The 57,671-nt window shown below is 70.4% G+C and carries 46 protein-coding genes and 1 riboswitch (1 of these 47 running past the window's edge); of the genes, 32 read left to right on the top strand and 14 right to left on the bottom strand.

Annotated features, from left to right (window positions below; all coding sequences use genetic code 11):
* On the top strand, positions 1-83 hold the end of the coding sequence (locus AB0O76_RS33830) for an IucA/IucC family siderophore biosynthesis protein (protein ID WP_365499276.1). 1,882 nt of this gene lie to the left of the window's left edge; only the last 83 of its 1,965 coding nucleotides appear in the window; its start codon lies off the left edge, out of view; it ends in the stop codon at positions 81-83.
* Positions 84-123: 40 nt separating this feature from the next.
* The gene (locus tag AB0O76_RS33825) at positions 124-2,118 is read left to right on the top strand and encodes an ATP-dependent DNA helicase (RefSeq protein WP_365499273.1); all 1,995 of its coding nucleotides are present in this window, start codon (positions 124-126) and stop codon (positions 2,116-2,118) included.
* A gap of 77 nt (positions 2,119-2,195) precedes the next feature.
* On the opposite strand, the gene lexA is transcribed toward AB0O76_RS33825, so the two are convergent.
* Positions 2,196-2,981, bottom strand: coding sequence for a transcriptional repressor LexA (lexA, locus tag AB0O76_RS33820; RefSeq protein WP_135333994.1), 786 nt, complete (start codon positions 2,979-2,981; stop codon positions 2,196-2,198).
* 494 nt (positions 2,982-3,475) lie between these two features.
* Between lexA and nrdR the strand changes: the two genes are divergently transcribed.
* Complete coding sequence (gene nrdR / locus AB0O76_RS33815; protein ID WP_365499270.1) at positions 3,476-4,018, top strand: transcriptional regulator NrdR; 543 nt, start codon at positions 3,476-3,478, stop codon at positions 4,016-4,018.
* A 136-nt stretch (positions 4,019-4,154) separates the two neighbouring features.
* Positions 4,155-7,052 carry a vitamin B12-dependent ribonucleotide reductase gene (locus AB0O76_RS33810; protein WP_365499267.1) on the top strand — a complete coding sequence of 966 codons (2,898 nt, stop codon included), beginning with the start codon at positions 4,155-4,157 and terminating at the stop codon, positions 7,050-7,052.
* A gap of 68 nt (positions 7,053-7,120) precedes the next feature.
* Here the strand turns inward: AB0O76_RS33810 and AB0O76_RS33805 are convergent, their stop codons facing one another.
* A complete protein-coding gene (locus AB0O76_RS33805) occupies positions 7,121-7,648 on the bottom strand; it encodes a TerD family protein (protein WP_365499264.1) in 528 nt (175 codons plus the stop codon).
* Positions 7,649-7,762: 114 nt separating this feature from the next.
* On the opposite strand from AB0O76_RS33805, the gene AB0O76_RS33800 reads away from it, so the two are divergent.
* From AB0O76_RS33800 to AB0O76_RS33780, 5 genes are all read left to right on the top strand, one after another.
* Positions 7,763-8,584, top strand: a complete 822-nt coding sequence (locus AB0O76_RS33800) for an arylamine N-acetyltransferase (RefSeq protein WP_365499261.1) — start codon at positions 7,763-7,765, stop codon at positions 8,582-8,584.
* A gap of 33 nt (positions 8,585-8,617) precedes the next feature.
* The gene (locus AB0O76_RS33795; protein ID WP_365499258.1) at positions 8,618-9,223 is read left to right on the top strand and encodes a YdbC family protein; all 606 of its coding nucleotides are present in this window, start codon (positions 8,618-8,620) and stop codon (positions 9,221-9,223) included.
* 107 nt (positions 9,224-9,330) lie between these two features.
* Positions 9,331-9,990: a phosphoglycerate mutase family protein gene (locus AB0O76_RS33790; protein ID WP_365499255.1), complete on the top strand. Its 660-nt coding sequence runs from the start codon at positions 9,331-9,333 to the stop codon at positions 9,988-9,990.
* A 12-nt stretch (positions 9,991-10,002) separates the two neighbouring features.
* Entirely contained in the window at positions 10,003-10,911 is a 909-nt protein-coding gene (locus tag AB0O76_RS33785) for an ADP-ribosylglycohydrolase family protein (protein ID WP_365499252.1), read from the top strand.
* Positions 10,912-11,506: 595 nt separating this feature from the next.
* Positions 11,507-12,988: a DUF4173 domain-containing protein gene (locus AB0O76_RS33780; RefSeq protein ID WP_365499429.1), complete on the top strand. Its 1,482-nt coding sequence runs from the start codon at positions 11,507-11,509 to the stop codon at positions 12,986-12,988.
* A gap of 93 nt (positions 12,989-13,081) precedes the next feature.
* Here the strand turns inward: AB0O76_RS33780 and AB0O76_RS33775 are convergent, their stop codons facing one another.
* Positions 13,082-14,638: an MFS transporter gene (locus tag AB0O76_RS33775; protein ID WP_365499249.1), complete on the bottom strand. Its 1,557-nt coding sequence runs from the start codon at positions 14,636-14,638 to the stop codon at positions 13,082-13,084.
* A 126-nt stretch (positions 14,639-14,764) separates the two neighbouring features.
* Here AB0O76_RS33775 and AB0O76_RS33770 point away from each other — a divergent pair, with 126 nt between their 5' ends.
* From AB0O76_RS33770 to AB0O76_RS33760, 3 genes are all read left to right on the top strand, one after another.
* Positions 14,765-15,379 carry a TetR/AcrR family transcriptional regulator gene (locus AB0O76_RS33770; protein ID WP_365499246.1) on the top strand — a complete coding sequence of 205 codons (615 nt, stop codon included), beginning with the start codon at positions 14,765-14,767 and terminating at the stop codon, positions 15,377-15,379.
* A 46-nt stretch (positions 15,380-15,425) separates the two neighbouring features.
* Complete coding sequence (locus tag AB0O76_RS33765; RefSeq protein ID WP_365499243.1) at positions 15,426-16,127, top strand: ribonuclease HII; 702 nt, start codon at positions 15,426-15,428, stop codon at positions 16,125-16,127.
* A 77-nt stretch (positions 16,128-16,204) separates the two neighbouring features.
* The gene (locus AB0O76_RS33760) at positions 16,205-16,864 is read left to right on the top strand and encodes a hypothetical protein (protein WP_365499240.1); all 660 of its coding nucleotides are present in this window, start codon (positions 16,205-16,207) and stop codon (positions 16,862-16,864) included.
* 150 nt (positions 16,865-17,014) lie between these two features.
* On the opposite strand, the gene AB0O76_RS33755 is transcribed toward AB0O76_RS33760, so the two are convergent.
* Both AB0O76_RS33755 and AB0O76_RS33750 read right to left on the bottom strand, forming a co-directional pair.
* Positions 17,015-17,653: a hypothetical protein gene (locus tag AB0O76_RS33755; RefSeq protein WP_365499237.1), complete on the bottom strand. Its 639-nt coding sequence runs from the start codon at positions 17,651-17,653 to the stop codon at positions 17,015-17,017.
* Between the two features lie 214 nt (positions 17,654-17,867).
* On the bottom strand, positions 17,868-20,057 hold the full coding sequence (locus AB0O76_RS33750) for a RecQ family ATP-dependent DNA helicase (protein ID WP_365499234.1): 2,190 nt from the start codon (positions 20,055-20,057) through the stop codon (positions 17,868-17,870).
* Between the two features lie 133 nt (positions 20,058-20,190).
* Between AB0O76_RS33750 and AB0O76_RS33745 the strand changes: the two genes are divergently transcribed.
* The 7 genes from AB0O76_RS33745 (at position 20,191) to AB0O76_RS33715 (ending at position 31,294) form a co-directional block, all read left to right on the top strand.
* Positions 20,191-21,528 carry a DUF4192 domain-containing protein gene (locus tag AB0O76_RS33745; RefSeq protein WP_365499231.1) on the top strand — a complete coding sequence of 446 codons (1,338 nt, stop codon included), beginning with the start codon at positions 20,191-20,193 and terminating at the stop codon, positions 21,526-21,528.
* Positions 21,529-21,900: 372 nt separating this feature from the next.
* The gene (locus AB0O76_RS33740) at positions 21,901-23,805 is read left to right on the top strand and encodes a glycogen debranching N-terminal domain-containing protein (RefSeq protein ID WP_365499228.1); all 1,905 of its coding nucleotides are present in this window, start codon (positions 21,901-21,903) and stop codon (positions 23,803-23,805) included.
* A 118-nt stretch (positions 23,806-23,923) separates the two neighbouring features.
* Positions 23,924-24,685, top strand: a complete 762-nt coding sequence (locus AB0O76_RS33735; protein WP_266871312.1) for an NUDIX domain-containing protein — start codon at positions 23,924-23,926, stop codon at positions 24,683-24,685.
* 191 nt (positions 24,686-24,876) lie between these two features.
* Positions 24,877-27,279 carry an ATP-binding cassette domain-containing protein gene (locus tag AB0O76_RS33730; RefSeq protein WP_365499224.1) on the top strand — a complete coding sequence of 801 codons (2,403 nt, stop codon included), beginning with the start codon at positions 24,877-24,879 and terminating at the stop codon, positions 27,277-27,279.
* A 161-nt stretch (positions 27,280-27,440) separates the two neighbouring features.
* The gene (locus AB0O76_RS33725; RefSeq protein WP_361816734.1) at positions 27,441-28,328 is read left to right on the top strand and encodes a FadR/GntR family transcriptional regulator; all 888 of its coding nucleotides are present in this window, start codon (positions 27,441-27,443) and stop codon (positions 28,326-28,328) included.
* Positions 28,329-28,769: 441 nt separating this feature from the next.
* Complete coding sequence (locus tag AB0O76_RS33720; protein WP_365499220.1) at positions 28,770-30,311, top strand: RNA polymerase sigma factor; 1,542 nt, start codon at positions 28,770-28,772, stop codon at positions 30,309-30,311.
* 152 nt (positions 30,312-30,463) lie between these two features.
* A complete protein-coding gene (locus tag AB0O76_RS33715) occupies positions 30,464-31,294 on the top strand; it encodes a serine protease (protein WP_365499217.1) in 831 nt (276 codons plus the stop codon).
* Positions 31,295-31,440: 146 nt separating this feature from the next.
* On the opposite strand, the gene AB0O76_RS33710 is transcribed toward AB0O76_RS33715, so the two are convergent.
* Positions 31,441-31,668 carry a hypothetical protein gene (locus tag AB0O76_RS33710; protein ID WP_135330770.1) on the bottom strand — a complete coding sequence of 76 codons (228 nt, stop codon included), beginning with the start codon at positions 31,666-31,668 and terminating at the stop codon, positions 31,441-31,443.
* Between the two features lie 440 nt (positions 31,669-32,108).
* Between AB0O76_RS33710 and AB0O76_RS33705 the strand changes: the two genes are divergently transcribed.
* The 6 genes from AB0O76_RS33705 (at position 32,109) to AB0O76_RS33680 (ending at position 39,034) form a co-directional block, all read left to right on the top strand.
* The gene (locus AB0O76_RS33705; protein ID WP_365499215.1) at positions 32,109-34,232 is read left to right on the top strand and encodes a DNA topoisomerase IV subunit B; all 2,124 of its coding nucleotides are present in this window, start codon (positions 32,109-32,111) and stop codon (positions 34,230-34,232) included.
* Positions 34,233-34,432: 200 nt separating this feature from the next.
* Positions 34,433-34,945, top strand: a complete 513-nt coding sequence (locus tag AB0O76_RS33700) for a DUF1453 domain-containing protein (RefSeq protein ID WP_365499213.1) — start codon at positions 34,433-34,435, stop codon at positions 34,943-34,945.
* A 14-nt stretch (positions 34,946-34,959) separates the two neighbouring features.
* Positions 34,960-36,084, top strand: a complete 1,125-nt coding sequence (locus AB0O76_RS33695) for a histidine kinase (RefSeq protein WP_365499426.1) — start codon at positions 34,960-34,962, stop codon at positions 36,082-36,084.
* Positions 36,081-36,773: a response regulator transcription factor gene (locus AB0O76_RS33690; protein ID WP_365499211.1), complete on the top strand. Its 693-nt coding sequence runs from the start codon at positions 36,081-36,083 to the stop codon at positions 36,771-36,773. The genes AB0O76_RS33695 and AB0O76_RS33690 overlap by 4 nt, the downstream gene beginning before the upstream one ends.
* Positions 36,774-36,926: 153 nt before the next feature.
* Positions 36,927-37,445 carry a DUF485 domain-containing protein gene (locus tag AB0O76_RS33685; RefSeq protein WP_365499209.1) on the top strand — a complete coding sequence of 173 codons (519 nt, stop codon included), beginning with the start codon at positions 36,927-36,929 and terminating at the stop codon, positions 37,443-37,445.
* Positions 37,442-39,034, top strand: coding sequence for a cation acetate symporter (locus AB0O76_RS33680; RefSeq protein WP_365499206.1), 1,593 nt, complete (start codon positions 37,442-37,444; stop codon positions 39,032-39,034). The genes AB0O76_RS33685 and AB0O76_RS33680 overlap by 4 nt, the downstream gene beginning before the upstream one ends.
* 24 nt (positions 39,035-39,058) lie before the next feature.
* Here the strand turns inward: AB0O76_RS33680 and AB0O76_RS33675 are convergent, their stop codons facing one another.
* From AB0O76_RS33675 to AB0O76_RS33660, 4 genes are read right to left on the bottom strand one after another with little or no spacing between them, the layout of a single operon-like run.
* Positions 39,059-39,739 (bottom strand): response regulator, encoded by a 681-nt coding sequence (locus AB0O76_RS33675; protein WP_365499203.1) that lies wholly within the window; start codon positions 39,737-39,739, stop codon positions 39,059-39,061.
* Positions 39,736-41,376, bottom strand: coding sequence for a sensor histidine kinase (locus tag AB0O76_RS33670; RefSeq protein WP_365499199.1), 1,641 nt, complete (start codon positions 41,374-41,376; stop codon positions 39,736-39,738). Before AB0O76_RS33670 ends, AB0O76_RS33675 begins: the two co-directional genes overlap by 4 nt.
* Before the next feature lie 28 nt (positions 41,377-41,404).
* Positions 41,405-42,355, bottom strand: a complete 951-nt coding sequence (locus AB0O76_RS33665) for a sucrase ferredoxin (protein WP_365499196.1) — start codon at positions 42,353-42,355, stop codon at positions 41,405-41,407.
* A 36-nt stretch (positions 42,356-42,391) separates the two neighbouring features.
* Positions 42,392-43,651 carry a citrate synthase family protein gene (locus AB0O76_RS33660; protein ID WP_365499193.1) on the bottom strand — a complete coding sequence of 420 codons (1,260 nt, stop codon included), beginning with the start codon at positions 43,649-43,651 and terminating at the stop codon, positions 42,392-42,394.
* 133 nt (positions 43,652-43,784) lie between these two features.
* Here AB0O76_RS33660 and AB0O76_RS33655 point away from each other — a divergent pair, with 133 nt between their 5' ends.
* Complete coding sequence (locus tag AB0O76_RS33655) at positions 43,785-44,966, top strand: citrate synthase/methylcitrate synthase (protein ID WP_365499191.1); 1,182 nt, start codon at positions 43,785-43,787, stop codon at positions 44,964-44,966.
* A 181-nt stretch (positions 44,967-45,147) separates the two neighbouring features.
* Here AB0O76_RS33655 and AB0O76_RS33650 read toward each other — a convergent pair whose 3' ends face one another.
* Complete coding sequence (locus tag AB0O76_RS33650) at positions 45,148-45,384, bottom strand: hypothetical protein (protein WP_365499188.1); 237 nt, start codon at positions 45,382-45,384, stop codon at positions 45,148-45,150.
* A gap of 112 nt (positions 45,385-45,496) precedes the next feature.
* Positions 45,497-46,063, bottom strand: coding sequence for a DUF6082 family protein (locus AB0O76_RS33645; RefSeq protein ID WP_365499185.1), 567 nt, complete (start codon positions 46,061-46,063; stop codon positions 45,497-45,499).
* Between the two features lie 468 nt (positions 46,064-46,531).
* Between AB0O76_RS33645 and AB0O76_RS33640 the strand changes: the two genes are divergently transcribed.
* A complete protein-coding gene (locus tag AB0O76_RS33640; RefSeq protein WP_365499182.1) occupies positions 46,532-47,581 on the top strand; it encodes a GTP-binding protein in 1,050 nt (349 codons plus the stop codon).
* A 15-nt stretch (positions 47,582-47,596) separates the two neighbouring features.
* Here AB0O76_RS33640 and AB0O76_RS33635 read toward each other — a convergent pair whose 3' ends face one another.
* Positions 47,597-50,050 (bottom strand): DNA topoisomerase IV subunit A, encoded by a 2,454-nt coding sequence (locus AB0O76_RS33635; RefSeq protein ID WP_365499179.1) that lies wholly within the window; start codon positions 50,048-50,050, stop codon positions 47,597-47,599.
* A gap of 214 nt (positions 50,051-50,264) precedes the next feature.
* Here AB0O76_RS33635 and AB0O76_RS33630 point away from each other — a divergent pair, with 214 nt between their 5' ends.
* From AB0O76_RS33630 to AB0O76_RS33615, 4 genes are all read left to right on the top strand, one after another.
* Positions 50,265-51,614, top strand: coding sequence for a pitrilysin family protein (locus tag AB0O76_RS33630; protein WP_365499176.1), 1,350 nt, complete (start codon positions 50,265-50,267; stop codon positions 51,612-51,614).
* The gene (locus AB0O76_RS33625; protein ID WP_365499173.1) at positions 51,611-52,996 is read left to right on the top strand and encodes a pitrilysin family protein; all 1,386 of its coding nucleotides are present in this window, start codon (positions 51,611-51,613) and stop codon (positions 52,994-52,996) included. Before AB0O76_RS33630 ends, AB0O76_RS33625 begins: the two co-directional genes overlap by 4 nt.
* A 216-nt stretch (positions 52,997-53,212) precedes the next feature.
* A riboswitch (cyclic di-AMP (ydaO/yuaA leader) is annotated at positions 53,213-53,375 on the top strand.
* A gap of 12 nt (positions 53,376-53,387) precedes the next feature.
* Positions 53,388-54,188 (top strand): M23 family metallopeptidase, encoded by an 801-nt coding sequence (locus AB0O76_RS33620; protein WP_365499170.1) that lies wholly within the window; start codon positions 53,388-53,390, stop codon positions 54,186-54,188.
* Between the two features lie 220 nt (positions 54,189-54,408).
* Complete coding sequence (locus AB0O76_RS33615; protein ID WP_365499167.1) at positions 54,409-55,113, top strand: GntR family transcriptional regulator; 705 nt, start codon at positions 54,409-54,411, stop codon at positions 55,111-55,113.
* Between the two features lie 195 nt (positions 55,114-55,308).
* Here the strand turns inward: AB0O76_RS33615 and AB0O76_RS33610 are convergent, their stop codons facing one another.
* The gene (locus AB0O76_RS33610) at positions 55,309-55,590 is read right to left on the bottom strand and encodes an HPr family phosphocarrier protein (RefSeq protein ID WP_361816791.1); all 282 of its coding nucleotides are present in this window, start codon (positions 55,588-55,590) and stop codon (positions 55,309-55,311) included.
* A gap of 129 nt (positions 55,591-55,719) precedes the next feature.
* Here AB0O76_RS33610 and AB0O76_RS33605 point away from each other — a divergent pair.
* A partial coding sequence (locus tag AB0O76_RS33605; protein WP_365499164.1) for a GNAT family N-acetyltransferase occupies positions 55,720-57,671 on the top strand: 1,952 nt, incomplete at its 3' end.

Raw genomic sequence — 57,671 nt, 5'->3', positions numbered from 1 at the left:
ACCTCGACGGGTACCGGGACCGTCCGCAGCGCCCGCACGCCGCCGTGCACGGCACCGTGCCCAACCCTCTCCGTCAGCCGTGATCGTGATGTTGTCAGTGGGGCCCCGTAGGCTGGACGCGCTATGACGAAGCCCTCCCTCCCCGAGCTCCTGCACGCCGCCGTCACCGCTGTCGGCGGCACGGAGCGGCCTGGCCAGGTCACCATGGCCGAGACCGTCGCCGAGGCGATCGACGACGGTTCCCACCTGCTGGTCCAGGCCGGCACCGGCACGGGCAAGTCCCTCGGCTATCTCGTGCCCGCGCTCGCGCACGGGGAGCGGGTGGTGGTCGCGACGGCCACCCTGGCGCTGCAGCGCCAGCTCGTGGAGCGGGATCTGCCGCGGACGGTGGACGCGCTGCATCCGCTGCTGCGCCGTCGGCCCCAGTTCGCGATGCTGAAGGGCCGTTCCAACTATCTGTGCCTGCACCGCCTCCATGAAGGCGTACCGCAGGAAGAGGAAGACGGTCTCTTCGACCAGTTCGAGGCAGCGGCCCCCACCAGCAAGCTGGGCCAGGACCTGCTGCGGATGCGCGACTGGGCGGACGAGACGGAGACGGGCGACCGGGACGACCTCACTCCCGGTGTCTCCGACCGGGCCTGGTCCCAGGTGTCCGTCTCCTCCAGGGAGTGCCTCGGAGCGACGAAGTGTGCCTACGGAGCGGAGTGCTTCGCCGAGGCGGCACGTGAGCGGGCCAAGCTCTCCGAGGTCGTCGTCACTAACCACGCCCTGCTGGCGATCGACGCCATCGAGGGCGCCCCCGTCCTTCCCCAGCACGAAGTGCTGATCGTGGACGAGGCGCATGAACTCGTCTCGCGTGTCACCGGCGTGGCCACCGGAGAGCTCACTCCGGGCCAGGTCAACCGCGCGGTGCGCCGGTCGGCCAAGCTCGTCAACGAGAAGGCCGCCGACCAGCTCCAGACCGCCTCCGAAGGCTTTGAGCGGCTGATGGAGCTTGCCCTGCCCGGTCGCCTCGAGGAGATCCCCGAGGACCTCGGGTACGCACTGATGGCCCTGCGGGACGCTGCCCGCACGGTCATCTCGGCGCTCGGCTCCACCCGGGACAAGTCCGTCCAGGACGAGGACGCCGTGCGCAAGCAGGCCCTCGCCGCCGTCGAGTCGATCCATGACGTGGCGGAGCGCATCACGAACGGTTCCGAGTACGACGTCGTCTGGTACGAACGTCATGAGCGGTTCGGGGCCTCGCTCCGAGTAGCGCCCATGTCCGTCTCGGGCCTCCTGAGGGAGAAGCTCTTCAGCGACCGTTCCGTGGTCCTCACCTCCGCCACCCTCAAGCTCGGCGGCGATTTCAACGGAGTGGGAGCGTCACTGGGCCTGGCCCCCGAGGGCACTCAGTCCGAGGATGCCCCGGCCTGGAAGGGCCTCGACGTCGGCTCGCCCTTCGACTACCGCAAGCAGGGGATCCTGTACGTCGCCCAGCACCTGGCCCGTCCGGGCCGTGAGGGCACGCGCAGCGACATGATCGACGAACTGGCCGAGCTGATCGAGGCGGCGGGCGGTCGCACGCTCGGTCTGTTCTCCTCCATGCGTGCGGCGCAGAACGCCGCCGAGGAGCTGCGGGGCCGCCTCGACATGCCCATCCTGCTGCAGGGCGAGGAGACGCTGGGCGAGCTGATCAAGAACTTCGCGGCGGACACGAAGACCTGCCTCTTCGGCACGCTGTCACTGTGGCAGGGCGTCGATGTGCCGGGCGCCAGCTGCCAGCTGGTAGTCATGGACAAGATCCCGTTCCCCCGTCCCGACGACCCGCTGATGAGCGCCCGCCAGAAGGCGGTGGACGACGGCGGAGGCAATGGCTTCATGGCGGTCGCCGCGACGCACGCGGCACTGCTCATGGCGCAGGGCGCGGGACGGTTGGTGCGTGCCTCCGGGGACCGCGGCGTGGTCGCCGTCCTGGACCCCCGCCTGGCCACCGCGCGCTACGGCAGCTATCTGCGGGCCTCGCTGCCCGACTTCTGGTACACGACGGACCGCAATCAGGCCCGCCGCTCGCTCGCCGCGATCGACGCGGCGGCCCAGGCGAAGGCTGACGCCTCCGGAGACTCCGAAGAGGCCTAGTTCGCACACCTCCCGCAGACGCAGCAGGGCCCCGGAACCGGCGCAGTTGGTTCCGGGGCCCGGTCAGGGGCACAGGCTCACACCCGTCGCAGCACCGCCACCACCTTGCCGAGGATCGTGGCCTCGTCACCGGGGATCGGCTGGTACGCGGAGTTGTGAGGCAGCAGCCACACATGCCCGTCCTCGCGCTTGAAGCGCTTGACCGTCGCCTCGCCGTCGAGCATGGCGGCGACGATGTCCCCGTTCTCCGCGACCGGCTGGCGGCGGACCGTGACCCAGTCGCCGTCACAGATCGCGGCCTCGATCATCGAGTCGCCGACGACCTTGAGGACGAAGAGCTCGCCGTCTCCGACGAGCTGCCGGGGGAGCGGGAAGACGTCCTCGACCGACTCCTCGGCGAGGATTGGGCCGCCTGCCGCGATGCGGCCGACGAGCGGGACGTACGAGGCGGCGGGCTTGCCTGCCGTGTCGGTGGGCTGGCTGCTCGGCTGGTCCGAGCCCCGCACCTCGTACGCGCGCGGACGGTGCGGATCGCGGCGCAGGAAGCCCTTGCGCTCCAGGGCCATCAGCTGATGGGCGACCGACGAGGTGCTGGAGAGGCCGACCGCCTGCCCGATCTCCCGCATCGACGGGGGGTAGCCACGCCGTTGCACGGAGTCCCTGATGACCTCGATGACACGGCGCTGCCGGTCGGTGAGTCCCGAGCTGTCGGCGCGGATTCCTGGAGGTCGGCCCGGCAGGGAGCGTGTGGGCTTGGGCCCCTCCTGGTTCGTGGCTGCGTCATTCATGGCATGCACCGGCTCGAGTCGGCTCTGTGAGCGGTCCTGGGCAGTGATGGTGGCACTGTCTGCGGTGGTGGTCACGTCGGTCGGCCCCTCTCGAGATGTTCTCCCTAGTTAGCCAACGGTAGTTGCTTTCGAAAGGTTGCGCCAAACACACGTTCGAGTGAAAAATCGCAGATTGCCTGCGGTGATCATGTGTCTGGGTGTATGGCTAACGTTCGGACCGAATGGCATTTCGGTTCATTACGGTACGCTTCACCGCCGGGGTCGTGACTCCCTCGGTGGGGTTCCCATACTGCCACTCGGCGCCCGGTCAATCCGGCACCGACCCCCTCTTCGTGCGGCGCGCGCGGCGCGCCCATCTGCCGTTGAGCGGTCGTGCGTGCGCGACACGCGATGGTGCCGAATTTGCAGCCAAACCCCAGATCTAGTGGTTGGATTGCCACCGCAGCCCAGAAGTTGTGGTCCCTGGTCCTTCCGGAGCTCGGGCATCGCCTATGCTTGGGGCTGCTTCGAGGGCCTCATGGGCCCGTTGAGGCCTATAAGTCGTGCCGTGAAGGAGGGTTGGGAGTTCCATGCACTGCCCCTTCTGCAGGCACCCCGACAGCCGCGTAGTCGACAGTCGCACCACGGATGACGGCACGTCGATCCGCAGGCGCCGTCAGTGTCCCGACTGCTCCCGTCGTTTCACGACCGTGGAGACGTGCTCGCTGATGGTGGTCAAGCGCAGCGGCGTGACCGAACCCTTCAGCCGTACGAAGGTCATCAACGGCGTACGCAAGGCGTGCCAGGGGCGGCCGGTGACCGAGGACGCCCTCGCGCAGCTCGGCCAGCGGGTCGAAGAGGCGGTGCGCGCCACCGGCAGCGCCGAACTGACCACCCATGACGTGGGTCTGGCCATACTCGGTCCGCTGCAGGAGCTGGACCTCGTGGCCTACCTGCGCTTTGCCTCCGTGTATCGAGCTTTCGATTCGCTGGAGGACTTCGAGGCTGCCATCGGGGAGCTGAGGGACCAGCGGCTCGACGTTGAGCCGCAGGACGCCGGCGGGGAGCGTGGCGTGAACTGCGGGCCCGGAGGGACTGTCGAAGTCCCCATGCCCGCCACCGCCGCGGACTGACCGGGCCGCCGGCCGGCGCCGGCGAGACCAGACCTGCTGCGGGTGACCTTTGCGGGATCCGCAGCACAAGACACACACCGTGCCACGGGAAGAACGTGGCACTTCAGGGCGTTTTAGCCTGTTACAGGGAGGCGGCATGACCGAGACGACGAGCGGCCCGGCACGAGGTTCCCGAGCCAAGGGATCCAAGGCCAGCAAGGGTCTGCGTATCGAGCGCATCCATACGACGCCCGGCGTGCATCCGTACGACGAGGTGGTCTGGGAACGCCGAGACGTCGTCATGACCAACTGGCGCGACGGCTCGGTCAACTTCGAGCAGCGTGGCGTCGAGTTCCCCGACTTCTGGTCGGTGAACGCGGTCAACATCGTCACCAGCAAGTACTTCCGCGGGGCCGTTGGCACCCCGCAGCGCGAGACCGGCCTCAAGCAGCTGATCGACCGCATCGTGAAGACGTACCGCAAGGCCGGCGAGGACTACAACTACTTCGCATCGCCCGCGGATGCCGAGATCTTCGAGCACGAGCTGGCGTACGCCCTCCTGCACCAGATCTTCAGCTTCAACTCGCCGGTCTGGTTCAACGTCGGTACGCCCCAGCCGCAGCAGGTCTCCGCCTGCTTCATCCTGGCCGTCGACGACTCCATGGAGTCGATTCTCGACTGGTACAAGGAAGAGGGCATGATCTTCAAGGGCGGCTCCGGCGCCGGCCTGAACCTCTCCCGCATCCGCTCCTCCAAGGAGCTCCTGTCCTCGGGCGGCAACGCATCGGGTCCGGTCTCCTTCATGCGCGGTGCCGACGCCTCCGCAGGAACGATCAAGTCGGGCGGCGCCACGCGTCGCGCGGCCAAGATGGTCATCCTCGACGTCGACCACCCCGACATCGAGGGCTTCATCGAGACCAAGGTGAAGGAGGAGGAGAAGATCCGCGCCCTGCGTGACGCGGGCTTCGACATGGACCTGGGCGGCGACGACATCACGTCCGTCCAGTACCAGAACGCCAACAACTCGGTCCGCGTGAACGACACGTTCATGAAGGCAGTCGAGGAGGGCGGCAAGTTCGGCCTCACGTCCCGCATGACGGGCGACGTCATCGAGGAGGTCGACGCCAAGTCGCTCTTCCGCAAGATGGCCGAGGCCGCCTGGGCCTGCGCCGACCCCGGCATCCAGTACGACGACACCATCAACGCCTGGCACACCTGCCCGGAGTCCGGCCGGATCAACGGCTCGAACCCGTGCAGCGAGTACATGCACCTGGACAACACGTCCTGCAACCTCGCCTCGCTGAACCTGATGAAGTTCCTGAAGGACGACGGCAAGGGCACCCAGTCCTTCGACGCCGAGCGCTTCTCCAAGGTCGTCGAGCTGGTCATCACCGCGATGGACATCTCGATCTGCTTCGCGGACTTCCCGACGCAGAAGATCGGCGAGAACACCCGCGCCTTCCGTCAGCTGGGTATCGGCTACGCCAACCTCGGCGCCCTGCTGATGGCCACCGGTCACGCGTACGACTCGGACGGCGGCCGTTCCCTGGCCGGCGCCATCACGTCGCTGATGACGGGTACGTCCTACAAGCGCTCCGCCGAGCTGGCCGCGGTCGTCGGCCCGTACGACGGCTACGCCAAGAACGCCACGCCGCACAAGCGCGTCATGAAGCAGCACGCCGACGCCAACGGCACGGCGCCCCGTGTGGACGACCTGGACACGCCGATCTGGGCCGCCGCCACGGAGGCCTGGCAGGACGTGATCCGCCTCGGTGAGAAGAACGGTTTCCGTAACTCCCAGGCGTCCGTCATCGCCCCGACCGGCACCATCGGTCTCGCGATGTCCTGCGACACCACCGGCCTGGAGCCCGACCTCGCCCTGGTCAAGTTCAAGAAGCTCGTCGGCGGCGGCTCGATGCAGATCGTCAACGGCACCGTGCCGCAGGCCCTGCGTCGCCTGGGCTACCAGGAGGAGCAGATCGAGGCGATCGTCGCCCACATCGCCGACCACGGCAATGTGATCGACGCCCCCGGTCTGAAGACCGAGCACTACGAGGTCTTCGACTGCGCCATGGGTGAGCGCTCCATCTCCGCGATGGGCCACGTCCGGATGATGGCGGCCATCCAGCCGTGGATCTCCGGTGCGCTCTCCAAGACGGTCAACCTGCCCGAGACCGCCACGGTCGAGGACGTCGAAGAGGTCTACTTCGAGGCCTGGAAGCTGGGCGTCAAGGCGCTCGCGATCTACCGCGACAACTGCAAGGTCGGCCAGCCCCTCTCCGCCAAGAAGAAGGAGGAGGAGAAGGCCGAGATCACCGAGAAGACCGAGGACACGATCCGTGCCGCGGTCGAGAAGGTGGTCGAGTACCGCCCCGTCCGCAAGCGCCTTCCCAAGGGCCGCCCGGGGATCACCACCTCCTTCACCGTGGGTGGCGCCGAGGGCTACATGACCGCCAACTCCTACCCGGACGACGGTCTCGGCGAGGTCTTCCTGAAGATGTCCAAGCAGGGCTCGACCCTCGCGGGCATGATGGACGCCTTCTCGATCGCCGTCTCGGTCGGTCTGCAGTACGGCGTCCCGCTGGAGACGTACGTCTCGAAGTTCACGAACATGCGCTTCGAGCCGGCCGGCATGACGGACGACCCGGACGTGCGGATGGCGCAGTCGATCGTCGACTACATCTTCCGCCGCCTGGCGCTGGACTTCCTGCCCTTCGAGACCCGGTCCGCGCTCGGCATCCACTCGGCCGAGGAGCGTCAGCGTCACCTGGAGACCGGTTCGTACGAGCCGTCTCTCGAGGAGTCCGAGGTCGACGTCGAGGGACTGGCCCAGTCCGCGCCGCGGCAGACCGAGTCCCTGAAGCCGGTCGCCGCGCCGAAGGCCGAGGCCGAGAAGCCCGCTCCGCAGCAGGCGCACACCAGCGCCGAGCTCGTGGAGATGCAGCTGGGCATCCAGGCCGACGCACCGCTGTGCTTCTCCTGCGGGACGAAGATGCAGCGCGCAGGATCCTGCTACATCTGCGAGGGCTGCGGCTCGACCAGCGGTTGCAGCTGATCCGCTGAGCTAGCCCGGTGAGGGGGCAGGCGGGGCCCACGGGCTCCGCCTGCCCCCTCACCGCGTTCTCAGGACTCGCTGCCCATCAGCGCGGCGAACGACGTCGGGTCCGCGTCGTACCCCCGGATGATCTCGCGGAACGACCAGGCGCCCGACTCGTCCCTGGTGAACTCGGCGATCGTCGAAGCCGTGCACCCGGAGACTCCGGCGAGGTCGCTCTGCGCGAGGTCCGTGTACCCCTCGCGGATGCGCACCGCGGTGTTCGTGATGTCGCCGAACACCTTCTGGTCCTCCTGCTGCTGTATGGCCACGCCCACCACCACGCGCGCGTAGGTGGGAGCCAGCCGGTCGAGCTCCAGGGTCATCACCTCGTCGAAACCGAAGCCCTGACCCGTCCTGCTGTCCCTGTTGAGCGTGATCGTCCCGTCGGGGGAGCGGCTGTCGAAGTGCACCAGGTACACGGGACGGCCGTACGGAGCGTCCGCGGAGTAGGTGGCGGCGATGATGTCGAGATCGTGCGGTGGCGCGCCGACCGGGCTCGGATCCCACTTGAGCCCCACTTCGACCTTCTGGATGCCCTTGCTGACACTGCTCACCAGACTTCCCCCTCCTCGTAGTCCTGGCTGATGCTGATGCACGAGGCATGTCCAACAGACACGCTACGACGTATCACTGACATCGCCGAACTTCCTGTGTGGATCATTGTCTTCATGACATGGAACTGGGAAGAACTCGATATCACCGCCTACTTGGCCAGAATCGGCTACGAGGGAGAGGCGAAGCCCAACCTTGAAACGCTGCGTGCCCTGCATCGCGCGCATGTGGCGGCGATCCCCTTCGAGAACCTTGAGGTGATGCTCGGCAGGCCCGTTCCGCTGGACATCGCGGCTCTGCAGGACAAGATGGTGCGGCAGCGCAGGGGCGGCTACTGCTACGAGCAGAACCTGCTGTTCGCGGCGGTCCTCGAGCGTATCGGCTTCACTGTCACGGGACTTGGGGCCCGGGTCAGGGCGGGTGCCTCCTCCAGGCGGGCGGTCACGCACATGCTCCTGAAGGTCGAGGCCGACGGCCGGGACTGGCACTGTGACGTCGGGTACGGCGCCGAGGGGCTGCTCGAACCGATCCTTCTTGAGGCCGGCGTGGTCGTGCGACAAGGAGCGTGGCGGTACGGGATCGTCCAAGAGGCGGGCGGGGCACGGGTGTTGCGGACCGAGCACGCGGACGGCTGGTTCGACCTCTACGAATACACGCTGGACGAGCGCATTACCGCTGACTACGTAGTCATGAACCACTACACGTCGACCCACCCCAGGTCGTCGTTCATCCGGCGCCCTGTGCTCCAGAAGGCCGCTCCGGACCTGCGTCGCACGCTGGTGGGCCATCGGCTCACCGTGACGCGACCCGACGGCACGTCGGACGAACGCGACGTGTCCGTCGATGAGTTGAGCGACGTACTCGTTCGCGAGTTCGGCATTGAACTGTCCGACGACGATTCCGCCGAGCTGATCCGGGTGCACTACGCCGGAGCGTGACCCGGGCCACGCTCCGCGCCGTACGATGGCGCGGTGCTGGTCAAGTGGATTTGCTGCACCGTGGTGGACCGACGGGGGTTCGAGCGGGGACAGCGAAAGTGGGCGGGGCTTCTGGGGGAGCCGGGGTTCCGGGGACAGGGCGGGGGGTGGAGCCGGGGACGGCCGGGCGTGGCCCACATCTTCGCCTTCTGGGAGAGCCGGGCCTTCTACGACTCCTTCATGGCACGCTCCCACGACCGGCTCGCCACCGCACAGGCAGGCACCTTCAAGGACATCCAGGTCAAGCTCTTCGATCACCGCTTCGACGTGAAGACGGGGTTCGAGCCGCGCTTCACGGACGCGGACGTGGTGCGGGTAGCGCACTGCAGGGTCCGTGAGGCGCGGGTGGAGCACTTCGCGCTGATGCAGGAGAAGGTCTGGAACCCGGCGATGGCGGGCTCGCCCGGGATGCTGCGCGGGCTCTTCGGAGAGGCGCCCGGGCATGAGTTCCTCATCCTCTCCATGTGGCAGTCGGCCGCCGAGCACGGCAAGTACCGCAGGGAACGGGTGGAGCGTCTCTCCCTGCGCGCGCAGACCGACGCCGATGTAGCGGCGCTCGCGGGTGACATCGTGGAGCTCGAACCGTCGTGGACGGTGTGACGCCGCAGGCACGCGGTGGAGGCTCCCGGCAGGCCGCATACGCCCGGATGGAGCCCGCCCGGCCGACCGGTTGAGCCGGCCGGGGAGGGCCGATCTAGGGTTTCCGTATGGCACGCCCGCGGCGCATCTTCCTTGTCCGGCACGGCGAGTCGGCGGGAAACGCCGACGACACCGTGTACGAGCGCGAGCCCGACCACGCCCTCGCGCTCACCGAGAAGGGGTGGCACCAGGCGGCGGAGACCGGCGAACAGCTGCGCGAAGCGGTCGGCCGCGAGCGGGTGAGCGTGTACGTCTCGCCGTACCGCCGCACCCATGAGACCTTCCGTGCGCTGCGCCTGGACCCCGAACTGGTGCGCGTGCGCGAGGAGCCGAGGCTCCGGGAGCAGGACTGGGGGAACTGGCAGGACCGGGACGACGTCCGGCTCCAGAAGGCGTACCGCGACGCGTACGGCCACTTCTTCTACCGCTTCGCGCAGGGCGAGTCGGGGGCCGATGTGTACGACCGGGTGGGCGCGTTCCTGGAGAGCCTCTACCGGAGCTTCGAGGCCCCGGACCACCCGCCGAACGTCCTGCTCGTCACGCACGGCCTGACCATGCGGCTGTTCTGCATGCGCTGGTTCCACTGGTCGGTGGCGGAATTCGAGTCACTGTCCAACCCCGGGAACGGCGAGATGCGGACGCTCCTCCTGGGCGAGGACGGCAAGTACACCCTGAACCAGCCATTCGAACGCTGGCGCGAGCCTGAGCCCTACGGCGTCACCGGTTAGAGTGGCAGGGCGATGACCGCTGACTCCTCTCCCGACCGGCGCCTGGCCCGCGCTCTGGCCAGCCTGCGTGGACTGGCGGTGGGGGACGCGCTGGGCTCTCAGTTCTTCGTGCCCGCGAACTACCCGCTGCTCAAGCGCCGGGAAGCGCCCGCCAGCCCCTGGCAGTGGACCGACGACACCGAGATGGCCTGTTCCGTTCTCGCCATCCTCGTGGAGCACGACCGCATCGATCAGGACGCGCTTGCCCTGTCGTTCGCCGAGCACCACGATTTCGACCGCGGCTACGGCCCTGCCGTGAACCGGCTGCTGAGGCAGGTCCGTGAGGGCGGGGACTGGCGCGAGCTGGCCTCCGCGCTGTTCAAGGGGCAGGGCTCCTGGGGGAACGGCGCGGCCATGCGGATCGCGCCCCTCGGTGCCTGGTACGCCGACGATCCGGAGCAGGCGACGCACCAGGCGGAGATCTCCGCCTACCCCACGCATCAGCACCGCGAGGCTGTCGTGGGAGCCATGGCGGTGGCCGCCGCCGCGGCACTGATGGCCCATCCGGCGGGGCCGCCCGCGCCGAAGGCGCTGCTCGACGGCGTCATCGACCTGGTGCCGCGCAGCGCCGTGGGCGCGGGGCTGCGCCGGGCGAGGGACATGCTCGACTACGGGGACGCGGCCACGGTCGCCGCGGTCCTCGGCTGTGGCCGCCGTACGACCGCCCACGACACGGTGCCGTTCGCCCTGTGGTCGGCGGCTCGTGGGCTCGGCCGCTATGAGGAGGCCTTCTGGGCCACCGCCCAGGTGGGCGGCGACATGGATACGACGTGCGCCATCGTGGGCGGAGTCATCGCTTCCGGAGAGGGCGGGTCGCCGCCCGAGGAGTGGCTGGAGCGTACCGAGGTACTGCCCGGCTGGATGCCTGTCGGGGCGGGCTGACTTCAGGGCTTTCGATGGCTTTGTCGTACGTAGATTTGCGGGCCCTGCCATACGTAGGCGGGCTCTACGTAGAGGTGGCTTTCGGGGCGAGTGTCACGGTCGGGCCACAGCGTGACCGGCCCGGCGGCGATGATCGGCCGCGCCGCTACGCTGAAGGCAGGCCGCAAGTTGATCTTGGCTTGTATGTCCTCAACGAGATGCCGGTCGCCGGCAGCCCCGCCACGTAGGTGTGCCGTCTGCTGCGCGCGCGGACCGGCCGGGAGGGGGTCCCGTGTCCGATGCACCGTCACCGTCCATGCCTGAATCCTCAGGTACGGAACATCAAGAGGGAGATCCCCAGGGAGATCCGCGCAGAGACTCGCCAGGTGGTGCCACCGCCATCGATGACCTGGCCGACCTGAGGCGTTTCGATACGCCACAGGATGATCCGTCCGACAGCGAAGAGGGCGCTGCGAGAGGCGAGGGGCGTGAACGGGACGACGTCCCCGAAGATGCCGTGCCCCCGCCGAGGGCCGCGGACGCGGGTGGCAGCGGGCATCCGCAGGGCCCGCAGCGCTCCCGAACCCCGCAGCCGCACGCCGACTGGGCCTACCCGGTGGCCCGGCGCGAGCCTCTGCTCGCCGATCTGCGCTCCGAATCGCCCGCCCCGGTCCGCACGGCCACGCTCTGCGCGGCGCTGGCCACCGGCCTCCTGAGCATGCTGCTCCTGGGGGACGGCCTCGCGCTCAATCTGCTGATCATCGCCGTCCCGGCCGCGCTCGGCGCGTACTTCGCGGCTCGGCGAGCCGGTCGCAGCCCGCGCCCCTGGACGCTGACGTGGGCGATCGGCGGGCTCGCGCTGCTGATCGTGCCCGCGCTGCGGGATGCGGGCTGGCCCTCGTTCCTCGCGATCGTCTCCGCCGTGGCCCTCGGCTCGCTCGCCCTGCACGGCTGCCGCACCTGGCCCGGCGTACTGCTCGCCCCGCTCGGCATCTTCGACGGCGTCCTGACCGGCGTGCGCTGGGGCTGGCGCGGTCTACGGGAGCGCTCGGGGGGTTCCCGGAGCGGACCCGTACTGCGCGCGATCGCGGTGACCGCCGTACTGCTGCTCGTTTTCGGCGCCCTGTTCGCCGGGGCCGACGCGGCCTTTGCGGGGCTCCTGGGCGACCTGATTCCCGACGCGTCCCTCTCCGGAGGGCCGTGGCGCGTGCTGCTGCTCGTCCTCGGTGTCGTCGGGGCGCTCGCGGTGGCGCACACAGCCGCCGCGCCGGTGCGCTGGGACCGGCTCGTCGTGGGCCCCGGCCGGGCGCGGAGCCGCGTCGAGTGGGCGCTCCCGCTGATCGTGCTCAACCTGCTGTTCGCGGTGTTCAACGTGGTGCAGCTGGCCGTGCTCTTCGGTGGCTACGACGCCGTACTGGAGAAGACCGATCTCTCCTACGCGCAGTACGCGCGCCAGGGCTTCTGGCAGCTTCTGATCGCCACGCTGCTCACCCTGGCCGTCATCGTCGTCGCCCTGCGCTGGGCGCCGCGCGACGGGGCCGGTGACCGAAGCCTCGTACGGGCGGTCCTCGGCACGCTCTGCGCCCTCACGCTCGTCGTGGTGGCGTCGGCGGTGCGGCGGATGGACATGTACGTGGACGCGTACGGCCTGACCAGGCTGCGGGTCTCGGTCGTGGGCATGGAGCTCTGGCTCGGTCTTGTGATCGTGCTCATCATGGCAGCCGGAGTGTGGGGCACGCGTTGGCTGCCGCGGGCCGTCGCCACGAGCGCCGCGGCCGGTGTGCTGGCTTTCGGGCTGCTTTCGCCCGATGGGCTCATCGCCGAGCGCAACGTCCAGCGCTACCAGGAGACCGGGAAGTTCGACCTGGAGTACGCGCGCGGGCTGTCCGCCGACGCCGCTCCCGCCGTCGACGAGCTTCCGGAGCCGATGCGTTCCTGTGCCCTGGAGGGCATCGCGGACGGCCTTGGGGCCGAGCGCGCTCCTTGGTACGCCACCAGCCTGGGGGAGTCGCGGGCCCGGCAGATCCTCGAGGACGGGCCTGTGAAGGCCGATGGGCGGGCCTGCGAGCAGGCCGGGCAGGAAACCTCGTACCGCTGACGTGCGGGACGTCTGTGCCGTCCGTGAGGGGCGCGGCGGTCGTTCACGGGCTGATGCCGGGCCGCCCCCTCGCGGCCCGGCATCCGTTGCCCGTCAACCGCCCGCCGGACCCGCGGCCTCGGCCGTACCGGACAGTGCCTCCAGGTCGCTCTTGCGTACGCGGATCACCAGCACGGCGGTGATCAGGGCGAGCACGGCCATGGCGACCGCCGGAATGAAGGCCGTCGAGATCCCCTGGGACAGCACTTCGTGTCCCCAAGGCGCCGGCAGCTCACCGGTCTTGGCGAATTCGGCCTTCTGCGCCGGCGACGCGTTCGCCATGAAGTCCGCCGCCTGCTCCTTGCCCTCGTCCCGGCTCGCCGTGCCGAACACCGTGGTCAGGATGGAGAGGCCGAGCGCACCGCCCACCTGCTGCGTGGCGTTGAGCAGCCCCGAAGCCGCACCCGCCTCGTGTTGGGCGACTCCGGAGACAGCGGTCAGTGTCAGGGTCACGAAGTTCAGACCCATGCCGAAGCCGAACAGCATCATCGGGCCGAGGACCCCGCCCACGTACGAACTGTCCGGGGTGATGAAGGTCTGCCAGCCGAGCCCGAGGGCGACGATGGCAGAGCCGACCACCATGAACGGCTTCGGGCCGAGAACCGGAAGCAGCCACTGGGAAAGGCCCGCGCCCACCACGATCGCGACCGTGACCGGCAGGAAGGCCAGACCCGCCTGGATCGGCGTGTAGTCCAGGACGTTCTGGACGAAGAGCACGATGAAGAAGAACATGCCGAACATCGCCGCCGCCAGGCTCAGCATGATCACGTAGGTGCCCGTGCGGTTTCGCTCGGAGAACATCTTCAGCGGCGTGATCGGTTCCTTGGCCCGGCTCTCGACGAACACGAAGGCCAGCAGCATCACGACCGCCGTACCGAACGACGCGATGGTGCCGCTGTCCTTCCAGCCCTCCTCGGAAGCCCGGATGAATCCGTAGACCAGAGCGGCCATGCCGAGGGTCGACGTGGCCGCGCCCGCGAAGTCGAAACGGCCCGGGTGGCGCTCGGACTCGTTGATGTAGAGCGGGGTCAGGACGGCGATCAGGACACCGATGGGTACGTTCACGAACAGCACCCAGCGCCAGTCGAGCCACTCCGTGAGCATGCCGCCCGCCAGCATGCCGACGGCGCCACCACCCGACGAGACGGCGGCGAACACACCGAATGCCCGGTTCCGCTCAGGGCCTTCGGGGAACATCGTGGTGACCAGGGCCAGCGAGGTGGGCGACGCGATGGCGCCACCGACGCCCTGCAGGGCGCGCGCGACCAGCAACTGCCAGGGTTCCTGGGCGAATCCACCCACGAGTGAGGCGAGGGTGAAGATCAGGATGCCGGCCGTGAAGACCCTGCGCCGGCCGAGGATGTCACCGGCGCGGCCGCCGAGCAGCAGCATGCCGCCGAAGGTGAGGGTGTATGCGCTGACGACCCAAGTGAGGTCCGTTGTCGAGAACTTGAGCGCACCTTGAATGTGCGGGAGCGCGATATTCACAATCGTCGCGTCGAGTACCACCATGAGTTGGCAGGCCGCGATGATGGTGAGGGCCATGCCGGGGCGGCCCCCACGCCGGGCGGCGCCGGCCGCCTGGCTCTTGTCTAACTGAGAGGTTGTCACTATGGGTCCCCCACAAGTGCGTTAGTGAACGATCCCGTTCACTGTCGCGTCAAACGGTAGTGACTCCCCATCAGCGAACGCAACCGTTCACTGACACTGCCTGGAACGTCCAACGGAGAGATGTTGATGGTTACTTCGCGCTGGAGGGCGGCTTCCGCTCAGCCGTCCTCCCAGCGCCGCCGGGGCCCCGTGCTCGAACGGGCGATCCTCGACGCCGCGCTGGAGCAGCTCAGTACGGTCGGCTGGAACGGCCTGACGATGGAGGGTGTGGCCGCCGGTGCGCACACCGGAAAGGCCGCGGTGTACCGCCGCTGGCCCTCCAAGGAAGACCTTGTCGTGGACGCCCTGCAGGCCGGTCTGCCGCATCTCCACTCGCCGCCGGACTGCGGGAGTGTTCGGGAGGATCTCCTGCAGCTGTGCAGGCAGATCCGCGAGGCGATGTTCTCGCGTCCCGGATTCGCGCTGCGCGCGGTGCTTCACGAGTGCGACTCCGCGTCGGCCGAACGCTTTCACGGCGTGATCGTCGAAGGCGTCATCGAGCCGAGCGCGGAACTGATCAAGCAGGTCATACGCCGTGGAGCCGAGCGCGGAGAGGTGCGTGCCGAGGTCGTGGACCCCTACGTGTGCGATGTCATCCCGGCGATGATGATGTACCGCTCCAAGGTGTGCGGGAGCGAATGGCGGGACGAGGAATTCGTCGAGCTGATCGACCGGGTCATGGTTCCGCTGCTGCGTCGGTAGGGCTGGGTGTCGTGGGCGGTGTCCGGCGGCGTAGGCTGATGACGCCATGCCGTACGAACCACCCACCCACACCGTCGAGCGCTCCCTTCGCGCCACGACCGGAGCGAAGATCGTTGCCGGAGTCGACGAAGTCGGGCGCGGCGCGTGGGCGGGCCCGGTCACCGTCTGCGCGGCGGTCACGGGACTGCGCAGGCCGCCCGAAGGTCTCACCGACTCCAAGCTGATCAGCCCCAAGCGGCGCACCACGCTCGCCGACGCGCTGGAGAACTGGGTCACCGCGTACGCCCTGGGGCACTCCTCGCCCGAGGAGATCGACGAACTGGGGATGACAGCCGCGCTGCGGCTCGCCGCCGTGCGCGCCCTGGAAGCGCTGCCGGTACGGCCGGACGCGGTCATCCTCGACGGGAAGCACGACTACCTCGGAGCTCCCTGGAGGGTTCGTACGGTGATCAAGGGCGACCAATCCTGTGTGGCCGTCGCCGCCGCGTCGGTGATCGCCAAGGTTCGGCGCGACAAAATGATGGCCGAACTGGGTATCGAACATGCAGACTTCGGTTTTGCGGCCAACGCCGGCTATCCGTCGCCGGTGCACAAGGCCGCGCTGGAGGAGCGGGGGCCCACCCCGTACCACCGGATGTCGTGGGCGTATCTTGATGCGCTGCCCCAGTGGCGGCACCTCAAGAAGGCCCGCAGCTGGGCGGAAGGAAACGTTCCGGAAATCGAGGGCCAGCTCGGCTTCGAATTCTGACGTCTCCGGCAGCTTCACTCGCACTCATGTGCCACCCGCCGACGCGACTCGCATCGGCGTTTGATAGACAACATCGCATGCCTCTCATTCCCGAGGAGCCTCAGATTCACGAGAGTGCCCAGGGTCCCCGCGTGACCCCGGCCAGTGGCCGCACCACGCCGACCCCCCGCCCCGTACCCGGCCCGCGTCCCGCGGCTCCGCCGCGTCCCGGCCGACCGGGTCCCGCCCGGCCGACGCCGCCGGCGCAGCGCACGCCGCGCGAGCCGGCCGTCAAGCCCGGGCCGTCCGCCCCGGCTGCTTCCGGACCGTCCGCCGCTGCCTCCGCCCCGGCGGGTGCCGCTGCTTCGGTTCCGCAGATCCAGCTCATCCCCGCTTCGGCCGAGGGGGCGCTCGACGCCGCCGAGGAAGCCGTCGACCTGCTGCTCGACTCGGGGCGCGCTCCGGGTGAGGTCCTGGTGATCACCACCGGCGACCCGCACCCGTGGGCCACCCACGAGCTGTCGTTCGGCGACGCCTCCTACTGGGCCCAGCACGACACGGGCGACGACGTCTTCTACGCCGACGCCGCCGCCCTGGGGCGTGCCGCGTCCCGTCCCGTGGTCGTCGTCGCCGTCAACGGCGGCAGCGAGGAGACCGCGGTCGGCGCGCTGCCGACGGCCCTCACCCGGGCCGGTGCCCTGCTGATCGTGTGCGGCGACCCGCAGCGGATCAACGCCATGCTGGGCGCGGGCGTCTGACGCCCGACCCCAATGGTCGGGCGCCCGCCGTCCGCGACGCGGCCGGATGAACCGGACGCCGTGTGCGTCGCGCCCCGCGCGATGCATGCGGCGATGCACGTCGGTCGGTCGTGTCGCGACCGGCCTGGTGACGGTTGTGCGGAGGGCGTCTCAGCGTGCTGCCACGCGGCGCAGTACGTCCGATGCCGCGCCGCCGGTGCGCGGGGGTGGCGGTTCGGTCTCGGGGAAGGCCTCGGGGCGTGACCCGGAACTCGGCCGTCGGCCGCCGCGGCCCTCGCCGAGCACCTGCCAGCCGTCACGGGTCAGGGTTATGTAGGCGCCGCAGCGCAGCCCGTGCAGCGTGCAGGCGTCCCGCAGCCCCCACATCCACGCACCGTCCTCCTGCGTCCAACGCGCTTCACCGTCACGGCAGTAGAGCAGGACGGCGGTGCGCACGGGGGTACGGCGTCGCAGGTCGTGCGGGATGACCCGACGCAACTGTGCGAGCAGGGCGTTACGGAACACCCAGCCGTCCGCCGCGCTCGCCCGCCGGGTGAACGAGGCGCTCGCCCGGAGCCGTTCCTCCGGATCGAGGACCGCGACGACAGCTGTCGTGGGCGTCGGACGGTGTCGGGCGTGCAGGCCGCTCACGACCTCACGCGGATTGCGCAGCAAGGGGATTCCCGCGGCTGACCACTCCGCGGGCTCGAGCATCCGGGCCAGTCGGTTGGCGGAATCGGCGGACATCTCAGCCGACGTCGAAGACTCCGACATCGATGCCGCAGCGGACGGAGCGAATCCGAAGGTCACGGTCCTCCCTTCGGCTACGCGCCCAGAGGGCGGGATCGGACTGGGAGAGCGCACCGCGGCACAGCCGTACCGGGGGCACGGGGAGCCGCGCGGGGAGCAATGCCAATTCTTCCCGCCGTACTGGCTTGCGGCAACGAGCAATTGGGCCTGGCGACCGGTATCTGGCGATGCGCCGTGTATATCCCTGCCCAGGGCGCTCCCGTTGACGCGTACGTCAGCCCTGCACGGCGAGGACCAGCGGCAACACCCCCTTGGCTCCGGCTCGGCGGAGCATCCGGGCGGCCACGGCCAGGGTCCAGCCGCTGTCCGTCAGATCGTCGACGAGCAGAACGGGACCGTCGGCTTCCCGGAGGGCGGCCGCGAGCGCCGGAGGCACCGTCAGCGTCCCGTCGAGGGCACGCAGGCGCTGGGCGCTGTTGCTCCGCGGCACATGCGCGGTGTCGGCCCCCACGGCGTACTCGATGGAGCCGAGCAGCGGAAGGCGGCCGATCTCCGCGATCCGCGAACCCAGCGACTGGATCAGCTGCGGCCTGGTGTGCGAGGTCATGGTGACCACGCCCGCCGGTCGCGGCTGCGCGTCGGCACTGCCCGAAGCCCAGCCGCCGGGCCCCTTCGCCCAGTCGGCGAGCACACCGATCACGGCCTTCGCCACATCGTCGGGCACCGGTCCGTCGGGGGCCGCCGGTGCGAGCATCGGCCGCAGACGGTTGCCCCAGCCGATGTCCGAAAGCCGCCCCAGGGCGCGGCCCTGGGCCGCCTGCTCCCCCGCGGGGATACGTCCCTTGAGGTCGACGCCGACCGCGGCAAGTCCTGTCGGCCACATCCTCCGGGGCTCCACGTCGACGCCCGCGCGAACCAGTTCGCCCTTCGCCGTGTCCAGTGCCCCGGCCGACACGGCGTCGCTGAAGCGCGCGCCCGCGCAGTTGTCGCAGCGGCCGCAGGGTGCCGCCGCCTCGTCGTCCAGTTGCCGCCGCAGGAACTCCATCCGGCAGCCGGGAGCCGTGGCGTAGTCACGCATCGCCTGCTGCTCGGCCTGCCGCTGCTTCGCGACCCAGGCGTACCGCTCGGCGTCGTACGCCCACGGCATTCCGGTGGAGATCCAACCGCCCTTGACGCGCCGGACCGCGCCGTCGACGTCGAGGACCTTGAGCATCGTCTCCAGGCGTGACCGGCGCAGCTCGACCAGGGGCTCCAGCGCGGGCAGCGACAGCGGCCTGCCCGCCTGCGCAAGGACGTCAAGCGTGCGCCGGACCTGCTCCTCGGGCGGGAAGGCGAGCGAGGCGAAGTAGTTCCAGATCGCCTCGTCCTCCTTGCCGGGGAGTAGAAGCACCTCCGCGTGATCGACACCGCGGCCCGCACGGCCCACCTGCTGGTAGTAGGCGATCGGGGAGGAGGGGGAGCCGAGGTGGACGACGAAGCCGAGGTCGGGCTTGTCGAAGCCCATGCCGAGGGCGGACGTGGCGACCAGGGCCTTCACGCGGTTGGCGAGCAGGTCCTCTTCAGCCTGCTGGCGATCCGCGTTCTCCGTCTTTCCGGTGTACGAGGCCACGGTGTGCCCGCACTGCCGCAGGAAAGCGGTGATCTCCTCGGCGGCGGCGACCGTGAGCGTATAGATGATCCCCGAGCCGGGCAGCTCGTCCAGATGGTCGGCGAGCCAGGCCAACCGGTGTGCTGCGTTGGGAAGTTGGAGCACGCTCAGGCTCAGACTCTCCCGGTCCAGGGGGCCGCGCAGCACGAGCGCGTCCGAGGTGCCTCCGGTGCCCAGCTGCTCGGCCACATCGGCCGTCACGCGCGCGTTGGCCGTCGCGGTGGTGGCGAGGACGGGGACGCCGGGCGGCAGGTCGGCGAGCATGGTGCGCAACCGCCGGTAATCGGGCCGGAAGTCATGGCCCCAGTCGGAGATGCAGTGCGCCTCGTCGACCACGAGCAGGCCGGTCGCGGCGGCGAGCTTGGGCAGGACCTGGTCCCGGAAGTCCGGGTTGTTCAGCCGCTCCGGGCTCACCAGGAGCACGTCCACGTCACCCGAGGCCACCTCGGCCTGGATGGTGTCCCACTCCTCCGTGTTGGAGGAGTTGATCGTGCGGGCCCGGATGCCGGCCCGCGCCGCGGACTCCACCTGATTGCGCATGAGCGCGAGCAACGGCGAGACGATCACAGTGGGCCCGCTGCCCCGCTCCCGCAGCAGCGCGGTCGCGACGAAGTACACGGCGGACTTTCCCCAGCCGGTTCTCTGCACGACCAGGGCGCGGCGCTTGTCGGCGACCAGCGCCTCGATCGCGAGCCACTGGTCCTCGCGCAGGCGCGGCCCGTCCGACGGGGGTGCCTCGCCGGGCACGGCCGAGGGGCCGCCGACGAGGCGGGCGAGTACGGCATCGGCCGCCGTGCGCAGATCTTCGTTGCTCATGCCCCCATGCAACCTGATGGGTCTGACATTAGGCGAACGAGTCCGCCGAGCTGTGGATAACTCTTGGCGTGCCCCTGATCGCAGTTATCCACAGGCCAAACCGGAATCTTGTGATCCGCGGGAGAGTCGGGACATGACGAACCGCAACGAATCAAACGACGTGACCGACTCCGCCGACGAGACCCTTGTCACCCTGCGCACCCCGGCCGAACTCGCGGACGCCCTGCCGTACTTGCTCGGGTTCCGGCCCGAGGAGAGTGTCGTCCTCATTGCTCTGCACGGGGAGCGGGGGCGGTTCGGCGGGCGCGTGCGGCTCGGGATTCCCGAGCGCGCGGAGGACTGGCCGCCCATCGCGGAGCAGCTCGCGCAATGCTTGGTGGGCGGCTGCGAGAGGCGCGGTGCCCGGCCCGACGGCGTTGTCGCCTTTCTCTGCGCCGAGCCCGTCGGCGCCGAGCCCGGACCGCAGCTCATGGAGCGGCTACGTCCGCTGGCACAGGTGATCCGGACCGCATGCGGCAGGCTCGACGTCCCCGTGTTCGAGGTGGTGTGCATCTCGACCGACCGCTTTTGGACCTACTGCTGTCCGAATCGGGAGTGCTGCCCTCCCGAGGGCGTCCCGCTGCTCCGGCCCGGCACGTCGGTCCTGGCCGCGGCCACGGCCTACGCCGGTGTCCAAGTGGGCGCCACGCCACGGGAGATGCGGGCGCGGCTCAGCCCGTGGGAGACCGCCGGAGCGGCGGACCAGGAAGCGGCGCTCGACGCGGCGGGCATGGCGATCGTCCACCGGATCCTCGACGAGGGCGGGCACGCCGAGGTCGCCGTAGAGACGCTCGACCTGGCCCGCCGGATCATGGCACGCCTCGATGCCGCGCCACCGGTCACCGGCACGCTGGAGGCGGATCTCCAGGACGACGAACTGCTCGCGCACGACGAGGCGGCGGCGCTGATCCTCGGCCTGCAGGACCGCACGACACGCGATCAGGCGGCGCAGTGGATGGAAGGCGACGACGGGGCCCCGGCACTGCGCCTCTGGAGGGCGCTGGCACGCCGCTGCGTCGGCGCCTACGGAGAGCACGCCGCCGCACCGCTGTCCCTCGCAGGCTGGGTCGCCTGGTCCCTCGGCGACACCACGGAGGGACAGGAAGCCCTGGACATGGCGCTGAGCGCGGACCCTGGATACGCCTTCGCGCAACTCCTGCACCACGCCTGCACCGGAGACCTCGACCCGGAGCCGATCCGCCGCATTCTGCGCCGCGATCGGACCGACCGGAGCGCCCCGGAGCCGCAGGCCGAACCTCCGGTTCTCGCTGCCCCCTCGGGCTCGGCAGGGGAACCGAAGGCTGTCGCTCCCCGGCGCCGCCACCCCGCACGTCCGCAGGGCGGCAGTGGGGCACGGGCCACCGACAGGCCGAGCACGCGGCCGCAGAACCGCCGCCGCACCGTCCGGCGCGGAGCGAGGGACGACAGGTGAGCCGGTCGGCGCCGCACCGGGCGGCAGGGGCGCACCGGGCGCCGGAGCGGGCGGCACGCGCGGGAGCTCGGGGCCGGGCGAGTGGCTTCCCGTTCCCTGGGCGTGACTTGGGGCGGGGGCGGTCCGTTCACCTGTGTGGCGGTACCCGCACCAGGGTCGCGCCGCGGTACGACCTCCGACTCCCCGTAGCGCAGCCAGCGCAGAAGAAGCCGCCCCATGCCTCTGCCCGCCCCGTCCTCTGTCTCCGGCAGAGAGGGTCCCCAGCGGCCCGCGTCTGCTTCCTCGCGCCTGCCCGGCGCACGAGCCCCTGTTTCCGCGTCGCGCCGCCCCGCACAGCTGCCGCCCGTCCACGCGGCGTTGATCTGTGTTGCCATGCCCGCGCTCGCGATCTCCACCGACCAAGGGCAGTTGACCGGCCGCGGACTCGAAGGGTTCTACCGCGCGGGGCGCCGGCTGCTCTCCCGCTGCCAGGTGCGGGTGGCGGGACGCGAGCCGGTCGCCGTGCAGGCGCGGATGGTCTCGGCCGACACCGCACGCTTCGTCGCGACCCTGCGCGGGTCCGCGGACGGCGGCCCGGATCCGGACGTTGTCGTCGAGCGGACCCGGCATGCCGACGGCACGGAACGGATCACCCTGCGCAGCGCGGCCACCCGCCCCCTGAGGCTGCCCGTCGAGGTGGCGCTCGGCACGGACCTGGCGGAGCTCGGCGCGATCGCGTCCGGCGGCTCCGGGCCCGAACTGCCCGCCAGCGTCCACGACTCCGGTATGCGGTGGTCCTCCCCGGCGGGGCATTGTGTGGTCACCGCGCATCCCGCTCCTTCGGACGCACTGGCCTCCGCCGGCCTGCTGCGCTGGGAGGTGGAGCTGCCGCCGGGTGGCTCCCGGAGCGTGGAACTGCGCGTACGGCCGGAGGGCGCGGGGCCGGTCAGGGCGGTGGGGCACAGTGCGACGCTCTCCCTGGCCCCGGCCCGGGCCGCGGGCGACGACCCCAGGGCCCGGCTCCTGCTGGACCGGTCCGTGCAGGACCTGCAGGCGCTGCTGCTTCGCGACCCCGAGCACCCGGCCGACGTCCATCTGGCGGCGGGTGCGCCATGGCGCTGTGGTATCGCCCCGGCCGAGGCGCTCGCGGCCGCGCGGATGGCGCTGCCGCTGGGCACCCGGATCGCCATGGGGACGCTCCGTACGCTCGCCCGCCGTCAGCTGACGGGACCGGGGCAGCGGGCGGGCCTGATCCCGGGGCCGCTGCGGGACGCGGGACCGCACCTCCCGCCCGGGTGCACGGGGGTCGAGGCGACGCTGCTCTTCCCGGTGCTCCTGGCGGAGGCCCGGCGCTGGGGGCTGCCCGAGCAGGAGACGCAGGAGATGCTGCCGGCGGCCGAGCGCTGCCTGCGCTGGCTGCTCGCCGCCGTCGGCGACGGCGGATGCCTGCCGGACCCGTATCCCGGCGGTCCCAGGCGCTGCGAGACCCAGGCGCACGCCCATCGAGCCGCGCTGCTCGGCGCCGACCTGCTCGAAGCGCACGGCCGCGCGGGAGCCGCCGGTCTGCGGCAGTGGGCGGAGCAGCTGCGGGGCGCCTTCCGGGAGGAGTTCTGGGTGGCGGACCGCACGGGTGGCAGGCCCGCCGCGGCCTGCCTGCCAGACGGCCGGCCCGTGCCCCTCCTCACCGGCAGCGCGGCCCATCTCCTCGACACCGGCCTGCTCGGTTCCGGTCGGCTCGCACCCGGCCTCCTCGACAAGGTGCAGACCGAACAGCTCGCCAGGCTGCTCGGAGGGCCCGCCATGGACTCCGGCTGGGGGCTGCGCAGCCTGGGCGCGAAGGAAGCCGCGTACAACCCGTTCGGCCATCGGGGCGGCGCTGTTCGCGTCCATGAGTCGACGGTCGCGGTCGGGGGCCTGGCCGCCGCGGGCTACGAGAAGGAAGCGTGTTCCCTGCTGCGAGGGGTGCTGGCGGCCGCCGAGACCTTCGATCACCGGCTGCCCGAGATGTACGCGGGGGAGCAGCGCACCGAGGGCGGCGCCCCGCTGCCCCACCCCGCAGCTTGCCGTCCGGCAGCCGTCACCGCGGCCGCCGGGGTGCAGCTCCTCACGGCACTCGCCGGCATCCGGCCCGACGCATCGGCCGGCACGGTGACACTGCGTCCGGTCCGGAGTGCACCCCTGGGGGAGCTGGAGCTGACGGCACTGCGGGTCGCGGGTGCCCCGTTCTCCGTACGTATCAGCAGGCTGGGTCTCGCCATGGTCGAGGAGGCGGGCGACGGGCTGCAGTTGGGGGTGTAGGGCCACCGAACCAGGACATGCGGTACGTCGCGGACCTGACAGAAGCCCGCGGTGAATCCGGCCGGGATCGAATGCTGGAAGAGGTGTTTATCGTCAGGCAGACGACTATGATCGCGGCATGTCGCCCTACGACCCGTCGGCCTTCCCGCCCTTCGCTGTCACCGTCGACCTGGTCGTGCTGACCGTGCGGCGTCACGCGCTCTGCGCGCTGGCGGTCCGCCGTGGTGAGCCGCCGTTCCAAGGCCGTTGGGCGCTTCCCGGTGGATTCGTACGCGCCGATGAGGACCTCTCGGCGGCCGCGGCGCGGGAACTGGTCGAGGAGACCGGGCTGTGCGCGCACGATCCGGACACTCCCGTCCAGGCCAACGGGGCGCACCTGGAGCAGCTCGCCACCTACGGCGATCCCAAGCGTGATCCGCGGATGCGGGTCGTCAGCGTCGCCCATCTCGCGCTCGCCCCCGATCTGCCGGCTCCACGGCCCGGCGGTGACGCGCACAGCGCGCGCTGGGCGCCGGTCGAGGCACTGCTCAACCAGGGTGGATACGGCCGCGAGGACGAGCAGGCGGCACCGCTCGCCTTCGACCACGCCCAGATCCTGGCGGACGGCGTGGAGCGAGCCCGCTCGAAGATCGAGTACTCCTCACTGGCGACGGCCTTCTGCCCGCCCGAGTTCACCGTTGGCGAGCTGCGCCGTGTGTACGAGGCGGTGTGGGGGGTCGTGCTCGACCCGCGCAACTTCCACCGCAAGGTGACCGGCACGCCAGGGTTCCTGGTCCCCACCGGTGGCACCACCACTCGACAGGGCGGCCGCCCCGCGCAGCTCTTCCGGGCGGGCGGCGCGACGCTGCTCAACCCGCCGATGCTGCGTCCCGAGGTCTGAGGCCGCGTCGCAGGTCACCCCGCTGGTCATGAGCCGGTCCGGGCCGAGCGGTTGACACCCCTGGCCTACGCCCTGCCCGAAATGACGGAAATATAGCGTTATCTTGCTGTGGTACCCACGGGGTTCGTCCGTCCCCGAACCGGCGGACGAGCCCCGGCCGCCGAGCGGTCTCACGTCCCGCGAGAGAAGCGATGATCCAGGCCATCGGACTGACAAGCAACACCCGCCAGGAGCTGCCGCCCGCCGTTGACGATGTGTCCTTCGAGGCGCGAACAGGCCGTGTCACGGCGCTGCTCGGCGCGCGGGCCGCCGGTAAGACGACGGCGCTGAGGCTCATGCTCGAACTCCAACAGGGCCGTGGAGTCACCTACTTCAGAGGCCGCCCGCTGCACCGCATCACCCACCCCTCGCGCGAGGTCGGCGTCCTCCTGGGCGACGTCCCGGGGCACCCGGCCCGCACGGTCCGCGGCCAGCTGCGCATGCTCTGCGCGGCCGTCGGAGTGCCCGTACGGCGCGCGGACGACGTACTCGAAGTCGTCGGCCTCGTCAGCCTCCGCGACCAGCGGCTCGGCATGCTCTCGCGTGGCATGGACCGTCGTCTGGGGCTGGCCTGCGCGCTGCTCGCCGATCCGCACACACTCGTCCTGGACGGGCCCGCCGACGGCCTCTCGGCCCGGGAGGGCGGGTGGCTGCACGGGATCCTGCGCGCGCACGCCGCCCAGGGCGGAACGGTTCTGTTCTCCACGGACGACCCCAAGGAGGCCGCACGGACCGCCGACCGGGTCGTCACATTGGAGGCGGGCCGCCTCGTCGCCGACCAGGAAGTCGGGGACTTCGCCCGCACCCGGCTGCGCCCCAGGGTCGCGGTCCGCAGCCCGCACGCGGCGCGTCTGGGCGCGCTGCTGTCCAAGGAAGCCCGGGCCGGGCAGCGCTCCATCGAGGTGGTGAAGGAGGACGGCAACAGGCTTTCGGTGTACGGCAGCAACTGCGCCGACGTGGGGGAGACGGCGTTCCGGCACGGCATCCTCGTCCACCAACTCGCGGACGAGATCGGTGATGCGGGGCCTTCGGCGGCGTCCAGGGCCGAAGGTGGACCCTCTGAGTCCGCGCGGTCGATCGAATCCTCCGGCGCGGCGGATTCGATCGACCGCGCGGACGCGGACGCGGATCGGCAGCCGGCATCGGAGGGCGAGGGCGCAGACGAGAGCGGGCGCGTGGGCGAGAGTCCGCTGGCGGCAGCGCCCCGGGCGGTAGCGGGCGAACCGCGGCTTGAGATCACGGCGACCGGGGTGGCCGACCCCCGGCCCGAGGCCGCTGCCCCCCGAGCGGCAGTGGCCGACCCGGGGCCTGAGATCGCGGCGACGCGGGCCGCAGCGGTCGAGCCGGAGTCTGAGACTGCTGCCGCCCGGGCTGCAGTGGCCGACCTGCGGCTTGAAGCGGCTGGGCGCCGGGCGGCTGTGGTCGATTCGCGGCTTGGGGCGGCTGGGCGTCGGGCGGCTGCGGTCGATTCGCGGCTTGAGGCGGCTGCCCCCCGGGCCGCTGCGGTCGACCCGCAGCCCGAGACTGCTGCCCCCCGGGCGGCTGCGGTCGATCCGCGGCCTGAGGCCGCTGCCCCCCGGGCCGCTGCGGCCGACCCGCAGCCCCAGAGCGCTGCGCCCCGGGCGGCAATGGCCGAACCGCAGCCCGAAGCCGCACCCAAAGCCAAGATCGTCGTCCCGCTTGCCGCTGAAGCCCCGCAAGCAACCGAATCCCCACTCGCCCCGCCCGCTCCGCGATCGCAAGCCCCTATGTCTCCCTTGCCGCCCCCCATCTCGGTCCGTCCGTCGCGCGGCCCGCTGCGCCCCCTCCGTTACGAGCTGCGCCGCGCCGCCGGTGTCGGCACTGGCTACCTCACCACGGCCGCCGTGCTCGCCGTCTCCGCCGTCGTCTGTGTCTTCCTCGCCAGGAGCGGGCACACGCCGCAGCCGCGTCTGCTGGCGGCCTGGCCCCAGGAACTCCCCTTGCCGCCCGCTGCCCTTGGCGCCGGGCTGCTCGGTGCTCTCGCCTTCGGCGAGGAGTTCCGCCACCCCGCCCTCGCCGCAGACCGGGGCACCGTCCCGCGCCGCCTGGGGCTGCTCTGCGCCAAGTTGCTCGTCGCGGCGGGCACCGCGCTTCTGCTGGGCCTGTTGGTCGTCGCCGCCGATGCCGTGGTGCTCCACTTGGTATACGGAGACGCGCTCACGGAAGTTCCCGTCGACTGGCTTTCGCTGAGCGCGAGTTGGGTCGCCCTGGTGGTGGGCTGCGCCTGGGCGGGCGTTCTCGCCGGGGGAGTCTTCCGGTCGACCGCCGCCGGCTTGGCCGCGGTCGTCGCGGTGCCGATCGTCGTCGTACCTCTCGTACAAAAGGCCTTGGAGGGACCATCTGTGCGATCGGCGGCCGGCCTGCCGGGAAGGCTGCGTGATCTCGCTCTGGTGCAGTGGCCGTTCGGCGTCGAGCGGTATCTGGCCGGCGGTGTTCGGATGATCGCTCAACCTGTCGGCAGTGCACTGATGTTGTCGCTGACCGCTCTGCTCTGCGCGTTTCTGCTCACGACGATGCGCAGCCGAGTCCGATAACGACCGCCCGGCGCTTCCCTACGCGTGCTGCGCGCAACTCCCCGGAGAACGCCCATTTCTTTCCGATAAGGCGTCAATTGCGACGGGGTGAGCGATCACCCTTTCGTGTGCTTTTCACCAAAGACCTCAAGGGACTTGGGGGCCACGCCGACAAAGGATCCGTGAGTACCCTTGCGCACACCATGATGACCGCCGCCCGCTCCGCAGACTCCGGCCTCGCCGGCCCGGGCGAACTCGACCGCTACCCCTACGCGGAGGCCCCCGGCGCCGACCGCGTAGTCGCGCCCTCGTGGGACGCCGCCGACCAGGATCTCGGCCGTGTGGGCCGACGCGCCGCCGGCAGCCGCGGCCGCGGGCTGCACGGCCAACTCGTCCAGCAGCTCGGGCAGATGATCGTCTCCGGGGATCTGGGCGCCGACCGCCCGCTGGTCCCCGAGGAGATCGGCCAGCGCTTCGAGGTCTCCCGCACCGTCGTACGCGAGTCGCTGCGCGTGCTCGAGGCCAAGGGTCTGGTCAGCGCCCGTCCCAACGTCGGCACGCGCGTGCGTCCCGTCAGCGACTGGAACCTCCTCGACCCGGACATCATCGAGTGGCGGGCGTTCGGGCCGCAGCGCGACGACCAGCGGCGTGAGCTCAGCGAGCTGCGCTGGACGATCGAGCCCCTCGCCGCCCGGCTCGCCGCGGGGCACGGCCGTGAGGAGGTGCAGCAGCGGCTCGCCGACATGGTGGAGATCATGGGCCACTCGCTGAGCCAGGGCGACGCGATCACCTTCTCCCGCGCCGACGCCGAGTTCCACTCGCTGCTCATCCAGCTCGCCAGCAACCGCATGCTGGAGCACCTGTCCGGCATCGTCTCGGCCGCGCTCCAGGTGTCCGGCGGTCCGGTCACGGGCTGTGACCGGCCCACGGAGGCGTCCCTGGTCCACCACTCCCGCATCGTCGACGCCCTCGCTGCGGGCGACGGTCCGGGCGCCGAGGCCGCCATGCGGCAGCTGCTCACCGTCCACCCGGAGGTGGAGCGCGTCGTGCCCGCCCCCCGCGAGCACTGACTGCCCGGGTCTGCGGCAGTACGCCGGCGCATGCGCCCCGCGGCCTCACCTCATCACTCCGTTGACGTGACACCGTCGCCGGACCTCTGCGGGTTCCTCGGGGAATCCGGTGGGGTCCGGCGACGGTGTTGTTGTCCTCGCGGAGACGGCCAGTGCCCTCGTGGAACAGGCCAGGGCATGGATTCTGGTCGCTTTTGACTGTGCCTGGACGCTTTTGAGCGCTTACGGGGTGTGACTCGGGCCACGTAGATTGGGCGTAACGCTCCTCGGGGCAGCGCGATGACCTAAGAGGTGATAGCCGAGGAGGGAATACAGACGTCGTCCGCGACGCTGTGTAGCTCCCCGGCCCCGCCTGCGCCGTCGGCCCATCCCCAGTCGTCGGTCGTCGGTCCTGGTCCACAATGGACTGGGCCGGAAGCCGTTTTCCAACGTTCCGAGAGGTTGTTCGTGTCGGCCAGCACATCCCGTACGCTCCCGCCGGAGATCGCCGAATCCGTCTCTGTCATGGCGCTCATCGAGCGGGGAAAGGCTGATGGGCAGATCGCCGGCGATGACGTGCGTCGTGCCTTCGAAGCTGACCAGATTCCGGCCACTCAGTGGAAGAACGTTCTGCGCAGCCTCAACCAGATCCTCGAGGAAGAGGGTGTGACGCTGATGGTCAGTGCCGCGGAGCCGAAGCGCCCCCGCAAGAGCGTCGCAGCGAAGAGCCCGGCCAAGCGCACCGCGACCAAGACCGTCGCGGCCAAGACGGCCACGGCGAAGCAGGCCACCGCGACCGCCGCCCCCGAGGCGTCGGCCGCAGATGTCGCAGCTGAGGACGCGCCCGCGAAGAAGGTCGCTGCCAAGAAGGCGACGGCAAAGAAGGCCGTCGCCAAGAAGACCGTGGCCAAGAAGGCGACGGCAAAGAAGAGTGCGTCCAAGGATGACGAGATCCTGGACGACGAGGCCACCGAGGAGACGCCCGCCAAGGGCAAGCCCGGTGAGGGCGAGCCCGCGGAAGAGGGTGCCCAGGGCTTCGTGCTGTCCGACGAGGACGAGGACGACGCCCCGGCCCAGCAGGTCGCTGCGGCCGGTGCCACCGCCGACCCCGTCAAGGACTACCTGAAGCAGATCGGCAAGGTCCCGCTGCTCAACGCCGAGCAGGAGGTCGAGCTCGCCAAGCGCATCGAGGCCGGTCTGTTCGCCGAGGACAAGCTGGCGAACGCCGACAAGCTCGCGCCGAAGCTCAAGCGCGAGCTGGAGATCATCGCCGAGGACGGCCGCCGCGCCAAGAACCACCTCCTGGAGGCCAACCTCCGTCTGGTGGTTTCCCTGGCCAAGCGCTACACCGGCCGCGGCATGCTCTTCCTGGACCTCATCCAGGAGGGCAACCTTGGTCTGATCCGCGCGGTCGAGAAGTTCGACTACACCAAGGGCTACAAGTTCTCCACGTACGCCACCTGGTGGATCCGTCAGGCGATCACCCGCGCCATGGCCGACCAGGCCCGCACCATCCGTATTCCGGTGCACATGGTCGAGGTCATCAACAAGCTCGCGCGCGTGCAGCGCCAGATGCTCCAGGACCTGGGCCGCGAGCCCACCCCGGAGGAGCTGGCCAAGGAACTCGACATGACCCCGGAGAAGGTCATCGAGGTCCAGAAGTACGGCCGTGAGCCGATCTCCCTCCACACCCCCCTGGGTGAGGACGGCGACAGCGAGTTCGGTGACCTCATCGAGGACTCCGAGGCGGTCGTTCCCGCCGACGCGGTCAGCTTCACGCTCCTCCAGGAGCAGCTGCACTCCGTGCTCGACACCCTGTCCGAGCGTGAGGCGGGCGTGGTCTCCATGCGCTTCGGCCTCACCGACGGCCAGCCGAAGACCCTCGACGAGATCGGCAAGGTCTACGGAGTGACGCGTGAGCGCATCCGTCAGATCGAGTCGAAGACGATGTCGAAGCTGCGTCACCCGTCGCGTTCGCAGGTCCTGCGCGACTACCTCGACTAGTCACCAGCGCTGCACAAAGAAGGCCCGAAGTCTCCATGAGAGGTTTCGGGCCTTCTGTTTGCCTCGGTGCGGGCGCGCGTGGGCGCGGGTGCGCGGCGTGTCGCGCTGGATCACTGTGGGTGTGACATGACAACCCAGAGTGAGGAGATCGCATGCCTCGTCCTTTCGCCCCGACCCTGACGGCGGCACTGGCCCTTGCCGCCGCCGCAGCGGCGCTGCCGCTGGCCGCCCCGGCCCCGGCGGCGGCCGACAGCGTGGTCATCGGGGGCAGCCCGGTCGATGTGGCCGACAGCCCGTGGGTGGTGGCGCTGTCCAGTCGTGACCGGTTCGGGGGTACGCGTGCGGGACAGTTCTGCGGAGGTGTGGTGGTCGGGCGCTCGACGGTCCTCACCGCGGCCCACTGCCTGAGCGAGGAAGTCCTCGGTGTGCCGCTGCGTGAGTTGAGCGACCTGAGGGTGATCGCCGGCCGCGGGGATCTGGGCACGTCCGAGGGCCGCGAGATTCCGGTGCGTGAGGCATCGGTGAATGCGCGTTACGACAGTTTCACGAACGCCGATGACATGGCGGTGCTGACGCTGGCGCAACCACTCCCTGAGGGCTCCGCGATCCGTATGGCGGGGCCGGGGGATCCGGCGTACGAGCCCGGCACGCGGGCGGCCGTCTACGGGTGGGGTGACACGACGGGTGCAGGCGACTACGCGCGTACGTTGCGCTCCGCGCAGGTGGGCGTACTGTCCGACTCCGTGTGTGAGCGGGCGTATCCCGGCAGTGCGGACGGAACGTACACGTCCAGATCCATGCTGTGTGCGGGAGAACCCGACGGCGGGCATGACGCCTGCCAGGGCGACAGCGGCGGTCCACTGGTCGCACGGGGCAGGCTCATCGGCCTGGTGTCGTGGGGCAGTGGCTGCGGGCGGGCCGGGAGCCCCGGGGTCTATACGCGGGTCTCGGAGGTCGCCGGAGCGATGGGTCTGCGTCGCTGAGGGTGCGGAGCGCCAACAGGGGCCGCCGAGGAGGCGCCTGAGCGTCCGCGTAACGAGAGCGGGCGGCCGTCCCTGGGGATTGGCAGGGTCGGCCGCCCGATCGCCGGCCTGGTGTGCGCCGGAGGGCTCGTCGTGGGTGCGAGGTGTCAGCGTTCCTCGTCGGGGGTCTCCGGGACGGCCGTCAGCCGCTCCGTCTCGTCCTGTATCTCAGCGGCGATCTTCTTGAGTTCCGGCTCGAACTTGCGGCCGTGGTGGGCGCAGAAGAGCAGTTCACCGCCGCTCAACAGGACGACGCGCAGGTATGCCTGGGCGCCGCAGCGGTCGCAGCGATCAGCGGCCGTCAGGGGGCTCGCGGGGGTCAGAACAGTAGTCACGTCGCCTCTTCTCTAGCTCGACGAGCTGTCGTACCAGGGTCAACATCCAACCAGGCCGAAAACGTTCCCGCTCGTGGCTTTTCCTCGAAGTTTTTTCCGAGGCGGCTGTCTGCTGCCGGTTGGCGGCGAATGTGCCGTATTGCGTCTCTTACGTGTCTTACGGTTTCGCGCTGTCTGTCAGGTAGGTCGTCCGCCGGCTGGCTTGCCGGTTGTTCATGAGGACGTGCCCGGAGCCTAAATGGTTCATGCCTGGAAGGGAACGTGACGTGCGCTTCACTCCATCGAGGGATCGAACAAGCGTGCGGCTCTGGACTAGTCTGAGTTGAGACGAGGGTGGCGTTACAACGGCTCTACCAGGCCTCGGTACCCTCTGACCGGCAACCGAAGCCGGGTCCTTACCCAAAAGGGCCCCCCTTGAAATTCAGCGAGGAGCGAACCGCGTGACCGCCGAGACGTCCGTGCCGTCCACAGCGTTGCTGACCGGAGCAGACCGGGACGGTTCCAACTACACCGCGCGGCACCTGCTCGTCCTGGAGGGGCTCGAGGCCGTTCGCAAGCGTCCGGGCATGTACATCGGGTCGACGGACAGCCGCGGCCTGATGCACTGCCTCTGGGAGATCATCGACAACTCCGTCGACGAGGCCCTGGGCGGCTACTGCGACCACATCGAAGTCATCCTCCACGACGACGCCTCCGTAGAGGTCCGGGACAACGGCCGAGGCATCCCCGTGGATGTCGAGCCCAAGACCGGCCTCTCCGGAGTTGAGGTCGTCATGACGAAGCTCCACGCGGGCGGCAAGTTCGGCGGTGGCTCGTACGCCGCCTCCGGCGGTCTGCACGGCGTGGGCGCCTCCGTGGTGAACGCCCTCTCCGCGCGCCTCGACGTGGAGGTGGACCGCGCGGGACACACCCACGCCATCAGCTTCCGGCGTGGTGTCCCAGGCGCCTTCGTCAAGCCCGGGCCCGACGCCGACTTCGACTCGTCGGCCAAGCTGCGCAAGGCGAAGAAGATCCCCAAGACCCGCAGCGGCACCCGTGTGCGCTACTGGGCGGACCGCCAGATCTTCCTCAAGGACGCCAAGCTGTCCCTGGAGAACCTGCACCAGCGCGCCCGCCAGACCGCGTTCCTGGTGCCGGGCCTGACCATCGTCGTACGCGACGAGTACGGACTCGGGGAGGGCGGCAGCAAGGGCGAGGAATCCTTCCGCTTCGACGGCGGCATCAGCGAGTTCTGCGAGTACCTCGCGCAGGACAAGGCCGTCTGCGACGTCCTCCGCTTCTCCGGCTCGGGCACCTTCAAGGAGACCGTGCCGGTCCTCGACGACCACGGCCAGATGACGCCCACCGAGGTCACCCGTGAGCTCGGTGTGGACGTGGCGCTGCGCTGGGGCACCGGGTACGACACGACGCTGCGGTCCTTCGTCAACATCATCGCCACCCCCAAGGGCGGCACCCATGTGACCGGCTTCGAGCGCTCCCTCACCAAGACGATGAACGAGGCGCTGCGCACCCAGAAGGTGCTGCGCGTGGCCGAGGACGACATCGTCAAGGACGACGCCCTCGAAGGCCTGACGGCCGTCGTCACGGTCCGCCTCGCGGAGCCGCAGTTCGAGGGCCAGACCAAGGAGGTGCTCGGCACCTCGGCGGCCAACCGCATCGTCGCCAACGTCATCGCCAAGGAGCTCAAGGCGTTCCTGACGTCCACCAAGCGTGATGCCAAGGCCCAGGCCCGCTCCGTCATGGAGAAGGCGGTCGCAGCCGCCCGTACGCGCATCGCGGCCCGCCAGCACAAGGATGCCCAGCGCCGGAAGACGGCCCTGGAGTCCTCGTCGCTGCCCGCGAAGCTCGCCGACTGCCGCAGCGACGACGTGGAGCGCAGCGAGCTCTTCATCGTCGAGGGCGACTCGGCGCTCGGCACCGCCAAGCTGGCCCGGAACTCCGAGTTCCAGGCACTCCTGCCGATCCGCGGCAAGATCCTCAACGTTCAGAAGGCGTCCGTGACGGACATGCTGAAGAACGCCGAGTGCGGCGCGATCATCCAGGTCATAGGAGCCGGGTCCGGCCGGACCTTCGACATCGACGCGGCCCGCTACGGGAAGATCATTCTCCTCGTCGACGCCGATGTCGACGGCGCGCACATCCGCATCCTGCTGCTGACGCTGTTCCAGCGCTACATGCGGCCCATGGTCGAGGCGGGCCGGGTGTTCGCCGCGGTGCCGCCGCTGCACCGCATCGAGCTCAGCCAGCCGAAGAAGGGCCAGGACAAGTACATCTACACGTACTCGGACCGTGAGCTGCGGGACACGCTGCTCGAGCTGCAGCGCAAGAACGTCCGGTACAAGGACTCCATCCAGCGGTACAAGGGGCTGGGCGAGATGGACGCCGACCAGCTGGCCGAGACCACGATGGACCCGCGCTACCGCACCCTGCGCCGGATCAACATCTCCGACCTGGAGTCCTCGGAGCAGGTCTTCGATCTGTTGATGGGCAACGACGTGGCGCCCCGCAAGGAATTCATCACGAGCTCGGCGGCGACGCTGGACCGCTCGCGCATCGACGCGTAGCGCTCGCGGCGGTTCCGCACCGGGCGCGGAACGTGCGTGCGTTCCGCTCGGCGGGAAGCACTCCACCCGTGGGTGGAGCCTCAGGCTCCACCCACGTTCCACCCCTGCTCCGATCCCTCGGCCAGGCCCTTTCCGTAGCGTCGAAGGCGTCGATCCTCATCGGATCGGCTCCGCTCTTCCTCGTCCCCACGGAGGCCGTCATGTCCGGGCTCACCGACGCTCTGGTGATCTGCGCCGTCGTCGTCCTGGTGATCGCGCGCCAGTTCAAGGCGCAGCCGGTCACTGCGGACCGGCGCTGGTGGGCCATACCGGCCGTGCTGGTCTTCCTGGCCGTGCGCGAGCCCGGTCTGCTGGATCCGCACCACCGTGCGGTGTCCGTCGCCCTGCTCGGCGCGGAACTGCTCGTCGGCCTGGCCATGGGCTTCGGCTGGGCGCGCACCACACATGTGTGGACAGCGTCGGACGGTGTCGTGTGGAGCAAGGGGACCAAGGCCACCGCCGTCGTCTGGGGCGTCGGGATCGGGCTGCGGCTCGGCCTGTTCGGCATCGGCGCGATGCTCGGGGTGCGGCAGGGGACTGCCGCGCTGATGCTCGCCCTGGCGGCCACCCTCCTCGTCCGCAGCGGCGTCCTGGCGCAGCGGGCCGGCCTGTTCCGCCCCGCGTACGGCGGTGCGGACGCGGCGTACGAGCCGATGTGGAAGGACCGCGTGTGAACTCGGACCGGTGGATGGAATGGCCGTCCCGGGAAGCGCTCGCCCGGGAAGGGCTGAGCTTTGCCCGGCTGTGGTTCGTCAGGGTCCTGCGGGTGGTGATCCTTGCCGTTCTGCTGTGGGAGGCGTTCCACCACGACAGAGGCTGGCGTCTGGGCGCCGGCGTCACGCTGGTCGTGGTCGGCGGCGGGCTCGGCTGGGCGTTCTTCCGTACGTCCTTCAGCCACCGGCTCTGGCCGTCGCTCGCCCTGCTCCTGCTGCTGATGGCGGCCGCGTATGCGGCGGCGCTGGGTGACTGGCGGGCTCTTGCGCTCGTGCTGTGGTGCGGGACGGCCGTCGCGGCGCTGGAGCGACTGCCGCTGGCGGCGGGCGTGGCCTGCGTCATCGTCTCGCTGAGCGCCTTCTCCGTGTACAACACGGACAACTGGCTGGTCACCGGCCTCATCGTCGTCGGACTCGCGCTCGCCGGGTACACGCTGCGGCTCGACGCCGAGGCGCGCGGGAGCGCGCAGCGGATGCTCGCCCAGGAGCGGGCCGCCCGCGCCGCGGAGGCCGAGACGGCGGCGCTGGCCGAGCGGGCCCGCATCGCACGGGAGATCCATGACGTCCTCGCGCACAGCCTCTCCGCGCAGCTCGTCCACCTCGAGGCGGCACGTCTGCTGATCGAGGGGGAGGCGACGCGCGAGCAGATACTGGACCGCGTCGTGGCGGCACGGTCCATGGCTCGCGAAGGGCTCGCGGAGACCCGGCAGGCGCTCTCGGCGCTGCGGGGCGAGCTGACGCCGGTCGAGGACTTCCTGCGCGAGCTGGTCGCGTCGGACGGCGCTTCGGTGACCGTCGCGGGGGCGCGGCGTGCCCTGCCCGCGGAGGCGTCGCAGGCGGTGCGCAGAGTCGCGCAGGAGGCCGTGACGAACGTGCGCAAGCACGCGCCGGGCGCCAAGGTGACCGTCCTGCTCGACTACGGCGAAGGCGAAGTGACCCTGGACATACGCGATTCGGGCGCGCCGCCGGGTGAACTGGCCACCTCCGGGGCCGGGTACGGTCTGCTCGGGATGCGGGAGCGGGCCGAGTTGCTGGGCGGCTCCCTGATGGCAGGGCCGGGCGAGGAGGGCTTCGTCGTGACGCTGAAGGTGCCCACATGACCGCGGAGAGCGCCGCCAAGGCGCCGGCGCGCGTCGTGGTGGTCGACGATCAGACCGTGGTGCGCGAGGGGATCGTGATGCTGCTCGGGCTGCTGCCCGGTATCGAGGTCGTCGGCTCCGGGGGCGACGGCGAGGAGGCAGTGCGGCTGGTCGCCGAACTGGCCCCGGATGTCGTCCTGATGGACCTGCGCATGCCCCGGGTCGACGGCGCGGAGGCCACCCGCCGCATCCGTGCCGAGTACCCGGGAACGCAGGTGGTCGTGCTGACCACATACGCCGACGACGAGTCGCTCTTCCCCGCGCTGAGGGCGGGCGCGCGCGGCTATCTCACCAAGGACGCGGGCGGGGACGAGATCGTGCGGGCCGTCGAGGACGTGCTCTCGGGGGACGCGGGGCTCTCGCCGCAGATCCAGCGGCGGCTGCTCGAGCGGCTGGCCGAGTCCGAGCAGCCCCCGGCCGCGCCGGAGCCGCCCGACGGCCTCACCACGCGCGAGACCGAAGTGCTCGTCCTGATCGCCGAGGGGATGACGAACCAGGAGATCGCCCGTGAGATGCACGTCTCGACGGCGACGGTGAAGACGCACATCAACAACCTGTTCGCCAAGACGGGCATCAAGGACCGTGCGCAGGCCGTGCGTTATGCCTACCGGCACGGTCTGGCGAAGCCACCGGGAGCCGCTCTCGCGTGAGCTGGGGCTTCAGCCGGTCGGCGAACGACACCCCCGGAGCTGATGAGCCTTCACCTGATGGGGTGAAGAGAAGGGAGAGAAGAGTCAGGGATCTTCCCGATCTGTCCATCCTTGGGCACGCGGCCGAACATGGCTGCGGACAAGGAGAGTTCGGTGGAGAAGCACGACGGGCGCGACGCCGGGCAGACACGGACCGGTGATCTCAAAGATCCCTGGTACGACGCGCTTGCCTCAGGCTGGGGCGAGTTGGACGGCACCGGCGCGCCGACCCCCGCGGTGTCGCCCCAAGCCGCTCCGGACCGGAGCGCGAGCGCGTCCGACATCTATCTGGAGGTCCAGCACAGCGCTGCCTTCCAGGAGGTGCGGGGCCGGTACCGGCGGTTCGTCGTCCCGGCCGTGGCGGTCTTCTTCACCTGGTACGTCGCCTACGTCGTGACGGCTACGACGGCGCCCGGTCTCATGGCGCGGCCCGTCACGGGATCCGTGAACGTCGCGATGCTCGCAGGCCTCGGACAGTTCCTCACGACCTTTCTGCTGACCTGGGCGTATGCCCGGCACGCCCGGCTGCGCAGGGACCGCCCGGCGCTGGACCTGCGCTGGGCCGTGTTCGAGCAGAAGCGTGAGCAGGACCAGCGAAGAGAGCAGGAGCGGGTCCGGGGGAGCGAGCGATGATCGGTGATCATCAGACACTCGCGCTGCTGCTGTTCGGCGTGTTCGTCGCCGTCACGCTCGCGATCACGACCTGGGTGAGCCGCAACCGGCATGGTTCGGCGGAGGAGTTCTACGCGGGCGGTCGGCTCTTCTCGCCCATGGAGAATGGTTTTGCCATCGCGGGCGACTACATGTCGGCCGCCTCCTTCCTCGGCATCTCCGGGCTGATCGCGCTCTTCGGCTACGACGGGCTGCTGTATTCGGTGGGCTTCCTCGTCGCGTGGCTCGTCGTGCTCTTCCTCGTGGCCGAACTGGTGCGCAACTGCGGGCGGTTCACGCTCGCCGACGTCGTCGCCGCCCGGATGAGGGAGCGGCCTGTGCGCATCGCCGCGGGAACTTCCTCGGTGACCGTGTCCGTTCTCTATCTGGTGGCGCAGATGGTGGGGGCGGGCTCACTGGTGGCGCTGCTGCTCGGCGGGACGAGCGGGGCGGCGCAGGCCTGGACGGTCATCGGCGTCGGCGCGCTCATGGTCATCTATGTGTCGTTGGGAGGGATGCGGGCCACCACCTGGATCCAGATCGTCAAGGCGGTCCTGCTGATGTGCGGCGCGATCGCACTGACCGTGCTCGTCCTTGTGAGGTTCCACGGCGACTTCGACCAGTTGCTGCGGACGGCGGCCGATCGCAGCGGGCACGGCAGCCAGTTCCTCGCGCCCGGGCTGAAGTACGGCGGCGACTGGACCGCGCGCCTCGACTTCATCAGCCTCGGCCTCGCGCTCGTCCTCGGCACGGCCGGGCTGCCGCACATCCTGTCTCGCTTCTACACGGTGCCGACCGCGCGGGCCGCGCGCCGCTCGGTCGTCTGGTCCATCGGGCTCATCGGCGGCTTCTACCTGATGACGATCGTGCTCGGCTTCGGTGCGGCGGCGATCGTGGGCTCCGATGCCGTCCGCGGGTCGAACGCCGCGGGGAACACGGCGGTTCCGCTGCTCGCGCTCGATCTGGGAGGCGGTGCGGATTCCACAGGCGGAACGGTTCTCTTCGCGATCGTCGCCGCCATCGCCTTCGCCACGATCCTCGCCGTGGTCGCCGGGATCACGCTCGCCTCGTCGGCTTCCGTGGCCCACGATCTGTACGCGTCGCTGCGGCGCAAGCACGCCAAGCCGCGCAGCGAGGTGGCGGTGGCGCGGGTCGCCGCAGCCGGGATCGGCGTGGTCGCGATCGGCCTGGGGCTGCTCGCGCGTGACCTCAACGTGGCGTTCCTGGTGGGCCTGGCCTTTGCCGTCGCCGCGTCCGCCAATCTGCCCGTGCTGCTCTACTCGCTGTTCTGGCGGAACTTCACCACGCGGGGCGCGGTCTGGTCGGTGTACGGGGGCCTGGTGCCCTCCCTGGCGCTCGTCCTGCTGTCACCCGTCGTCTCCGGGGGGCCGAACTCGCTCTTTCCCGGGGTGGACTTCCAGTACTTCCCCCTGGAGAACCCGGGGCTCGTCTCCATCCCGCTGGGCTTCCTCGCCGGATGGCTGGGCACCGTCACCTCGTCGGAGCCCGCGGACGAGGCCAAGCACGCGGAGACGGAAGTGCGGTCGCTCACCGGGGCGGGAGCGGTGTAGCAGTCTTGTAGCGGACCGGTGCGTCTAGGAGTGGCTGGACGTCCACTCGTAGCGGTGCTCCGGGCGGCCCGTGTCGCCGTACTTGAGACTCAGCCGGACGCGGCCCGAGCGCTCCAGGAGCTTGAGATAACGCTGGGCCGTCTGCCGGCTCAGCCGGGTGCGGTCGGCCAACTCCTGGGCGGAGATCGGCCCTTCAGCACCCATCAGCGCCCTGCGGACCAACTCGGCCGTCGTGGGGGAGTGCCCCTTGGGCAGGTCCGGAGCCGGAGTCGCCGACAGGGCGCCGAAGATCCGGTCGACCTCGGCCTGTTCGGCCTCGCCGCCGCCGTCCAGGGTGCGGCGCAGCGTCGCGTACGCCTCGAGCTTGGCGCGAAGTCCCGCGTAGGAGAACGGCTTGACCAGGTACTGCAGGGCGCCGTGACGCATCGCGGCCTGGACCGTGGCGACATCGCGTGCGGCCGTCACCATGATCACGTCGGTCTGGTGGCCGCGCTCGCGCAACGTACGGACGACCGAAAGCCCCGTCTCGTCCGGCAGATAGTGGTCGAGCAGCACCAGGTCGATGGGGAGCTCCTCGACGAGCCGCAGCGCCTCGGCGGCGCTGTGGGCCTTCGCGACCACGCGGAAGCCGGGGACCTTCGCCACGTAGGCGGCGTTGACATCCGCGACGCGGACGTCGTCGTCCACGACGAGCACCTCGATCATCGTGCCTCCTCCGTGGGGGCCAGCTCGGCCTGGGCGAGCGCTTCGGGCAGGACGACGGTGAACTCGGCGCCGCCGCCGGGCGAGGCGCCGGCCCGCACGCTGCCGCCCTGGCGCTCGGCGAGCCTGCGCACCAGAGCGAGTCCGATGCCGCGCTTGCCGTGCGCCGGAGGCTCCTTGGTGGACCACCCCTCAGTGAAGATCGTCTCGCGTCGGTCGGCGGGCACTCCAGGGCCCGTGTCGCGTACCTGCAGGACGACGGCACGTCCCTCGGAGCGGACATCGACCTCCACGCGCGCGTGCGGGCTGCCCGCCGCGGCGTCCAGCGCATTGTCCACGAGGTTGCCGACGATCGTGACGAGGCCGCCCGGGTCGATCAGCCGGTCGGGCAGTGCGGTGTCGCGCGGGACGGCGAGCACGACGCCCCGCTCGGCGGCGACGGTGGCCTTGCCCACCAGGAGGGCGGCGAGCAGTGGGTCGCCGATCTTCTCCGTGATCTGCTCGGCGGTCACCCGGTGCGCGCCGGCCACCTCGCCGACGAACTCCGCCGCCTCCTCGTACATCTCGAGCTCCAGGAGGCCGAGCAGTGTGTGCATGCGGTTGGCGTGCTCGTGGTCCTGGGCGCGCAGCGCGTCGATGAGGCCGCGGGTGGAGTCCAGTTCACGGCCCAGCTGCTCCAGTTCGGTGCGGTCGCGCAGGGTGGCCACGGCGCCGCCGTCGTCCGTGGGCATGCGGTTGGCGACCAGGACGCGCTGACCGCGGACGGTCAGGAGGTCGGTGCCGTTGACCCGTCCGGCGAGCACATCGGTCGTACGTCCCGGGCCGAGGGCGGTGTCCAGGGGCTGCCCGATGGCTTCAGGACCGAGGCCGAGGAGGCGCTGGGCCTCGTCGTTGAGGAGGCGGATCCGGCCGCCGCGGTCGAGGGCGACCACGCCCTCACGGATGCTGTGCAGCATGGCCTCGCGTTCCGCGAGGAGCGCCGAGATATCGGAGAAGGCCAGGTCGCGGGTCTGCCGCTGCACGCGGCGCGAGATCAGGTAGGCGGCAAGTGCCCCCACGGCGAGCGCGCCGCCCGCGTACGCGAAGAGGCCGGGGATCGCGTGGATCAGGCGGGCGCGGACACTGTCGTACTCGATGCCTACGGAGACGGCGCCCACGATGTCGCCGTCGATGTCCCGCAGCGGCACCTTGCCGCGGGCCGAGCGGCCCAGGGTGCCGTTGTCGATCTCCATGACCTCGCCGCCGGCGAGCGCGTGGCTGGGGTCGGTCGAGACGACCCTGCCGATCTCGTCGCGGTCGGTGTGGGACCAGCGCACCCCGTCCTTGTTCATGATCACGACGTACTCGGCGCCGCTGGCGCGCCGGATCCGTTCCGCTGCCGTCTGCACGGGCCCGTCGGCCGTGGGTCTGGAGGAGCTCAGGTCATCGGCGATCCGCGGCTGGGCCGCCGTCGTCTGCGCGATGGCGAGCGCGCGGCGCATCGCCTGATCGTCCAGCTGATCGCTGAGCGGGGCGAGGAAGAGCCCGGTGGCGAGCACGGCGACCCCGGCGGCGATCGCCAGCTGCATCAGCAGGACCTGCGAGAAGACGCGCCGGGGCAGGCCGAGGCGGAGTCGTCGGGCAGGGGAGGTCGGGCTCATGTGTACGAACGGTACGGCGACGGGTGGGCTACTCCGAAGTCACTGTGGCGGGGATCTCGCGCCCGACCCCGCACATCTCGACCTCGCGCACCGCCACCACGTCCATCCGCGCCGGAGCCCCAAGGGCAGCGCCGCAGCTCTCGGGGCGTGGCGGCAGCGAGGCGCCCTGGGCGACGGTCACACGCCAGCGCCGACCGTCGGTGTGGGCGACGATCACCTGCCGGCGCGGGGCCGCGCCGTCCGTCCGGACCACGCTCAGCGCGCCCGCGGCGTCTTCGCCGGTCGCGGTGCGCACCGCGAGCTCGGCGGCCTGTCCGGGGCGGTCCCAGGCGGAACTGCCCCGGCATCCCTCGGTGACGACGCGTCCCGTGCGCACCGCTTCGAGGATCTCTTTGACGGAGTGCGCCTCGGACCGGCCGTACGCATACCCGTGCGGCAGGACGAGCAGCGTGGGGGAGAAGCGGTGACCACCCAGATGAGTGACTTCCCAGACGCCTTGTTCACCGGCTGAGGCGAGTTGGGCGGCGAGGGGCCTGCCGAGGAGCGCGCAGCAGCGGTCGCGTTTGCCGTTCGTGCAGACCAGGGCCAGCGGGGCGCCCGTGTGCGGGGTGCCGAAGCCGCCGTGGTCGCCTGCGCCGAGTGCGGTGAAGTCGAGGTCGAGCAACCGGGCCGGATCGTCGGTGACGTGGCCGCGCAGCCAGGCGTTGCCGGGCGCGGTGTGGGCCACGTACACCTGGCGCCGGGCGGGCCCGTGGTAGTCGGCGTGGCGCCCCGGGCGCCGGATGAGGGCGACCCGTACGCCGGTCCCCTCGGCGGCCGCCTCGAGGGCGCGGCCGACCTCCGGGTCCAGATGGCTGGATGTGAGCGCCTTGGCGCCCCAGGGGCCCGGCTGTTCAAGCAGCAGCCAGGTCCTGGCGGTGGCCGCGGTCCCGGCGAGAGGCTCGTCCAGGTCCCGCGAAGCGGTGGCGCACGTACTCACAGAGGGGAGCCTAACCCGCGCCGGTCGAGTGACGATTCAGTCGCCCTGGGGCGCGGGCACCGGCTGGGGCGGCCGCAGTCCGACGTACTGCCCGCTGGGGCGCATGCGCAGCGGCCGCTCCCCGTACTCCTCCAGGGCGTGGGCGATCCAGCCGGCCGTGCGCGCCACCGCGAAGATCGTCTCGCCGGCCTCGGCGGGCATCCCGGACGACGCGGTCAGGACGGCAAGGGCGAGGTCGACATTGGCGTGCAGGTCCGTGTGGCGCGCGGTGGTGGCCACCACGTCACGGGCCGCCGCCAGGGCGGGACCGGCCTTGGGGGTCTCCTCCAGGAGGGCGAAAAGGGCCACCGCGCGGGGGTCGTCGCCCGGGTAGAGGCGGTGGCCGAGCCCCGGTACGCGGCGTCCTGCGCGCAGTTCGTCCGCCACGACAGGGGCCGCGCTGCCGCGGTCGAGCACGTCGTGGAGCATGCGGTGGGCGAGACCGCTGGCGGCGCCGTGCAGAGGGCCCTCCAGGACGCCGAGGCCGGCCGACACGGCCGCGTACGGGTGGGCGCGCGCGGAGGCGGCGACGCGGACGGCCAGCGTCGACGCGGCGAGGTCGTGGTCGACGAGCAGCGCGAGTGCGGTGTCCAGGGCGCGCAGGGTGGCTTCGTCGGGCTTCTGGCCGGTCAGGCGTGGCCAGAGGCGGTGGGCCAGGGGGCCCTCGTCCCGGTGCGTGCGCGGGATGGGCGGGAGCGCGGTGACGAGGGTGGGGATGAGGGTGCGCGCGGTGCCGATGACGGCTTCTTCGGAGAGGTCGAAGCGGAGGGGGTCCGCGGCCGCGGCCGAGATGGCGGCGACCCGCAGGCGGTCGGTCGGGCCGCTGTGCTCGGGCAGTGCGTCGACGGCTCGGCGCGCCGCGAGAGCGGTCTCCTCGGGGGCGGTGAAACGGATCCCGGGGCGCAGGGTGCCGGTCCAGAGCCACTCGGCGACCTCTTCGTAGGAGTACGCCAGGGCGAGCTCCACGGCGTCGACCCCGCGGAAGTAGTAGCGGTCCTTGTCGATGAGCGTGATGCGCGTCCGTACGGAGAGTTCGCCGCTCGCGGAGGCCGCGGCGGGCTCCCTGCGGTTCTTGCGGGCGAGCGACTCGACCTCCTTGGCGTCGAAGGTGCTGCCCCGTGAGCCGGGGCCACGACGGCTGCTGAGCTGGCCGCGGCTCACGTACGCGTACACCGTCTCGGGCTTCACGCCGAGGAGCTCCGCGGCTTCCCGGGTGTTCAGCCGGCGGCCCTCGCGGGCTGCTTCCTGATCCGTCATGGGCGACACCGTATCCACATCGGGATCCACATAGAGATCTGTATCGAGCTGATATTGATTTAATCAATATTGACAGCTATTGAGTCAAGCATGGACAGTCGAATCAAGTCCAGGGAGGAAGTCGAGGAAGAACATGCCGATCAATGGCTCCACCACCACCCCCACCGGTCCCGTGGAGGTCCCCCGCGGACTCGCGGGCGTCGTCGTGACCGAGACCCGGCTCGGAGACGTCCGGGGATCCGAGGGCTTCTACCACTACCGCCAGTACTCGGCCGTCGAACTCGCGCAGACCCGCGGCTTCGAGGACGTATGGCACCTGATGTTCCACGGCGAGCTGCCGGACGCGGCGCAGCGGACGGCCTTCGCGGCGCAGACCGCTTCCTCGCGGCACCTGCCCGACGAGGTGCGCGCCGCGCTGCCCGCCATAGCCCGCGCCAGTGTCCTGTCGGGACCGCTCTCCGGACTGCGCACCGCGCTCTCGCTCTTCGGGGCGGCGCGGGGCTTCCGCCCGGTGTACGACATCGCCGGCGACCGGCGCCGCTCGGACGCCCTGGCCGCGTCCGCCGTGGTGCCGACCCTGCTCACCGCGCTGTACCGGCTTGGCCAGGGCCTCGACCCCGTCGAGCCGCGCGAGGATCTCTCCTACGCCGCCAACTACCTCTACATGCTGACTGGTTCGGAGCCGGAGCCGGACCGCGCGCGGGCGATCGAGCAGTACTTGATCTCAACCATTGACCACGGATTCAACGCGTCAACGTTCACGGCCCGGGTCATCACATCGACCGGCGCGGATGTGGCGGCCTGCCTGGTGGGAGCCGTCGGCGCGCTGTCGGGACCGTTGCACGGCGGGGCGCCGAGCCGGGCCCTCGACACCCTCGACGCGATCGGCACCCCCGACCGCATCGACGGCTGGATCCGCGAACGCGTCCTCGCGGGGGACCGCATCATGGGCTTCGGGCACCCCGTCTACCGCACCGAGGACCCGCGCTCGCGCATACTGCGGGGCATCGCGCAGCAATTCGGCGGGCCGATGGTGGAGTTCGCGGTCGAGGTCGAGCGCCAGGTCGAGGCGATCCTCGCCGAGCTGAAGCCGGGCCGTGAGCTGCACACGAACGTGGAGTTCTACGCGGGCGTCGTCATGGAGCTGTGCGGTCTGCCGCGCGAGATGTTCACGCCGACGTTCGCGGCGGCGCGGGTGGTGGGCTGGGGGGCCAACATCCTGGAGCAGGCGGAGGACTCGAAGATCATTCGGCCTGCGGCGCGGTATGTGGGGGCTGTGCCGCCGGAGCCGGTGCCGGTGCTGCCGGTGGCCTGACGCACATGTGAGGTCCGGCGGCGATCGCGCGCCGGACCTCAACTGGGTGAATGGGGGGAAGGGTGAGGCCCCCGTCCTCGCGGGTGGAGAGCTTTCCGGAGGCAGGCCTCAACGGGGTGACCGGAGTGCCGACCTCGAGGGAGAGGCTGGGCGCAAGCTGTCTCGGCGCGCAGCCCCAGCCTCACTCGCTGGGGATGTCCGCTTTTGCGCGGATGAGTGTCTCCCTGCTGACAATGACGATGCGTTCATAGTCGGCGCGTGCGGCGTCTGAGGGCAGCTCGCTCTCGAGCGCCGCTGTGGCCTCTGTCCCGATCACAGCGAAGTTGCCGTCGCTGAGCTCGAAGATGTCGGGGCAGGTGTCGCCGGTGAGGCTTCCGCGGTCGCGTGGAGACGCACCGATGCGGCGCACGATCTTCAAGGGGGATCCCGGTCCTTAGGGTCGGAGAGGGTAACAGCGGGACACGCTATATCCCCGTAGCACAGGTCCCCTCACGCCACCCAGATTACTCGCGCAACTCATCCAACTGGCCCTATGGGACGGGTGGTTGGTCCTCGGGTGGCGGTTGCCCGATCACCCAATATTCGTCGGACTCGGATTCGTCCAGGTCATGGATGATGACGTCCGTCATGTGTCCCACCTTCGCCTCGTCGGACGAGTCCTTGAGGCTGGCCCGCTGGTGACGGGTGGCGTGCCAGTACTGGCGGAAGATGGGATTGGCGCACATCACGCGAAGGTGGCCGTGCAGTTCTTCCCAGTTGACGACACCGATGCGGTACGCCAGCAGGGCGTTGGTGTAGAGAGCGTTGGCGAACAGGAACTGCCGCTGCTGAGCGGGCGAGTCCGCCTCCGCGATGCTGAAGACGGCGGCCAGATCGGGATCGTCGATCGCCTTGCGCAGCAGGTAGAGCTGGAGTTCCTGCTGTTCCGCCATCATGGTGCGGCGCCAGTCGGCCCGCTCCGCGCGGTCGACCTGTATGCGGAGTTCCGCATAGCGTCGCTGCTGCGCGGCGAGCAGGGCCAAGGCCCCCGCCGCGAACGCGAGTCCCGCCCCGGTGGCGGAACCCAGTCCCCGTATGCCAAACATCTGTGTGGCCATGTCAACCCCCGAATCAGGCGACCGTCCGCCGGTCGTCGGGTGCGGGTCGACAGGGAGCGGACCGGCGAGCGGTGGGCGGCGCGCTTGCCGTCTCCCAGGGTGCCGAGCGGCGCTGATCGGCAGGGAGGCGGAGAGGAGGCGCACAGGAGGATGCGGTGGCCGCGCGTCCCGACGCCGTGCCCAATGTGTGCCCCGCGAGCGCCGCTAACAATCGTTCACTTCGCGGCGCTTCTACGCGCACATATCCTGGGGCCGTCTTCATTCGTCGTACGGGACCCGGAGCGCCGATTCGGAGCGCGGGATTCGGGCGCTGGGCGCGGACGGCGGCACGCGCCGGTACGGATGCAGAGCGCCGGGTGCGGGCGCCGATGTGCGCCGGGCGCGGCAACCGGCGCCGGCCTGGCTGCCGCGCACGGCGCGGACGAGTGCGGGACGCCGACATGAACGTATCGATGCGAGAGGTCGCACGTGAGCAAGCAGCAGATCCCGGTCGTCGTCCTCACCGGCTTCCTGGGCTCTGGCAAGACGACCCTGCTCAACCATCTGCTGCACCGCAGCGGAGGGAGCCGGATCGGGGCGATCGTCAATGACTTCGGGTCCATTGAGATCGATGCCATGGCGGTCGCAGGGCAGCTCGGTGATTCCACCGTCTCGCTCGGCAACGGGTGTCTGTGCTGTGCCGTGGACGCCAGTGAGCTCGACGTGTATCTGGAGCGGCTGGCCCGGCCATCCGCCCGGATCGACGTCATCGTCATCGAGGCCAGCGGGCTCGCCGAGCCGCAGGAGCTGGTGAAGATGGTGCTCGCCAGCGAGAACCCGCACATCGTGTACGGAGGGCTCGTCGAGGTCGTCGACGCCGCCGAGTTCGACTCCACCAGGGAGCGGCATCCCGAAGTCGACCGGCATCTGGGGATCGCCGATCTTGTCGTCGTCAACAAGGCCGACCGGGTCCCCGACGAAGAGCGTGAGCGGATCCTCGGCGTCGTCCGGGGCTTCACCGATCGTGCGGCCGTGGTCCCCGCCTCGTACGGGCGCGTCGACGTGGAGCTGCTTCTCGACCGCAAGCCCGTGGGGGAGCGGATCGGGCAGCTGTCGTTCGACGACCTGCACACGCACGAAGAGGGCGGCGAGGACGAGCACGGCCATCACGGCCACCTGCACTCCGCCTACGAGAGCCTTTCCTTCCTCTCCGAAGTGCCCCTCGCCCCCCGCCCCTTGATGGCCCTCCTCGACAGCCGGCCCGAAGGGCTCTATCGCATCAAGGGGTACGTCGATTTCGGCGTCGCCGATCCGCAGAATCGGTACGCCGTGCATGCCGTGGGGAGGTTTCTGCGCTTCTATCCCGAGCCGTGGCCCTCAGCTGAGCCCCGGCTGACGCAGCTCGTGCTCATCGGGTCGGGCATCGACGTACCAGCCCTGGAGAAGGAGCTCGAAGCCTGTCGTGAGTACGCCCCACAGGCCGATGAGCATGGCATGTGGGGCGTACTGCGGTACGTACAGGAACCGCAGGGCGACTGACCTGACCAGACCTGACTACACCGGGCCCGCCACCGCCGCCACCGGCTTCGCCAGCGACACCCCCGAGCCGTCGCGGCGCGGGTCGATCTCCGGCAGTTCGGCCGGCAGGCCGCTGCGCTGGGCCGCGAGCGGCGGCGTCGGGCCCGCCCACGCGAAGCTCAGACAGTCCTCGCCCTTCAGGAAGCGCTGGACGCGTACGCCACCCGTGGCCCGGCCCTTGCGGGGGTACTGGTCGAACGGCGTCACCTTGGCCGTCGTCTGCACCGAGTCGTCGAGCGTGCCCCGTGAGCCCGCCACCGTGAAGACGACCGCGTCGACGGCCGGGTCCACGGCAGTGAAGGAGATGACCTTGACGCCCTCCGCAAGCTTGATGCCCGCCATGCCGCCCGCAGGACGGCCCTGCGGACGGACCTGCGAGGCCTGGTAGCGGAGCAGTTGGGCGTCGTCCGTGATGAAGACGAGGTCCTCCTCGCCCGTGCGCAGCTCGGCCGCCCCGACGATCCGGTCACCTTCCTTGAGGGTGATGACCTCCAGCTCCTCCTTGTTGGACGGATAGTCCGGGACCACGCGCTTGACCACGCCCTGTTCGGTGCCGAGGGCGAGGCCGGGCGAGGACTCGTCCAGGGTCATCAGGCAGATCAGCTTCTCGTCCGCCTCCAGGGAGAGCAGCTCCGAAACCGGCGCGCCCCCGGAGAGGTTGGGTGCCGAAGCCGTCTCGGGAAGCTGCGGTAGGTCCACCACGGCGAGGCGCAGCAGCCGTCCCTCGGACGTCACCGCGCCCACCTCGCCGCGCGCGGTCGCCGGCACGGCCGAGACGATCACGTCGTGCTTGACGCGCTTGGTGTCGCCGTCCGAGAAGGGCTCGCCATTGGCCGTACGGGCGAGCAGACCGGTCGAGGAGAGCAGCACGCGGCACGGGTCGTCCGCTACCTGCAGCGACACGGTGGGGGCGGGGGTGCCCGCCGACTCCAGGAGGACCGTGCGCCGGTCTGTGCCGAACTTCTTGGCCACGGCGGCCAGTTCGGAGGAGACCAGCTTGCGCAGCTCGGCGTCCGACTCCAGGATGCGGGTCAGCTCGTCGATCTCGGTCCTGAGCCTGTCGCGCTCGGACTCCAGCTCGATGCGGTCGAACTTGGTGAGACGGCGCAGTGGTGTGTCGAGGATGTACTGCGTCTGGATGTCGCTCAGCGAGAAGGCCTGCATCAGGCGCTCCTTGGCCTGCGCCGAGTTCTCGCTGGAGCGGATGAGGCGGATGACCTCGTCGATGTCCAGGAGGGCGACGAGCAGGCCCTCCACCAGGTGCAGCCGGTCGCGCTTCTTGCCGCGGCGGAACTCGCTGCGGCGGCGCACCACGTTGAAGCGGTGGTCGAGATAGACCTCGAGGAGCTCCTTGAGGCCGAGCGTGAGGGGCTGGCCGTCGACGAGCGCCACGTTGTTGATGCCGAAGGACTCCTCCATCGGCGTGAGCTTGTAGAGCTGCTCCAGGACGGCCTCGGGGACGAAGCCGTTCTTGATCTCGATGACCAGGCGCAGGCCGTGCGCGCGGTCGGTGAGGTCCTTGACGTCGGCGATGCCCTGCAGCTTCTTCGAGCCGACCAGGTCCTTGATCTTGGAGATGACCTTCTCGGGGCCCACCGTGAAGGGCAGTTCGGTGACGACCAGGCCCTTGCGGCGCGCTGTCACGTTCTCCACGGCGACCGTCGCGCGGATCTTGAAGGTGCCGCGGCCCGCCGCGTACGCGTCCTTGATGCCGTTCAGACCGACGATCCGGCCGCCCGTGGGCAGGTCGGGGCCCGGCACGAACTTCATCAGCGTCTCGAGGTCCGCCCCCGGGTGCCTGATCAGGTGGCGGGCGGCCGCGATCACCTCGCCCAGGTTGTGCGGCGGCATGTTCGTCGCCATGCCGACCGCGATGCCTGACGCGCCGTTGACCAGGAGGTTCGGGTACGCCGCCGGGAGCGCGACGGGCTCCATCTCCTGGCCGTCGTAGTTCGGCTCGAAGTCGACCGTGTTCTCGTCGATCGACTCCGTCATCAGGGACGTCGCGTCGGCCATCCGGCATTCGGTGTACCGCATGGCGGCCGGCGGGTCGTCGTTGCCCAGCGAACCGAAGTTGCCATGGCCGTCCACCAGCGGAAGGCGCATGGAGAAGGGCTGGGCCATGCGCACCAGGGCGTCGTAGATCGACGCGTCGCCGTGCGGGTGCAACTTACCCATGACCTCGCCGACGACACGGGCACACTTCACATAGCCGCGGTCGGGGCGCAGGCCCATCTCGTTCATCTGGTACACGATCCGGCGGTGCACCGGCTTCATGCCGTCGCGGGCGTCCGGCAGGGCGCGCGAGTAGATGACCGAATACGCGTACTCGAGGAAGGAGCCCTGCATCTCGTCGACGACGTCAATGTCGAGGATCTTCTCCTCGAACGAGTCGTCGGGAGGCGGGGTCTTCGTGCTGCGGCGGGCCATCGCTGCTGCGGCTCCTTCACGGTGTCTGCCAGGGCATCAACGGGATCTGACGCCGACCATTGTGGACTGTCCCACTGACAACGCCGACCACGACCCGGACTTAGGACCCGACTACGCCGAGCGCGGAGCGGGAACTTCACAGGTTGTCGGCACGCTTGCATACAGTGGCAGGACTGGCAGAACATCCAGCTTTTCCGCGATCGAAGGGACGTACATGCCCATGGGTCACACGGCCACGGCCGAGGCCGGCTCAGGCGGCCTGACAGCGACCGAGCACCGGCTGGCCAACGGCCTGCGCGTGGTGCTCTCCGAGGACCACCTGACCCCGGTCGCCGCGGTCTGCCTCTGGTACGACGTCGGCTCGCGCCACGAGGTCAAGGGCCGTACGGGCCTCGCGCACCTCTTCGAGCACCTCATGTTCCAGGGTTCGAAGCAGGTGCCCGGCAACGGTCACTTCGAGCTGGTGCAAGGAGCCGGCGGTTCGCTGAACGGCACCACCAGCTTCGAGCGCACCAATTACTTCGAGACGATGCCCACGCACCAGCTCGAGCTGGCCCTGTGGCTGGAAGCCGACCGGATGGGCTCGCTGCTCACCACGCTCGACGACGAGTCGATGGAGAACCAGCGGGACGTCGTGAAGAACGAGCGCCGCCAGCGCTACGACAACGTCCCGTACGGCACGGCCTTCGAGAAGCTGACCGCTCTCTCGTACCCCGAGGGCCACCCGTACCACCACACCCCGATCGGCTCCATGGCCGACCTGGACGCGGCGACGCTGGAGGACGCGCGGAACTTCTTCCGTACGTACTACGCGCCCAACAACGCGGTCCTCTCCGTAGTCGGCGACATCGACCCGGAGCAGACGCTCGCCTGGGTCGAGAAGTACTTCGGGTCCATCCCCTCGCACGACGGCAAGCAGCCGCCCCGCGACGGCTCGCTGCCCGACACCATCGGCAAGGAGCTGCGTGAGGTCGTCGAGGAAGAGGTCCCGGCCCGCGCCCTGATGGCCGCCTACCGCCTCCCGGAGGACGGCACGCGCGCGTGCGACGCGGCCGACCTGGCGCTGACGGTTCTCGGCAGCGGCGAGTCGTCCCGGCTCTACAACCGGCTCGTACGCCGTGACCGCACCGCCGTGGCGGCCGGGTTCGGCCTGCTGCGCCTCGCCGGTGCCCCCTCGCTGGGCTGGCTGGACGTGAAGACGTCCGGCGATGTCGAGGTCCCCGTCATCGAGACCGCCGTCGACGAGGAGCTCGCCCGCTTCGCGGAGGAGGGCCCCACCGCCGAGGAGATGGAGCGCGCCCAGGCGCAGCTGGAGCGCGAGTGGCTCGACCGGCTCGGCACGGTCGCGGGCCGCGCGGACGAACTGTGCCGGTACGCCGTCCTGTTCGGCGACCCGCAGCTCGCCCTGACCGCCGTGCAGCGCGTCCTCGACGTGACCGCGGAGGAGGTCCGGGCGGCTGCCGCGGCCCGCCTGCGCCCGGACAACCGCGCGGTGCTCGTGTACGAGCCCATCGCCCCCGAAGGCGCCGAAGAAGAAGCGGACGAAGAGGAGGCGGCGAAGTGACCGAGGCCGCAACGATGCAGTTCCACCCGCAGCCCCAGGCGGGCACCGCGAGGCCGTGGGCCTTCCCCGCGCCCGAGCGCTCGGCCCTGGACAACGGCCTCACGGTGCTGCGCTGCCACCGCCCCGGCCAGCAGGTCGTCGCCGTGGAGGTCCACCTCGAGGCGCCGCTCGACGCCGAGCCCGCGGGCCTCGACGGCGTCGCCACGATCATGGCGAGGGCCTTCAACGAAGGCACCGACAAGCACTCCGCCGAAGAGTTCGCCGCCGAACTCGACCGCTGCGGCGCCACGTTGGACGCGCACGCCGACCACCCCGGTGTGCGGGTGTCCCTCGAAGTCCCGGTCTCCCGGCTCCCGAAGGCGCTCGGCCTGCTCGCCGACGCCCTGCGGGCACCCGCCTTCGCGGACAGCGAGGTCGAGCGCCTCGTGAGCAACCGCCTGGACGAGATCCCGCACGAGACCGCCAACCCGGCGCGCCGCGCCGCCAAGGAGCTCTCCAAGCAGCTCTTCCCGGCGACCTCGCGGATGTCGCGGCCCCGCCAGGGCACCGAGGAGACGGTCACGGCCATCGACTCGGCGGCCGTGCGTGCCTTCTACGAGAAGCACGTCCGTCCCGCCACGGCCACCGTCGTCGTCGTGGGCGACCTGACCGGCACCGACCTGGACGCCGTCCTCGCCGACACCCTCGGCGCCTGGACGGGCGGCACGGCCGAGCCGCGTCCGGTGCCTCCGGTGACCGCCGACGACACCGGCCGCGTCGTCATCGTGGACCGCCCCGGAGCCGTCCAGACGCAGCTCCTGATCGGCCGCATCGGCGCGGACCGGCACGACCGCGTCTGGCCCGCCCAGGTGCTCGGCACGTACTGCCTGGGCGGCACCCTCACCTCGCGCCTCGACCGCGTCCTGCGCGAGGAGAAGGGATACACCTACGGCGTACGGGCGTTCGCCCAGGTGTTGCGCTCCGCGCCGGACGGCACGGGCGCCGCGATGCTCGCCATCAGCGGTTCCGTGGACACCGAGTCGACGGGCCCGGCCCTGGACGACCTGTGGAAGGTGCTGCGAACCCTGGCCGCCGAAGGCCTCACGGACGCCGAGCGCGATGTCGCCGTGCAGAACCTGGTGGGGGTGGCCCCGCTCAAGTTCGAGATGGCGGCGTCCGTCGCGGCGACCCTCGCCGACCAGGTCGAGCAGCACCTGCCGGACGACTTCCAGGCGCAGCTGTACCGGCAGTTGGCCGCGACCGGCACGGTGGAGGCCACCGCCGCCGTCGTGAACGCCTTCCCGGGCGACCGGCTCGTGACGATCCTCGTCGGTGACGCGGCGCAGATCGAGGAGCCCGTCAAGGCCCTCGGCATCGGTGAAGTGAGTGTGGTCACGGGCTGAATGACGGTCACGGGCTGAGTGACAGTCAGGACATATCAGGACCCCAGTGGCGAGAATTGGCCACTGGGGTCCTCATATGTCCGAATTGGTATGGAGGTTACGTGTCTGACCTGTGGCGTGCGCTACAAAACCTCTGATCCGTTTGGCGATGGAAAGACGCCCCGCTTAGCGTCTGGTCCGGCTGTTCGTCATGCAGTACGCCGCATCCGTGGCACCGGACAGTCATCGCCGAGTCCCCGTACGGCGCGAGCCAGGGGAGCCGGGGACCCACATGTCCCCTGGGGTGAATCGGGCACCTTGCCGCGAGGCGAGGAACCCGTAGGAGACCTTCCTGCTCCGAACCCGTCAGCTAACCCGGTAGGCGAGAAGGAAGGAAAGGATCAGCCGCTTCATGGCGTTCACCCGTGCCACCGGGAAGCACCGTCGCCCGAGCCGCCTCACGCGTACCACCGCGAATGTGGCGGGCGTTGCCGCCCTCACCACCACCGGTGTCATCGGAGGCCTTGCCGCTCCGGCGCTCGCCGCCGACGAGGCCGCGGTCGAGAAGACGGGCCTCACTCAGGCGATCTCCGTCGGCGACTCGCTCGCCGCCAGCATCGACGCGCAGGCCGCCGCCCAGCAGCAGGCCGCCGACGCCGCCGCTGCCGCCAAGAAGGCCGAAGAGGCCGCCAAGAAGAGGGCCGCCGAGGCGAAGCGCAAGGCCGAGGCCGAGGCGAAGGCGAAGGCCAAGAAGGAGCGCGAGGCCAAGGAGCGCGCCGCCCGCGAGGCCGAGCGCAAGCGCCTCAACAGCTACGTCTCCCCGATCACCGGCTCGTACATCTCCACGGGCTACCAGACCGGCGGCGCCATGTGGTCCTCCGGCAGCCACTCCGGTGTCGACTTCCACGCCGCATCCGGCACCACGGTCCACGCGGTCGGCTCCGGCACCGTCGTCGAGGCCGGCTGGGGCGGTGCCTACGGCAACAACGTGGTCATCCAGATGAACGACGGCACGTACACCCAGTACGGCCACCTGTCGTCCCTCAGTGTCACCGTCGGCCAGGCGGTCACCCCGGGCCAGCAGATAGGCCTCTCTGGCTCCACCGGCAACTCGACCGGCCCGCACCTCCACTTCGAGGCCCGCACCGGGCCGGACTACGGCTCGGACATCGACCCGGTCGCCTACCTCCGGTCGCACGGCGTCAACGTCTGATCCGAATCACCAGGAGCTCACCGAAAGCTCATCGAAAGCCCCGGCTCATCGAGAGCCGGGGCTTTCGTCGTTCCGGGCTCGCCTTTGATCGACGCCCCCCTTGGCCAAAAAATATCCATGGATTCCGACCCGCCGTCGGAAATTCAGATGCTCTGCAATAGAGTCACTGAATGAGCGTCAATCGACCGCGTTTCGCGGGGATTAAGGCGGAGGTCAGGTCATGCGCATTCCTGCGCACTCGGTATGCACGGCCATCCGGGACGACATCGTCTCCGGTGTCTACGAACGGGGTGGCCGGCTCACCGAGGAACTGCTCGCGCGCCGCTACGGAGTCTCCCGCGTCCCGGTGCGCGAGGCGCTGCGCACCCTGGAGGCCGAGGGATTCGTCGTCACGCGCAGGCACGCGGGCGCGTGCGTCGCGGAGCCGACCGAGCAGGAGGCGGCCGACCTCCTGGAGATCCGTATGCTCCTCGAGCCACTGGCCGCGGCCCGTGCCGCGCAGCGCCGCACCGAGGCCCATCTGAAGGTCCTGCGCGGCCTCGTCAGGCTCGGCCAGGAGCGTTCACGGCGCGGTCAGGGCGAGGATCTGCGCTCGCTGGGCGGCTGGTTCCACGAGACGCTCGCCCAGTCGTCCGGCAGCCCGGGCCTCACCGCGCTGCTCACCCAGCTCCGGCACAAGATCGCCTGGATGTACGTCGTCGAGACGCCGGCCGTCCCCGCGGAGTCCTGGGCGGAGCACGCCGCGATCGTCGACGCGGTGGCGCGCGGCGACGCGGAGCGGGCCCGTGCGCTCACCGCGCAGCACACGGAGCGGGCGACGGCCGCGCACCGGCTGCGGTTTCCGCCGCGGGGCGAGAGGGAGCGGGAACGTGATCGCGTGAGGGGTTCGCAACATGTCGTAAACACGGTGAGCCTGCAGAATTAACAGGGGCGCCGTATACAAAGAAGTGCTATTCGGCGGGGGATTGCGAGGCGATTGTTTCTGCTGCCCGCATTCGGCGATATCCCCTGCCTTTATTCGGTTGCGTTCGGCGGTGCTCGGGAAGCGGACGCGAATACACCGAAGGGCCCGCCCCCTGTTTCGGGCGGGCCCTTCGGCGTATGCGTGCGACAGTCGCTGTCAGACGGTCTCGGGGAGTTCATCGAGGCCGTCGGCGACCAGCTTCGCCAGACGGTCGAGGGCGGCGTCCGCACCCTCGGCGTCGGAGGCGAGCACGATCTCCTCGTTGCCCTGCGCGCCCAGGCCGAGCACCGCGAGCATGGAGGCGGCGTTGACGGGGTTGCCGTCCGCCTTGGCGATCGTCACGGGGACGCCGGCGGCCGTGGCCGCGCGGACGAAGATGGAGGCGGGTCGGGCGTGAAGGCCCTCGGCCCAGCCGACGTTGACGCGGCGCTCAGCCATGTGTTGCTGCCCTTCCAGGTGTCTCACAGTTGTCTAGACCAGTCTCTCATGCCGTCGCGAGTGCTCCGCCGGCCGCAGGTCCGTCTCCGACAGACCGTACGTCACCCCCGCGAGCCGTACGCTGGCCCCATGCAGACCCCGTCGGACCGGCACGCGTACCCCTCCCACTGGGAAGCCGATGTCGTCCTGCGTGACGGAGGCACCGCCCGGATCAGGCCCATCACGGCCGAGGACGCGGACCGCCTGGTCAGCTTCTACGAACAGGTTTCGGACGAGTCGAAGTACTACCGCTTCTTCGCGCCCTACCCCCGGCTGTCCGCCAAGGACGTCCACCGCTTCACCCATCACGACCAGGTGGACCGGGTGGGTCTTGCGGCCACGGTGGGCGGCGAGTTCATCGCCACCGTGCGCTTCGACCGCATCGACGAGCGCGGCATGTCCGCGAGCGCGCCCGCCGACGAGGCCGAGGTCGCCTTCCTCGTGCAGGACGCCCACCAGGGCAGGGGCGTGGCCTCGACGCTCCTCGAACACATCGCGGCCGTCGCCAGGGAGCGCGGCATCCGCCGCTTCGCCGCCGAGGTGCTGCCCGCCAACACCAAGATGATCAAGGTGTTCACGGACGCGGGGTACCAGCAGAAGCGCAGCTTCGAGGACGGTGTCGTACGCCTCGAATTCGATCTGGAGCCGACCGACCGCTCGCTCGCCGTGCAGCGCGCCCGTGAGCAGCGCGCCGAGGCGCGGTCCGTGCAGCGGCTGCTCGCACCGGGCTCGGTCGCCGTGATCGGTGTCGGTCGCACGCCCGGCGGCGTGGGGCGCAGCGTGCTGCGCAATCTGCGCGACGGGGGCTTCACGGGGCGCCTGTACGCGGTGAACACCGCGTTCGACGACGGCGCCGAGGTCGACGGGGTGCCCGCGTACCGCTCCGTCCTGGACATCGACGAGCCCGTCGAGCTCGCCGTCGTCACCGTGCCCGCCGAGCGCGTTCCGCAGGCCGTCGCCGACTGCGGTGAGCGCGGGGTGCTCGGCCTCGTCGTGATCTCCGCCGGGTACGCGGAGAGCGGCGCCGACGGGCGCGAGCGGCAGCGGGAGCTGGTGCGGCAGGCGCGGTCGTACGGCATACGCATCCTCGGTCCGAACGCCTTCGGTGTCATCAATACGTCCCCGGAGGTGCGGCTCAACGCCTCGCTGGCCCCGCATCCCCCCGAGCGCGGCCGGATCGGCCTCTTCACCCAGTCCGGCGCGATCGGCATCGCCCTGCTGTCCGGGCTGCACCGGCGGGGCGCCGGCCTGGCGACGTTCGTCGGATCCGGGAACCGCGCGGACGTGTCCGGCAACGACGTCCTTCAGTACTGGTACGAGGACCCGGACACCGATGTCGCCCTGATGTACCTCGAATCCATCGGCAACCCGCGCAAGTTCACCCGCCTCGCGCGGCGGGCCGCGACCGCGAAGCCGCTGGTCGTGGTGCAAGGGGCCCGGCACAGCGGGATCGCGCCCACGGGGCACGCGGTGCAGGCGACACGGCTTCCGCACGCCACGGTGTCGGCGCTGCTGCGGCAGGCGGGCGTCATCCGGGTCGACACCGTCACGGAGATGGTCGACGCGGGGCTGCTGCTTGCGGGGCAGCCGTTGCCCTCCGGGCCGCGGGTGGCGATTCTCGGGAACTCCGAGTCGCTGGGGCTTCTTACGTACGATGCCTGCGTCGCCGATGGGCTGCGGCCGTTGCCGCCGGTGGATCTGACCACCGGGGCGGCCCCGGCGGACTTCCGGGCCGCGTTGTCCGATGCGCTCTCCGACGAGACGTGTGATGCCGTGATCGTCACCGCTATCCCCTGGGTGGGGGAGGACGGTGTCACGGCCTCTCCGGAGACGCTGGCCAGTGAGTTGCGAGCCGCTACAGAAGGGTGCCCCGCGAAACCGGTGGCGGTGGTCCACGTGGAACTCGGCGGGCTCGCCGAGGCCTTGGCCGCCGCTGCCCGTACCCGGCCCGACGCCCCTGGTCCGATTACTGGCAGCGGGCGCTGTGCCCACCCGTCCCGCCCTGCGGGACGGGTGGGGGCAGCGGCGGCGGGCCCACACGT

The organism is Streptomyces sp. NPDC086554 (assembly GCF_040686095.1).
Lineage (GTDB): Bacteria > Actinomycetota > Actinomycetes > Streptomycetales > Streptomycetaceae > Streptomyces.
This window is presented reverse-complemented; position numbering and strand designations above follow the sequence as displayed.

Bases quoted from the DNA above. Each gene is read 5' to 3' on its own strand.
- AB0O76_RS33825 (WP_365499273.1), top strand. From the start codon at position 124: ATGACGAAGCCCTCCCTCCCCGAGCTCCTGCACGCCGCCGTCACCGCT.
- nrdR (WP_365499270.1), top strand. From the start codon at position 3,476: ATGCACTGCCCCTTCTGCAGGCACCCCGACAGCCGCGTAGTCGACAGT.
- AB0O76_RS33810 (WP_365499267.1), top strand. From the start codon at position 4,155: ATGACCGAGACGACGAGCGGCCCGGCACGAGGTTCCCGAGCCAAGGGA.
- AB0O76_RS33800 (WP_365499261.1), top strand. From the start codon at position 7,763: ATGACATGGAACTGGGAAGAACTCGATATCACCGCCTACTTGGCCAGA.
- AB0O76_RS33790 (WP_365499255.1), top strand. From the start codon at position 9,331: ATGGCACGCCCGCGGCGCATCTTCCTTGTCCGGCACGGCGAGTCGGCG.
- AB0O76_RS33785 (WP_365499252.1), top strand. From the start codon at position 10,003: ATGACCGCTGACTCCTCTCCCGACCGGCGCCTGGCCCGCGCTCTGGCC.
- AB0O76_RS33770 (WP_365499246.1), top strand. From the start codon at position 14,765: ATGGTTACTTCGCGCTGGAGGGCGGCTTCCGCTCAGCCGTCCTCCCAG.
- AB0O76_RS33765 (WP_365499243.1), top strand. From the start codon at position 15,426: ATGCCGTACGAACCACCCACCCACACCGTCGAGCGCTCCCTTCGCGCC.
- AB0O76_RS33760 (WP_365499240.1), top strand. From the start codon at position 16,205: ATGCCTCTCATTCCCGAGGAGCCTCAGATTCACGAGAGTGCCCAGGGT.
- AB0O76_RS33750 (WP_365499234.1), bottom strand. From the start codon at position 20,057: ATGAGCAACGAAGATCTGCGCACGGCGGCCGATGCCGTACTCGCCCGC.
- AB0O76_RS33745 (WP_365499231.1), top strand. From the start codon at position 20,191: ATGACGAACCGCAACGAATCAAACGACGTGACCGACTCCGCCGACGAG.
- AB0O76_RS33740 (WP_365499228.1), top strand. From the start codon at position 21,901: ATGCCCGCGCTCGCGATCTCCACCGACCAAGGGCAGTTGACCGGCCGC.
- AB0O76_RS33735 (WP_266871312.1), top strand. From the start codon at position 23,924: ATGTCGCCCTACGACCCGTCGGCCTTCCCGCCCTTCGCTGTCACCGTC.
- AB0O76_RS33730 (WP_365499224.1), top strand. From the start codon at position 24,877: ATGATCCAGGCCATCGGACTGACAAGCAACACCCGCCAGGAGCTGCCG.
- AB0O76_RS33715 (WP_365499217.1), top strand. From the start codon at position 30,464: ATGCCTCGTCCTTTCGCCCCGACCCTGACGGCGGCACTGGCCCTTGCC.
- AB0O76_RS33700 (WP_365499213.1), top strand. From the start codon at position 34,433: ATGTCCGGGCTCACCGACGCTCTGGTGATCTGCGCCGTCGTCGTCCTG.
- AB0O76_RS33695 (WP_365499426.1), top strand. From the start codon at position 34,960: ATGGAATGGCCGTCCCGGGAAGCGCTCGCCCGGGAAGGGCTGAGCTTT.
- AB0O76_RS33690 (WP_365499211.1), top strand. From the start codon at position 36,081: ATGACCGCGGAGAGCGCCGCCAAGGCGCCGGCGCGCGTCGTGGTGGTC.
- AB0O76_RS33680 (WP_365499206.1), top strand. From the start codon at position 37,442: ATGATCGGTGATCATCAGACACTCGCGCTGCTGCTGTTCGGCGTGTTC.
- AB0O76_RS33675 (WP_365499203.1), bottom strand. From the start codon at position 39,739: ATGATCGAGGTGCTCGTCGTGGACGACGACGTCCGCGTCGCGGATGTC.
- AB0O76_RS33670 (WP_365499199.1), bottom strand. From the start codon at position 41,376: ATGAGCCCGACCTCCCCTGCCCGACGACTCCGCCTCGGCCTGCCCCGG.
- AB0O76_RS33660 (WP_365499193.1), bottom strand. From the start codon at position 43,651: ATGACGGATCAGGAAGCAGCCCGCGAGGGCCGCCGGCTGAACACCCGG.
- AB0O76_RS33655 (WP_365499191.1), top strand. From the start codon at position 43,785: ATGCCGATCAATGGCTCCACCACCACCCCCACCGGTCCCGTGGAGGTC.
- AB0O76_RS33645 (WP_365499185.1), bottom strand. From the start codon at position 46,063: ATGGCCACACAGATGTTTGGCATACGGGGACTGGGTTCCGCCACCGGG.
- AB0O76_RS33635 (WP_365499179.1), bottom strand. From the start codon at position 50,050: ATGGCCCGCCGCAGCACGAAGACCCCGCCTCCCGACGACTCGTTCGAG.
- AB0O76_RS33630 (WP_365499176.1), top strand. From the start codon at position 50,265: ATGCCCATGGGTCACACGGCCACGGCCGAGGCCGGCTCAGGCGGCCTG.
- AB0O76_RS33620 (WP_365499170.1), top strand. From the start codon at position 53,388: ATGGCGTTCACCCGTGCCACCGGGAAGCACCGTCGCCCGAGCCGCCTC.
- AB0O76_RS33615 (WP_365499167.1), top strand. From the start codon at position 54,409: ATGCGCATTCCTGCGCACTCGGTATGCACGGCCATCCGGGACGACATC.
- AB0O76_RS33610 (WP_361816791.1), bottom strand. From the start codon at position 55,590: ATGGCTGAGCGCCGCGTCAACGTCGGCTGGGCCGAGGGCCTTCACGCC.